Origin of the sequence: Xenorhabdus indica, assembly GCF_014467235.1 — a bacterium.
In the GTDB taxonomy this organism is placed as follows: domain Bacteria; phylum Pseudomonadota; class Gammaproteobacteria; order Enterobacterales; family Enterobacteriaceae; genus Xenorhabdus; species Xenorhabdus indica.
Genome location: NZ_NKHP01000024.1, coordinates 15,869 through 60,794, shown reverse-complemented (window position 1 = coordinate 60,794; position 44,926 = coordinate 15,869). Strand labels below are relative to the sequence as shown.

The 44,926-nt window shown below is 40.8% G+C and carries 38 protein-coding genes, 5 tRNA genes, 1 pseudogene and 1 other annotated feature; of the genes and pseudogenes, 8 read left to right on the top strand and 36 right to left on the bottom strand.

Annotation, left to right across the window (positions count from 1 at the left end; genetic code table 11):
* Positions 1 to 499: 499 nt before the first annotated feature.
* The 3 genes from clpB to rluD all read right to left on the bottom strand — a co-directional run bounded on the left by clpB (position 500) and on the right by rluD (position 4,915).
* The gene (gene clpB, locus Xind_RS16040; protein ID WP_187649504.1) at positions 500 to 3,073 is read right to left on the bottom strand and encodes an ATP-dependent chaperone ClpB; all 2,574 of its coding nucleotides are present in this window, start codon (positions 3,071 to 3,073) and stop codon (positions 500 to 502) included.
* Between the two features lie 129 nt (positions 3,074 to 3,202).
* Complete coding sequence (yfiH, locus tag Xind_RS16035) at positions 3,203 to 3,934, bottom strand: purine nucleoside phosphorylase YfiH (protein ID WP_187649505.1); 732 nt, start codon at positions 3,932 to 3,934, stop codon at positions 3,203 to 3,205.
* Positions 3,935 to 3,937: 3 nt separating this feature from the next.
* Entirely contained in the window at positions 3,938 to 4,915 is a 978-nt protein-coding gene (rluD, locus tag Xind_RS16030) for a 23S rRNA pseudouridine(1911/1915/1917) synthase RluD (protein WP_187649506.1), read from the bottom strand.
* A 161-nt stretch (positions 4,916 to 5,076) separates the two neighbouring features.
* Between rluD and bamD the strand changes: the two genes are divergently transcribed.
* The 3 genes from bamD (at position 5,077) to pheA (ending at position 8,005) form a co-directional block, all read left to right on the top strand.
* Positions 5,077 to 5,799, top strand: a complete 723-nt coding sequence (bamD, locus tag Xind_RS16025; protein ID WP_187649549.1) for an outer membrane protein assembly factor BamD — start codon at positions 5,077 to 5,079, stop codon at positions 5,797 to 5,799.
* A 309-nt stretch (positions 5,800 to 6,108) separates the two neighbouring features.
* Entirely contained in the window at positions 6,109 to 6,441 is a 333-nt protein-coding gene (gene raiA, locus Xind_RS16020; RefSeq protein ID WP_047678690.1) for a ribosome-associated translation inhibitor RaiA, read from the top strand.
* A gap of 197 nt (positions 6,442 to 6,638) precedes the next feature.
* Positions 6,639 to 6,759: a sequence feature (Phe leader region), on the top strand.
* A 91-nt stretch (positions 6,760 to 6,850) separates the two neighbouring features.
* Positions 6,851 to 8,005, top strand: a complete 1,155-nt coding sequence (gene pheA / locus Xind_RS16015) for a bifunctional chorismate mutase/prephenate dehydratase (protein ID WP_187649507.1) — start codon at positions 6,851 to 6,853, stop codon at positions 8,003 to 8,005.
* Positions 8,006 to 8,056: 51 nt separating this feature from the next.
* Here pheA and tyrA read toward each other — a convergent pair whose 3' ends face one another.
* On the bottom strand, positions 8,057 to 9,178 hold the full coding sequence (tyrA, locus tag Xind_RS16010) for a bifunctional chorismate mutase/prephenate dehydrogenase (protein WP_047678694.1): 1,122 nt from the start codon (positions 9,176 to 9,178) through the stop codon (positions 8,057 to 8,059).
* A 5-nt stretch (positions 9,179 to 9,183) separates the two neighbouring features.
* Positions 9,184 to 10,278 carry a 3-deoxy-7-phosphoheptulonate synthase gene (locus Xind_RS16005; protein ID WP_047678696.1) on the bottom strand — a complete coding sequence of 365 codons (1,095 nt, stop codon included), beginning with the start codon at positions 10,276 to 10,278 and terminating at the stop codon, positions 9,184 to 9,186.
* Positions 10,279 to 10,777: 499 nt separating this feature from the next.
* Here Xind_RS16005 and Xind_RS16000 point away from each other — a divergent pair, with 499 nt between their 5' ends.
* Positions 10,778 to 12,121, top strand: a complete 1,344-nt coding sequence (locus Xind_RS16000; protein WP_047678699.1) for an anaerobic C4-dicarboxylate transporter — start codon at positions 10,778 to 10,780, stop codon at positions 12,119 to 12,121.
* A gap of 148 nt (positions 12,122 to 12,269) precedes the next feature.
* Here Xind_RS16000 and rplS read toward each other — a convergent pair whose 3' ends face one another.
* The 5 genes from rplS to ffh all read right to left on the bottom strand — a co-directional run bounded on the left by rplS (position 12,270) and on the right by ffh (position 15,790).
* Positions 12,270 to 12,623 carry a 50S ribosomal protein L19 gene (gene rplS, locus Xind_RS15995; protein ID WP_047678702.1) on the bottom strand — a complete coding sequence of 118 codons (354 nt, stop codon included), beginning with the start codon at positions 12,621 to 12,623 and terminating at the stop codon, positions 12,270 to 12,272.
* Positions 12,624 to 12,688: 65 nt separating this feature from the next.
* A complete protein-coding gene (trmD, locus tag Xind_RS15990; protein WP_047678705.1) occupies positions 12,689 to 13,441 on the bottom strand; it encodes a tRNA (guanosine(37)-N1)-methyltransferase TrmD in 753 nt (250 codons plus the stop codon).
* A gap of 34 nt (positions 13,442 to 13,475) precedes the next feature.
* On the bottom strand, positions 13,476 to 14,024 hold the full coding sequence (gene rimM, locus Xind_RS15985; protein WP_047678708.1) for a ribosome maturation factor RimM: 549 nt from the start codon (positions 14,022 to 14,024) through the stop codon (positions 13,476 to 13,478).
* 18 nt (positions 14,025 to 14,042) lie between these two features.
* Positions 14,043 to 14,291 carry a 30S ribosomal protein S16 gene (gene rpsP / locus Xind_RS15980; protein ID WP_047678711.1) on the bottom strand — a complete coding sequence of 83 codons (249 nt, stop codon included), beginning with the start codon at positions 14,289 to 14,291 and terminating at the stop codon, positions 14,043 to 14,045.
* Between the two features lie 137 nt (positions 14,292 to 14,428).
* Positions 14,429 to 15,790, bottom strand: coding sequence for a signal recognition particle protein (ffh, locus tag Xind_RS15975; RefSeq protein ID WP_047678714.1), 1,362 nt, complete (start codon positions 15,788 to 15,790; stop codon positions 14,429 to 14,431).
* A gap of 215 nt (positions 15,791 to 16,005) precedes the next feature.
* Between ffh and Xind_RS15970 the strand changes: the two genes are divergently transcribed.
* Both Xind_RS15970 and Xind_RS15965 read left to right on the top strand, forming a co-directional pair.
* Complete coding sequence (locus tag Xind_RS15970; protein WP_047678717.1) at positions 16,006 to 16,797, top strand: cytochrome C assembly family protein; 792 nt, start codon at positions 16,006 to 16,008, stop codon at positions 16,795 to 16,797.
* A 54-nt stretch (positions 16,798 to 16,851) separates the two neighbouring features.
* Positions 16,852 to 18,150: an HlyC/CorC family transporter gene (locus tag Xind_RS15965; RefSeq protein WP_047678720.1), complete on the top strand. Its 1,299-nt coding sequence runs from the start codon at positions 16,852 to 16,854 to the stop codon at positions 18,148 to 18,150.
* Between the two features lie 122 nt (positions 18,151 to 18,272).
* Here the strand turns inward: Xind_RS15965 and luxS are convergent, their stop codons facing one another.
* The 19 genes from luxS to gpt form a co-directional block, all read right to left on the bottom strand.
* The gene (gene luxS, locus Xind_RS15960) at positions 18,273 to 18,788 is read right to left on the bottom strand and encodes an S-ribosylhomocysteine lyase (RefSeq protein WP_047678723.1); all 516 of its coding nucleotides are present in this window, start codon (positions 18,786 to 18,788) and stop codon (positions 18,273 to 18,275) included.
* A 171-nt stretch (positions 18,789 to 18,959) separates the two neighbouring features.
* The gene (gene gshA, locus Xind_RS15955) at positions 18,960 to 20,519 is read right to left on the bottom strand and encodes a glutamate--cysteine ligase (protein WP_047678726.1); all 1,560 of its coding nucleotides are present in this window, start codon (positions 20,517 to 20,519) and stop codon (positions 18,960 to 18,962) included.
* Positions 20,520 to 20,718: 199 nt separating this feature from the next.
* Positions 20,719 to 20,795 (bottom strand) — tRNA-Arg (locus Xind_RS15950).
* Positions 20,796 to 20,882: 87 nt separating this feature from the next.
* A tRNA-Arg gene (locus Xind_RS15945) sits at positions 20,883 to 20,959 on the bottom strand.
* A gap of 87 nt (positions 20,960 to 21,046) precedes the next feature.
* Positions 21,047 to 21,123, bottom strand: a tRNA-Arg gene (locus Xind_RS15940).
* An 87-nt stretch (positions 21,124 to 21,210) separates the two neighbouring features.
* Positions 21,211 to 21,287 (bottom strand) — tRNA-Arg (locus Xind_RS15935).
* A 9-nt stretch (positions 21,288 to 21,296) separates the two neighbouring features.
* Positions 21,297 to 21,389: transfer RNA gene (locus Xind_RS15930), tRNA-Ser, on the bottom strand.
* 446 nt (positions 21,390 to 21,835) lie between these two features.
* The gene (csrA, locus tag Xind_RS15925; RefSeq protein ID WP_010845367.1) at positions 21,836 to 22,021 is read right to left on the bottom strand and encodes a carbon storage regulator CsrA; all 186 of its coding nucleotides are present in this window, start codon (positions 22,019 to 22,021) and stop codon (positions 21,836 to 21,838) included.
* Positions 22,022 to 22,266: 245 nt separating this feature from the next.
* Positions 22,267 to 24,894 carry an alanine--tRNA ligase gene (gene alaS / locus Xind_RS15920; protein ID WP_047679745.1) on the bottom strand — a complete coding sequence of 876 codons (2,628 nt, stop codon included), beginning with the start codon at positions 24,892 to 24,894 and terminating at the stop codon, positions 22,267 to 22,269.
* Between the two features lie 317 nt (positions 24,895 to 25,211).
* Positions 25,212 to 26,288: a recombinase RecA gene (gene recA, locus Xind_RS15915; protein ID WP_038263203.1), complete on the bottom strand. Its 1,077-nt coding sequence runs from the start codon at positions 26,286 to 26,288 to the stop codon at positions 25,212 to 25,214.
* A gap of 124 nt (positions 26,289 to 26,412) precedes the next feature.
* Positions 26,413 to 26,916: a nicotinamide-nucleotide amidase gene (gene pncC, locus Xind_RS15910; RefSeq protein ID WP_047679747.1), complete on the bottom strand. Its 504-nt coding sequence runs from the start codon at positions 26,914 to 26,916 to the stop codon at positions 26,413 to 26,415.
* A gap of 25 nt (positions 26,917 to 26,941) precedes the next feature.
* Positions 26,942 to 28,138, bottom strand: a complete 1,197-nt coding sequence (lplT, locus tag Xind_RS15905) for a lysophospholipid transporter LplT (RefSeq protein ID WP_047679749.1) — start codon at positions 28,136 to 28,138, stop codon at positions 26,942 to 26,944.
* A 4-nt stretch (positions 28,139 to 28,142) separates the two neighbouring features.
* A complete protein-coding gene (gene aas, locus Xind_RS15900) occupies positions 28,143 to 30,290 on the bottom strand; it encodes a bifunctional acyl-ACP--phospholipid O-acyltransferase/long-chain-fatty-acid--ACP ligase (protein ID WP_187649551.1) in 2,148 nt (715 codons plus the stop codon).
* A gap of 144 nt (positions 30,291 to 30,434) precedes the next feature.
* A complete protein-coding gene (gene aroL, locus Xind_RS15895; protein ID WP_047679751.1) occupies positions 30,435 to 30,965 on the bottom strand; it encodes a shikimate kinase AroL in 531 nt (176 codons plus the stop codon).
* A 164-nt stretch (positions 30,966 to 31,129) separates the two neighbouring features.
* Positions 31,130 to 32,383 carry a glutamate-5-semialdehyde dehydrogenase gene (gene proA, locus Xind_RS15890; RefSeq protein WP_187649508.1) on the bottom strand — a complete coding sequence of 418 codons (1,254 nt, stop codon included), beginning with the start codon at positions 32,381 to 32,383 and terminating at the stop codon, positions 31,130 to 31,132.
* A gap of 10 nt (positions 32,384 to 32,393) precedes the next feature.
* On the bottom strand, positions 32,394 to 33,497 hold the full coding sequence (gene proB, locus Xind_RS15885; protein WP_047679755.1) for a glutamate 5-kinase: 1,104 nt from the start codon (positions 33,495 to 33,497) through the stop codon (positions 32,394 to 32,396).
* A gap of 232 nt (positions 33,498 to 33,729) precedes the next feature.
* Positions 33,730 to 34,119 carry a sigma factor-binding protein Crl gene (gene crl, locus Xind_RS15880; protein ID WP_047679757.1) on the bottom strand — a complete coding sequence of 130 codons (390 nt, stop codon included), beginning with the start codon at positions 34,117 to 34,119 and terminating at the stop codon, positions 33,730 to 33,732.
* A gap of 73 nt (positions 34,120 to 34,192) precedes the next feature.
* On the bottom strand, positions 34,193 to 35,440 hold the full coding sequence (gene frsA, locus Xind_RS15875; protein WP_047679759.1) for an esterase FrsA: 1,248 nt from the start codon (positions 35,438 to 35,440) through the stop codon (positions 34,193 to 34,195).
* A gap of 180 nt (positions 35,441 to 35,620) precedes the next feature.
* Positions 35,621 to 36,076: a xanthine phosphoribosyltransferase gene (gene gpt, locus Xind_RS15870; protein WP_047679761.1), complete on the bottom strand. Its 456-nt coding sequence runs from the start codon at positions 36,074 to 36,076 to the stop codon at positions 35,621 to 35,623.
* Between the two features lie 255 nt (positions 36,077 to 36,331).
* On the opposite strand from gpt, the gene pepD reads away from it, so the two are divergent.
* Positions 36,332 to 37,792: a beta-Ala-His dipeptidase gene (pepD, locus tag Xind_RS15865; RefSeq protein ID WP_047679763.1), complete on the top strand. Its 1,461-nt coding sequence runs from the start codon at positions 36,332 to 36,334 to the stop codon at positions 37,790 to 37,792.
* A 73-nt stretch (positions 37,793 to 37,865) separates the two neighbouring features.
* On the opposite strand, the gene dinB is transcribed toward pepD, so the two are convergent.
* Together dinB and Xind_RS15855 are read right to left on the bottom strand one after the other, a co-directional pair.
* Positions 37,866 to 38,921, bottom strand: a complete 1,056-nt coding sequence (gene dinB / locus Xind_RS15860; RefSeq protein WP_187649509.1) for a DNA polymerase IV — start codon at positions 38,919 to 38,921, stop codon at positions 37,866 to 37,868.
* A gap of 426 nt (positions 38,922 to 39,347) precedes the next feature.
* Entirely contained in the window at positions 39,348 to 40,088 is a 741-nt protein-coding gene (locus tag Xind_RS15855) for an ester cyclase (protein WP_052189406.1), read from the bottom strand.
* Between the two features lie 260 nt (positions 40,089 to 40,348).
* On the opposite strand from Xind_RS15855, the pseudogene Xind_RS21800 reads away from it, so the two are divergent.
* Positions 40,349 to 40,509: pseudogene (locus Xind_RS21800) on the top strand (IS30 family transposase); the annotation flags it as partial.
* A gap of 114 nt (positions 40,510 to 40,623) precedes the next feature.
* On the opposite strand, the gene Xind_RS15850 reads toward Xind_RS21800, so the two are convergent.
* The 5 genes from Xind_RS15850 to Xind_RS15830 all read right to left on the bottom strand — a co-directional run bounded on the left by Xind_RS15850 (position 40,624) and on the right by Xind_RS15830 (position 44,851).
* Complete coding sequence (locus tag Xind_RS15850; RefSeq protein WP_047679767.1) at positions 40,624 to 41,061, bottom strand: MauE/DoxX family redox-associated membrane protein; 438 nt, start codon at positions 41,059 to 41,061, stop codon at positions 40,624 to 40,626.
* A 100-nt stretch (positions 41,062 to 41,161) separates the two neighbouring features.
* Positions 41,162 to 41,584 carry a carboxymuconolactone decarboxylase family protein gene (locus Xind_RS15845; RefSeq protein WP_047679769.1) on the bottom strand — a complete coding sequence of 141 codons (423 nt, stop codon included), beginning with the start codon at positions 41,582 to 41,584 and terminating at the stop codon, positions 41,162 to 41,164.
* 58 nt (positions 41,585 to 41,642) lie between these two features.
* Entirely contained in the window at positions 41,643 to 42,761 is a 1,119-nt protein-coding gene (locus Xind_RS15840; protein WP_052189408.1) for an FAD-dependent monooxygenase, read from the bottom strand.
* Positions 42,762 to 42,805: 44 nt separating this feature from the next.
* Positions 42,806 to 44,167 carry an aldehyde dehydrogenase family protein gene (locus Xind_RS15835; RefSeq protein ID WP_047679771.1) on the bottom strand — a complete coding sequence of 454 codons (1,362 nt, stop codon included), beginning with the start codon at positions 44,165 to 44,167 and terminating at the stop codon, positions 42,806 to 42,808.
* Between the two features lie 33 nt (positions 44,168 to 44,200).
* Positions 44,201 to 44,851 (bottom strand): SDR family NAD(P)-dependent oxidoreductase, encoded by a 651-nt coding sequence (locus Xind_RS15830; RefSeq protein ID WP_420856076.1) that lies wholly within the window; start codon positions 44,849 to 44,851, stop codon positions 44,201 to 44,203.
* Positions 44,852 to 44,926: the final 75 nt, after the last annotated feature.

The window sequence follows — 44,926 nt, the reverse complement described above, 5'->3', positions numbered from 1 at the left end:
GAATTAACTGTCTCAGTCACTCTTCAAGACTTTAATCTTTCTGGCCTTTCGGCCTTGTCGATAATGTCCTGCGAGTGCCCACACAGATTGTCTGATTAACTTGTTAAAGAGCGTTGGCAGAAGTTATTTCTTTCTTCTTGCCTGAGGTGGTGTATCTTACGCCTTCCTCTCAGCCTGTCAAGCCTTTATTTTCGTGGCCTTCAGCTCTTGTCACGCTGATTCATTTGTGTATTCATCGTGACAACGGAGGCGCATTATAGGGACTTTTGTGATACTGGCAACAGTTATTTTAAAAAAATAACTCAATCGATCGCTTATTATTCAAAATAAGCTTTTTAGATATATTTTTGACCTTACAAAGATGAAAGAGAGGTGATTTTTTCACCTCTCTTTCATCTTTGTAAGATTTTTTTATATTGCTTAACGACATTACTGCTCAATAATTGTCTATAAAAATAATTATCTATAGAACATCACAAAGTGAATTGAGTAAAAAATGTTATTGTCTTGCAATAATATGGTCATTTTCCAAATCTAATGTGACCAATTTACCTGGCATCAATTTCCCTGAAAGGATCTGCTGAGCTAGCGGATTTTCAATCTCTTGCTGAATAGCCCGTTTTAATGGACGTGCCCCATATACTGGGTCAAAACCAGTGTCACTCAGTTTTTCCAAAGCTGATGGAGTCATTGTGATTTGATAGCCACGTTCTTCCAAACGTTTATATAGACGCTGTAATTGGATATTCGTAATAGATTTCAGATGTTCTTTTCCTAGTGGATGGAATACAACAACTTCATCAACTCGGTTAATGAACTCAGGCCTGAAATGGCGGCCAACTATCTCCATCACCATATCTTTCATTCCTACATAATCCAGTGCACCAAAATGCTCCTGAATCATGTCTGAACCTAAGTTAGAGGTCATAATTACAACGGTATTACGAAAATCTACTGTTCTTCCTTGACCATCAGTCAAACGACCATCATCCAAGACTTGTAGCAAAATATTGAAAACATCTGGATGAGCTTTTTCAATTTCATCTAATAAAATGACAGAATAAGGGCGACGGCGCACTGCTTCTGTCAGATACCCCCCTTCTTCATACCCAACATATCCGGGAGGAGCACCCACTAACCTTGAAACGGCATGTTTTTCCATAAATTCAGACATGTCAATACGTACCATTGCATCGTCACTATCAAACAGGAAATTAGCCAACGCCTTGCACAACTCAGTTTTACCAACCCCTGTTGGTCCTAAGAACATGAAAGAACCTATCGGGCGGTTTGGATCAGATAGACCAGCACGGCTACGGCGAATTGCGTTCGATACAGCATCAACAGCCTCATTTTGCCCAATTACACGTTTGTGTAATTCATGTTCCATACGCAATAATTTATCTTTTTCACTTTCCAACATTCTGGATACAGGGATTCCCGTCCAGCGAGCAAGAATTTCAGCAATTTCAGCATCAGTCACTTTATTACGCAGCAGTCTCATTGGATGACTTTCTGCTGTGGTCGCAGCAGTAAGAAGTTTTTCTAATTCGGGAATTTTTCCGTACTGAATTTCCGACATTTTTGCCAAGTCACCGCTACGGCGGGCTTTTTCTAACTCAATACGTGCATTTTCTAATTCAGCCTTGATGTTTTGAGTACCAGTAAGCTCGGCTTTTTCTGCTTTCCACTCTTCTTCCAGCTCAGAATATTCTCGTTCTTTTTCCACCAGCTCTTCATTCAACATATCCAAGCGCTTTTTACTGGCATCATCCGATTCTTTTTTTAAAGCCTGCTGCTCAAGTTTTAACTGAATAATTCGACGTTCCAGGCGATCTAATGCCTCTGGCTTAGAATCCATCTGCATACGCAGACTAGCTCCAGCTTCATCAATTAAGTCAATCGCTTTGTCAGGTAACATACGATCAGAAATATAACGATGAGATAATGTCGCCGCAGCAACAATTGCTGGATCAGTTATTTGAACATGGTGGTGCAACTCATAACGCTCTTTAAGGCCACGTAAAATAGCAATGGTGTCCTCAACAGTAGGCTCCGCAACATAAACTTTCTGGAAGCGGCGTTCTAAAGCTGCATCTTTCTCAATATACTGACGATATTCATCTAATGTTGTCGCACCAACACAGTGCAATTCACCTCGTGCCAGTGCGGGTTTCAGCATGTTGCCAGCGTCCATAGCACCATCAGCTTTACCTGCACCTACCATCGTATGTAATTCATCAATGAACAGAATGACCGAACCTTCCTGTTTAGCGAGATCATTCAAAACACCTTTCAAACGTTCTTCAAATTCGCCACGGTATTTAGCTCCCGCCAACAATGCTCCCATATCAAGAGACAGCACACGTTTGTTTTTCAGTCCTTCAGGAACTTCACCATTAACAATACGTTGTGCCAGCCCTTCAACAATAGCTGTTTTCCCAACCCCAGGTTCACCAATCAGTACAGGATTATTCTTGGTTCGACGTTGTAATACCTGAATTGTTCGACGAATCTCTTCGTCACGTCCTATCACGGGATCTAACTTACCTTGTTCAGCCCGTTCAGTTAGATCAATTGTGTATTTTTTCAGGGCCTGACGTTGATCTTCGGCACCTTGGTCATTGACTTTTTCACCACCACGCATCTTTTCTATGGCCTCAGTGATTTTATCTTTAGTTGCTCCCGCAGCTTTCAATATGTCACTTAATGTGCCGCGCTCTTCTAACGCTGCAAGAACAAAAAGTTCAGAAGAAATGAAATTATCACCTGCTTTTTGAGCAAGCTTGTCGCACAGATTTAAATAACGTCCTAATTCATTGGATATCTGCACATCACCGCCACTACCTTCCACTTTCGGAAATTTATCCAAAGCCAGGTTAATCCGATCATTCAAGTTACTCGTATCAATCCTTGCGGACATTAATAAAGGACGAACGGAACCTCCCTCCTGGTTAAGCAATGTGCTCATCAAATGGACAGGTTCAATGAATTGATTATCACGCCCTAATGCGAGAGATTGGGCGTCAGCGAGAGCAAGCTGGAATTTATTAGTAAGACGATCCAGACGCATAACACCTCCAATACTGGTCAGAATTTGCTACTGGAGATTAAATAAGGTCATTCCTTAAATATTCAAGGTATTCTGAAAAGTTAATTGGAGACTTTATGCTATGCACCAAAGATCGTCCTGCGAGATAGGTTATCTCAACCAGATTAAAGTTGCCATACGTCCGGTGATACCATCACGACGATAAGAAAAAAAGTTCTTCTCCTCGGAAACCGTACAAACAGTGCCTCCAAAAACTTCATTTATTCCAATAGACTGCAACTTTAATCTAGCCAGTAAATAGATATTTGCCAAAAATTTAACACCATAAGGTGTAAAGGCTTGTTCCAGATTTGGATCGGTTGCTATAAAGGCGTCCATTACCTCGCGCCCGACTTCGAATTTTTCAGGGCCAATAGCTGGCCCCATCCATACACAGATCACGTCAGGTTTTGCACTGAATTGAGCTACCGTATTTTCCAGCACGCCGGCACATAATCCACGCCAGCCTGCATGAGCTGCTGCAACCTCATCTCCATTACTGGAGCAAAAAAGTACAGGCAAACAATCCGCTGTCATTACAGCACAAACCTGCCCTGCTCTATTTGTGTAAACAGCATCAGCCCGATTATCTTCCACTAATTGATCATCCAATCTGATGACACGTGTTCCGTGTACCTGATTCAACCAGATAGGTTGCTGCGGTAGATGAGCATGTTCAACTAAGAGTTCTCTGTTCTTCTCTACACATTCAGGGTCATCCCCAACGTGGCCGCCTAAATTCAGTCCATCATAAGGAGGCAGGCTGATACCTCCCGTCCGGGTTGTACTACATGCACCAACGCTTTCAGGTTGTGCCCAGTCAGGAAAAATTAGTGGTGCCATTACCTACCAATCCATCTCGTCTTTGAAAGTTTCAGCATCTGCCTTCATTACATCAATAAGTCTAACCATGTCATCCGGTAACGCTGCGTGCCATTCCATTTCAATACCTGTTATCGGATGATAAAGACGTAACATAGTGGCATGCAATGCTTGGCGATCAAAGTTGCGCATCACTTCGCGAAATTCTTCAGAAGCCCCTTTCAGAGGACGAGGCCGACCACCATATAGCGGGTCACCAACCAGTGGATGTTTAATATGGGACATATGCACACGGATTTGGTGTGTTCTGCCTGTCTCCAGACGCAAACGCAAACGGGTATGCGCCCGGAAATGCTCCATGATTCGGTAGTGAGTCACTGCTGGTTTACCCATTGGATGAACAGCCATATGGGTCCGTTTTGTTGGGTGACGGGATATCGGTTCCTCCACTATTCCACCCGCAGTCATATGTCCCAAAGCGATAGCTTCGTATTCACGGGTAATTTCACGCAATTGCAGAGATTCCACCAAACGAGTCTGCGCTGGTACTGTTTTTGCGACAACCATCAGACCCGTAGTGTCTTTATCAAGACGATGCACAATGCCAGCACGGGGAACATCTGCAATTTCAGGATAACGATATAGCAGAGCATTCAATATTGTACCATCAGGATTTCCAGCACCAGGATGTACAACCAAGTCACGTGGTTTATTAATGACCAGAATATCGCCATCTTCATAGACAACATTCAGTTCAATATCTTGCGGCTCCCAACGACTATCCTCTTCAATAATAGTATCAATGGAAATTTCTTCGCCGCCCAATACTTTTTCTTTTGGCTTATTAATCAATTTGCCGTTAACCTGAACTTTGTCGTGCAAAATCCACTCTTTTATCCGTGATCTTGAATAATCAGGGAACAATTCAGCCAAAGCTTGATCTAAACGTTGACCAAGCTGGGATTCAGCGACTGTTGTATTAAGTCGTATTTGTTGTGCCATATATAATTTCTATATTTTACGTTGAGTTTTGACGGCGAGGCCGTTTCATTTAAAATAGTGTACTATTGTAACTCTATCTTTTGCCGGGAGCTTCACGGATAGTCCTTCGCGGATAGTCTCCCAGAAAACAATCAGAGGGTAATCAACACGTGATGATTCGCATGAAATATCTGGTGGCTTCGGCCACATTGAGTCTAGTTTTATCTGGATGCTCCAGCAACAAAGATGCTGTTCCTGATATCCCACCATCTCAAATTTATTCAAATGGGCAGGAAAAACTACAAAACGGTAACTATAAATTGGCTATTAAGCAATTGGAATCCCTTGATAACCGCTACCCTTTCGGGCCGTATTCTCAACAAGTTCAGCTTGACTTGATCTATTCTTATTATAAATCAGCAGAATTCCCTCTCGCGCTTGCATCTGCTGAACGTTTCATGCGTCTGAATCCAACCCATCCTAATATCGACTACGTACTGTATATGCGGGCTCTGGTATTACAAGCGATGGATGATAATCTCTTGCAAGATTTTTTGGGGATTGACCGTTCAGACCGTGATCCTGAAAATGCGCGGGCGGCTTTCCGCGATTTCAAACAGTTAGTGCGCTACTATCCTAACAGTCAATATGCTGCAGATGCTTATAAGCGTTTAATTTTCCTCAAAGAGCGTTTAGCTAAACATGAGCTTGCAGTTGTGCAATATTACACTAAACGTGGTGCTTATGTGGCAGTTGTCAATCGTGCAGAACAAATGTTACGTGATTATCCCGATACTCATTCAACCAGAGAATCTCTGCCTTACATGGAGAAAGCATATCAAGCATTAGGGCTTAAAACCGAAGCAGATAAAGTCGCAGCATTAATTGCAGCTAATCCGGTATAGAGTTTCAAAAAAGTATCAAATAACAAAAACAGCAGTTATCTGTATAGCTGCTGTTTTTCTAGCATCATTACCCAATGAAACCAATTTAAATTTTAGAATTGTTAACTGAGTTGATAATACCATAACTAATCGATAATGACGCATAACGCCGCTCTTAGCAACAAGTATTACCCATATCTTTATTGTGAATCACAGTTTCACCAATCCACTTCTAAATCTCCGAATAAAAGTGATTTAGATCATTCTTTTTCCGTAAAAGAGCGTTATGCTGAAACCATCGAAGACGGAGTAACATAAAGAGGTAACTATATGTTAGTAAACATTACCAGTAAACAAATGGAAATTACCCCCGCAATTCGTAGCCATGTAGAAGACCGTCTAAACAAGTTGAATAAATGGCAAGTTAATCTAATCAATCCACATATTGTACTTTCAAAAGAACCCCAAGGATTCCTGGTTGATGCCACAATCGGCACACCAAATGGTACATTAGTTGCCAGTGCCAAACATGAAGATATGTATGCAGCTATCAATGAGTTGCTGACAAAATTAGAACGCCAACTTAATAAAGTTCAGCATAAAGGAGAAGCTCGCCGAGCAGATCATAGTGTGAAAGAGTCCAATCTTAATTTAGAGATATAACTACCGTTTTTATTTTCTTAGCGCGCTCAATGAGCGCGTTTTTACTGACTTTACCCCCTTTCGATACCCCGTGGATTCCAAGATATAACGAATAAAACTGCAACTTAAAAAAACAACGGGTATGTTGACATACCTCGCCCAATAGGTTAATTAAAGAACACTATTCACTCTGCAAAAAATAAGATACATACAGACGATATGATTGCTACCTTGTTCTTCTCCTTTTTCTTTTTTGTCTTCCCATGAGGAGGTTTTTCGTTTAAAAATAAAAAGAAGACGAACAGAAAAACCTCCCTACCAATGGGAGGTTTTTTTATTTTATAGGCCACAACTTATATACCCAATAGACTTAAAACTGTAATTTGAAAGATAAAAATTATTTCTATAATAAAAATGTCAGGAATATACTATGGAACGAGATTTAATTAACCTTCGTCAAGAAATTAGCGATATTGATGCAGATTTACTGGATCTACTCGCAAAACGCCGACAATTGGCCAGCGACATTGCACAAACCAAACTTCTCGATCATCGCCCGATAAGAGATAAAAACCGGGAACGGGAACTATTGGATGTGTTAATTAATAAAGGTAAATCTCGAGGGTTAGACGGATTTTATATTACCCGCTTGTTCCAAATGATCATTGAAGATTCTGTATTAACACAACAAGCATTGTTACAACAGCATCTGAACCAAACACCTTATGATACCGCCAGGATTACCTTTCTTGGCCCCAGAGGCTCTTATTCTCACCTTGCCGCTCGCCAATTTTCAGCACGCCATTTCAATCAATTAATTGAATGTAGCTGCCACAAATTTGCAGATATCTTTTCATTAGTGGAACTTGGTCAAGCGGATTACGGTATTCTGCCCCTCGAAAATACCAGTACCGGAGCAATCAATGATGTTTATGATCTATTACAGTACACCCCATTGTCTTTGGTCGGGGAGATCACTCTACCTATCAACCACTGTTTACTGGTTGCCCAAGAAAGTGATACTTCGAAAATAAAGACGGTATACAGCCATTCCCAACCTTTCCAACAATGCAGCCAATACCTCAATCAATTTCCAGACTGGAATATTGTCTACTGTGAAAGTACAGCTGCTGCTATGCAGAAAGTAACCGAATTGAATTCCCCAGAAGTAGCAGCATTGGGAAGTGAAGCCGGGGGAGCGCTTTACGGTCTACAGGTTTTAGAAAATACTCTGGCAAACCAACAAAACAACAGCACTCGGTTTATTGTTGTCGCCCAAAAACCTATTGAAGTATCAGATCAGGTTCCCGCTAAGACAACTTTTATCATGTACACAAGACAACAGGCAGGTTCTCTGGTCGATGCACTCATTATCTTAAAAAAACACGATATTATTATGAGTAAATTGGAGTCACGCCCAATAAACGGTAAACCATGGGAAGAGATGTTTTATATTGATGTTCAGGCCAATTTGCGCTCTATGAAAATGCAACAAGCGCTTAAGGAACTATCTGAAATTACTCGCTTCTTGAAAGTATTGGGGAGTTATCCCTCAGAAAACGTGATCACAGTAGATCCATTCTAAGATAGAAAACCGGATGGCAACATCCGGTCTCCTTTCTCTATATTCAAGCTATTATACCCGGCTATCATTGGCTTGCTGTAAAAGCGTTCTACTTTCTTTCATAAATCGATTAGCCTCATCACCAAACCATTCACTCACCTGATTAAAACTCGTAATGAACGCTGTTTTGTCCTTATTCTCCAGTAATTCCAAGGCTTGTCCGAAGCTCTGGTGATAACGACGGATCACCTCAATATTTTCAGGACTGGACATAATAATATCCGCATATAACTGCGGATCTTGCGCAAATAACCGTCCAACCATGGCGAGTTCCAGCCGATAAATAGGTGAAGACAGTGATAATAATTGCTGTAAGTCGATATTTTCTTGTGCAAGATGTCGGCCATAAGAAAACGTCGTGAAGTGACGTAATGCCTGAATAAAACTCATATTTTTATCATGCTGTTCCGCACTGATTTTATGTAATCGTGCACCCCACACCGATATTTGTTCCAAAAACCATTGATATGATTCTGGCTGGCATCCATCACAGTAAACAACAACCTGTTTAGCAAAACTTCCCACATCAGGCCCAAACATCGGGTGTAATCCCAAAACTGGTCCTTTATGCACATCAAGCATAGCCTGAAGTGGTTTCTGCTTAATAGAAGCCAAATCTACTAAGATACATTGTTCTGGCAAAGGTGGTAATCGGTGGATAATCGCTTCAGTTAAATGGATTGGTACGCTGACGATGACCATACCAGCATCAGCTAATATATGTTCAGCCTGATCCCAATCATCTGCCTCAAGGATCCGAACTTCATAACCAGACAAGGTCAACAAACGATTAAATAACCTTCCCATCTTCCCAGAACCACCAACAATAACGATAGGCCCCATTTGAAGGTTGAGCTTTTTAAACCCCTTATCATTTTCACTAACATAGGATTCCCGCATAATACGGCGCAGAATATCTTCAATTAAGTCTGGAGAGATCCCCAATTTTTCTGCTTCTTGACGGCGAGAAGCCAACATGCTGGCCTCCCGTTCAGGTGCATAAATAGGCAAGCCAAGTTGACTCTTAATTTCCCCCACTTCCGCTACCAGAGCCATGCGCTTAGCCAGTAAGCTCAATAAAGCCTTATCTACCTCATCAATTTGCTCCCGCAATTGAGATAATTCTGCTGCCATATCAATTATCCTGCCTGTTGCATCATTATGTTACGTTTTGATAAGTGAGGTTTGATTTGCCGATGTAACTTTCTTAATAACTGTTCAGTCATTTGCCAACTGATACAAGCATCAGTTACTGAAACTCCATATCGCATTTCAGAACGAGGTAATTCTGAAGACTGATTCCCTTCATTAATATGGCTTTCCAACATAATACCAATAATGGATTGATTTCCGGCCATAATCTGTTCAGCAACAGAATCCACTACGACGCTTTGGCGGCGAAAATCTTTATTAGAATTCCCATGACTACAATCAATCATCAATGATGGCACCAAACCCGCCCCAATCATTTGATTTTCGCAGTCATACACATGTTCAGGGCTATAATTAGGTTCTACCCCACCACGCAAGATTACATGACCATTCGGATTCCCCTGAGTCTGTAGCAGACAAACTTGGCCTGACTGATTTATTCCCATAAAGCGATGTGGCATAGCAGCGGCTTTCATGGCATTAATGGCCGTATTTAAATTACCATCAGTGCCATTTTTAAAACCTACTGATACAGATAACCCTGAGGCCATCTCACGATGAGTCTGGGATTCTGTTGTTCTTGCTCCGATTGCTGACCAACTGAAAAGATCGCCCAAATATTGAGGATTATTAGGATCAAGAGCTTCATTTGCCAATGGCAATCCCATTTCTACTAAGTTCAGTAATAAATGGCGGGCGATATGTAATCCGGCATCCATATCAAATGATCCATCCATATAAGGATCACTAATTAAACCTTTCCAACCAACTGTGGTGCGGGGTTTTTCAAAATAGACGCGCATAACAATATACAGACAATCACTTAGTTCGGCAGAAAGTGATTTCAAGCGATGAGCATAATCAAGGGCAGCTTCTACATCATGAATGGAACACGGGCCGCATACTACCAACAAACGAGGATCATTGTGATGGATGATATTAGCAATAGTATTACGTGCGTTTGTAATGGCATGCAGATCGCTGCTACTCAATGGATATTTTTGCTTCAGCTCTTCTGGTGTAATAAGAATCTGTTCATCAAGAATATGAATGTTATTAAGCGCATCTTTTTGCATGATCATTTTTCATACCTGTTTTGTTTGTCTGTTTAACGTTGTTTTTGATGTTTGGCAAATAACATACCATGCTTCGTAAAGAATACAATCCGATTGTTTATATTTTTTTACGAAAACGTAAATAAATGTTTACACGATATTGTTTCAGTAATTAAATTTAATAAATATATTAATAATTTCAATAAATTTTAATTTTCACAATAAATATATTAGATATCATTAATGTTAACAACAAGATCATAAAATTTTACAATATCATTCACAATAGAAATATTTTATTTACTATTCATGATTTATTTATAATGAAGATAAATTACTTTAAAAATCATGTGATAAAAATAAGATCTTAATCCCATTTTTATATTTGTATTTTCATAATATTAATATGTATTTTTTTGTGTTGGATTGAAACTATAAAACAACACTTATAAAGAATAGCTGAATAACACTGCTTAAAGCGGCTGATTATCAGCTTTTATTTCTTACTCATTTATTAAGGACAGATATGATAACGCTGCAATTTGCCATAATAATTATATGCTTATTGATAGGTACGCGTTATGCGGGCATGGGATTGGGGCTGATCAGTGGTATTGGACTTTTTATACTGACATTTATTTTTGGATTGGAACCAGGTAAGCCACCAGTTGATGTGATGCTCACTATTCTTGCAGTTATCGGTTGTGCATCCGTGTTGCAAACTGCCGGCGGGCTAAACGTCATGATGCAATGTGCTGAACGTCTTCTACGCCGCCATCCGCAACATATTACTATCCTGGCTCCATTGACGACATGGATGTTAACGTTCCTCTGTGGTACTGGTCATGTGGTCTATACCATGTTCCCAATCATCGGTGATATTGCCTTAAAAAAAGGGATCCGCCCTGAACGTCCAATGGCTGTTGCTTCTGTTGCCTCTCAGATGGCAATCACAGCTTCTCCCGTTTCTGTTGCCGTTGTTTCTTTAGTGTCAATTATTGCTGCCAGTCATGGTATTGGGCGTACTTACGGAATCTTAGAAATTCTGGCAGTTTCAATTCCTGCATCACTGACAGGAGTAATACTTGCTGCATTATGGAGTTTGCGTCGTGGCAAAGATTTGGATAAGGATGAAGAATTCCAAGAAAAAATTAAAGATCCCAGACAACGTGAGTTTATCTATGGCAGTTCAGAAACCTTATTAGATCAAATATTTCCTAAACAAGCTTACAGAGCAACCTGGATCTTCTTCGCTGCAATTGCAGTAGTAGTATTGTTTGGTGCATTTACAGAATTACGCCCTTCTTTCGAAATCAAAGGAGAATTAAAACCGCTTTCCATGAATCTGGTTATCCAGATGATGATGTTAATTGCTGGCTCTATTATCTTAATGACATGTAAGGTCAAAACCAGTGAAATCGCCAATAGTGCCGTGTTTAAAGCAGGAATGGTTGCGATCTTCTCGGTCTTTGGCGTAGCATGGATGAGTGATACGTTTTTCCACACCCATTTAGGCGCACTGAAGCTGGTATTAGACGATGTCGTACAAGCAAGCCCCTGGACTTATGCGTTAGTATTGTTCCTGGTATCAAAGTTGGTTAACAGCCAAGCCGCAGCTTTAACTGCAATCGCGCCAATGGGATTACAACTTGGTGTTGATCCTAAACTTTTAATCGCATTCTTCCCGGCGGCCTACGGCTATTTTGTTTTACCCACCTACCCTAGTGATCTAGCATGTATTGGATTTGACCGCTCCGGGACAACAAGGATCGGAAAATTTATCATCAACCATAGTTTCCTTGTTCCGGGCTTGATTGGTGTCTGCAGTGCTTGTGCTGTGGGGTATATTTTAGTGAGTACTTTTATGTAATCGGCTCTGTATGCTCATAACATAAAAAAGTTCACAAAAATATCTCGCTGATTGCGGATTATTTATTTTTCTGCAAAAAACCGGATAAATAAAAAGGCCGGAAAAATTCCGGCCTTTAACGATAACTTTCGGATGTAGCAAAAGCGTATTATTTAGCGTTCAGACGCTCTTTAATACGAGCCGCCTTACCAGAACGCTCACGCAGGTAGTACAGTTTAGCTCTGCGAACAGCACCACGACGTTTAACGCTGATGCTGTCTACGACTGGGGAGTGAGTCTGGAATACACGCTCAACGCCTTCGCCGTTAGAAATCTTACGAACAGTGAATGCAGAATGCAGACCGCGGTTACGAATCGCGATAACCACGCCCTCGAATGTCTGCAGGCGCTTTTTAGAACCTTCAACGACCCATACCTTAACTTCCACGGTGTCACCCGAACGGAATGAAGGTACGTCTTGCTTCATCTGCTCTTGTTCAAGTTGTTTAATAATATTGCTCATAATAACTCTCTTACCCTAGGTAAACTGATATATCAAAGACATTCCTTCATAAGGATATGTCTGGATTAATTCGTTGCTTGATCCTGATATTCCCGTTGGAATTCAGCCAGCAACATCCTTTGCTCGTCAGTCAGAGCTAGGTTTTCTAGAAGTTCGGGCCTTCTTAACCAAGTGCGGCCAAGCGATTGTTTCATGCGCCAGCGATTAATTTCTGCATGGTTTCCTGATAGTAAAACAGGCGGAACTTCCATCCCATCCAACACTTCAGGGCGGGTATAATGCGGACAATCCAACAGCCCATCAGCAAACGAGTCTTCCTCTGCCGATGCCTGACGACCCAATACTCCAGGAATAAACCGAGATATAGAATCAATCATTGCCATAGCCGGGATTTCTCCCCCACTGAGAACGTAATCACCAATAGACCATTCTTCGTCAATTTCGGTTTGGATGACACGCTCATCAATACCTTCATAACGACCACAAACCAGAATTAATTTCTTGTTTGCCGCCAGTTCACAAACTCCCTGTTGATCAAGTTTGCGCCCTTGAGGTGATAGATAAATCACCTTTGCATCAATACCTGCCGCAGTTTTGGCTGCATGGATGGCTTCCCTTAATGGTTGCACCATCATCAGCATACCTGGACCACCGCCATAAGGGCGATCATCTACAGTACGATGCCTGTCGTAGGTAAAATCCCTTGGACTCCAGCAATCGACACTAAGCAGGCCATTTTTCACTGCCCGACCAGTTACCCCGTAATCGGTTATTGCGCGGAACATTTCAGGAAACAGGCTAATCACCCCAATCCACATACAGCGTCCCACTCCTAAACCGTTTTACCGGAGATTAAAAACCAGGATCCCAATCTACTTCAATAGTTTTAGTAGCTAGATCAACTTTCTTGATAACCTGCCCATCAAGAAACGGTACTAACCGCTCCTTGATACCGAATGCATCTTTCAGGTTTGCCTTTATTACCATGACATCGTTAGACCCTGTTTCCATCATATCTTGGACGGTTCCAAGGTTATAACCAGCCGTATTAATTACCTGACACCCCATAAGGTCTTTCCAATAATAATCACCGGCTTCTAGTTTTGGTAATTTAGATGAATCCACCACTAATTCGCAGTTAGTGAGTAAATTCGCAGCTTCCCGATCATCAACACCTTTGATTTTGATGATCATATCCTGATTGTGGTATTTCCACGTTTCCAGCTCAATGTGTTGCCATTGACCAGCTCTCTGGATAAACCACGGTTGATATTCAAAAATGTCTTCGGCTTGTTCGGTGGAAGAAAAAACTCTGAGCCAACCACGTATGCCATACGCTGACCCCAGTTTCCCCAACACGATTGGATCAACAGGGTGCTCCAGGCCAGATTGTTTGCTCATTGTTACCACCGCGACAGATTAAGCTGCTTTTTTAGCGTCTTTGATCAGTGCAGCAACACGATCAGACACAGATGCACCCAGACCAACCCAGTGTTCGATACGGTCCAGATCTAAACGCAAAGCTTCAGCTTTCCCTGATGCGATAGGGTTGAAGAAACCAACGCGCTCAATAAAGCGACCATCACGCGCATTGCGGCTGTCAGTCACTACTACTTGATAAAACGGACGCTTTTTTGCGCCGCCACGAGCTAAACGAATTGTTACCATAACATCCTCATTAGTTAGCAAAACAACCAGACTCCATCGAGGAATGGAGTCCGGCTGTCCATTAAAAAGCCCGAAAATTTTACTCACTTTGGCGCAAAAAGCAATCCAAAGAGCATTTTCTTTCGAAATTTTGTTGATTATCGCCCCATAAGCCCAGGTGGCAACATACCTTTCATGCCACGCATCATTTTCGCCAGGCCACCATTCTTCATCTTTTTCATCATGCGCTGCATTTCATCAAACTGTTTCAGTAAGCGGTTGACATCCTGCACCTGTGTACCTGACCCCATTGCGATACGACGTTTGCGTGAACCTTTGATAATTTCTGGTTTCTCACGCTCTTTGCGGGTCATTGAGTTAATGATGGCTTCCATTTTAACCAGAATTTTGTCATCCATTTGGGATTTAACAGCATCAGGGATCTGGGACATACCTGGCATTTTGCTCAACATGCTTGTCATGCCCCCCATATTGCGCATTTGTTTAAGCTGTTCGAGAAAATCATTTAAATCAAAACCATCCCCTTTCTTCAGTTTTGATGCCAGCTTTTCCGCTTGAGTGCGGTCAACCTTACTTTCAATCTCTTCAATCAGTGAAAGCATATCCCCCATTCCCAGGATCCTGGATGCGATACGATCAGGATGGAAAGGCTCCAAGGCATCAGTTTTTTCACCGACACCAAGGAATTTAATTGGCTTGCCTGTGATATGTCGAATAGAAAGAGCGGCACCACCACGAGCATCACCATCTACTTTGGTCAGAACAACCCCTGTTAGTGGCAGTGCTTCATTAAATGCTTTTGCTGTATTCGCAGCATCCTGCCCCGTCATTGCATCGACAACAAACAATGTTTCGATAGGATTAACCGCAGCGTGAACTTCTTTAATTTCATCCATCATGGCTTCATCGACATGCAGACGTCCTGCGGTATCGATCAAAAGCACATCGTAGAATCTCAACTTAGCGTGTTGGATTGCTTTGTTGACAATATCAACTGGTTTTTCTTGCGGATCTGATGGGAAAAAATCAATTCCAACAGTTTCAGATAATGTTTCAAGCTGTTTGATCGCTGCCGGACGGTATACGTCAGCAGAAACCACCAAGACTTTTTTCTTATTTTTTTCTTTTAGCAGCTTACCCAATTTTGCAACACTGGTTGTTTTACCAGCACCTTGCAAACCTGCCATAAGAACCACAGCGGGAGGTTGTACAGCAAGATTTAGCTCGCTGTTTACCTCTCCCATCGCCTTCACTAGTTCATTTTGAACAATTTTGACGAATTCTTGTCCAGGAGTTAGACTTTTATTAACTTCGTGCCCTACCGCGCTTTCTTTGACTCTTGAAATAAAATCACGCACTACAGGCAATGCAACATCTGCTTCAAGTAAAGCCATGCGAACTTCACGCAGCGTATCTTTAATATTATCTTCAGTCAGCCGTCCACGACCGCTGATATTGCGCAATGTGCGCGATAGTCTGTCAGTTAAATTATCAAACATTGTCTCAGCTCAGATATCTACAAGTGGGTCTACCTGTAAGGCAAATTTAGCGGATTATAACACGATGATGATGTAATCTCTGCAAAGAGATTCCCAAGTATAGCTAACAATGGTTGGAGGCTATCTCTGCTGACGGTATACTTGAATTTTGAGTTAACTTTAGCACTATTAACTCTAACACTTTTTCTAACACTATTGCGAAAACGAAAAACTTTATGCAGGTATTTTCAATCATTGCCTTACTTGCTTATCTCATTAGCCTGATGCTTATCGTACCGGGCTTATTACGGCAACAAAACAGCTATCAAAAACTGGCTCTATTTTTCGCAACTGTTGCACTGATCAACCATGCGATAGCCTTAAAGTATCAGGTTTTTCATGTCAGCAGTGGCCAAAACCTAACTCTATTGAATTTAGGCTCTATTGTCAGTTTACTCGTCTGCATTATTATGACTATTGTTGCCTTTCGTGGCCGTGCATGGTTTTTACTGCCCATTATTTACAGTTTTGCCATGATAAATTTGATTCTGGCCAGTATGGTGCCTGGAGAATTCATTACACATCTTGAGAAGAGTATCGGGCTATTTATACATATTGGGTTAGCATTACTTGGGTATGCCACTCTACTTATTGCCGCACTTTATGCATTACAGGTTGGTTGGCTGGATTATCGACTGAAAAAGAAAAAACTGACTTTTTCTTCTGGCATGCCTCCATTAATGGCCATTGAACGCAAAATGTTTCGCATTACCCAAATTGGCGTAATCTTACTAACATTGACGTTATGTACAGGCATCATGTATATGGATGATATTTTCAATAAAGAAAATATGCATAAATCGGTTTTGTCTATCATTGCATGGTTTATCTACGTCATCCTGCTCTGGGGACACTATCATGAAGGATGGCGCGGCAAACGTGTCATTTGGTTCAATCTGATTGGTGCATTTATCCTGACGCTTGCTTTTTTCGGCAATCGGTTATTACAGGAATTCTTGATTTATTAAGCAGTAAACAATCACTGTAGCCAGTTTATATAAACATTAGGAAGGAATTCTGCTTTGGAGCATGTCTCAACAGGCACATTAATTATTATTCTTGTCATCATGGTTATCATTTCTGCCTACTTTTCTGCCTCAGAAACTGGCATGATGACAATAAACCGTTATCGCTTACGTCATTTGGCAAAACAAGGTAGCAATTCCGCGCGGAGAGTCGAATCACTACTCAGCCATCCTGACAGGCTAATCAGCCTGATTCTGATCGGTAATAACCTTGTCAATATCTTGGCATCTTCATTGGCTACCATTGTTGGCATGCGCCTTTATGGTGACGCAGGGGTTGCGATTGCAACCGGTATACTGACCTTCGTGATTCTGGTTTTTGCTGAAGTTATGCCCAAGACTATCGCAGCGCTCTACCCGGAAAAAATTGCATTCCCAAGCAGCTTTCTGCTGCGACCTTTACAAAAGATCATGCTGCCTCTCGTTTGGGCATTTAACAAGATTACTTTGCTGTTTATGCGTTGTCTGGGGATCAAAGTTTCCGACATTCGCAATGATGCGGTTAGCAAAGATGAGCTTCGGACGATTGTGAATGAATCAAACACCCATCTCTCGCGCCGCAATCAGGATATGCTTATCTCAATACTGGATCTTGAAAAAGTCACCGTTGGCGACATCATGGTGCCCCGTAATGAGATTGTTGGAATTGATATTAACGGTGACTGGAAATCTGTTATACGGCAATTGACTCATTCACCACACGGCAGAATAGTGTTGTACCGGAATTCTCTGGATGATGCTATTGGTATGCTACGAGTACGTGAAGCCTATCGTCTGATGATGGAGAAAAAGGAATTCACGAAAAAGAACTTGATCAAAGCAGCAGATAAAATTTACTTCATTCCCGTTAGTACTCCATTGAATACCCAGTTAGTTAACTTCCAACGTAATAAAGAAAAAGCAGGCTTAATCGTTGATGAGTATGGCGATATCCAAGGATTAGTCACTGTAGAAGATATTTTGGAAGAAATTGTCGGAGAATTTACCACTTCTATGTCTCCTACTCTGGCAGAAGAAGTCTTACCACAAAGTGATGGCACTGTTTTAGTTGATGGCACCGCCAATATCCGTGAGTTAAACAAAGCATTTGGCTGGACATTACCCGCTGACGGGCCAAGAACAGTGAATGGTATGATCCTGGAAGAGTTGGGCGAGATCCCCGAATTGAATGTTCAGGTACAAATTAATGAGTACGATTTTGAAATTCTTTCTGTGAATGACAATGTTATTAAAAAGGTACGTGTAATTCCGATGAAACAGGAAAAAGAGAAAGTATTAAAATCCAGTAAAGAATAACTCAAAGTTGCAAATCTGGCCGTAAAACAAAATTTTTACGGCCAGTATCGTATGCAATATCAGTTATAATTCCTTGAAAAAATGCTTTTCAAAAAACATTACAACAAATTAGCACCGTTCTACTACACTTGTAATTCAACCAGTTTTTCTTCCGGCAAAGCCAGTTCATCATTTTGGTTAATACGAACATCTGCATCAAGAATGTGGCGAGCGATATCCTGTGCTTCTTGCAGAGAGTGCATCTGATACGTACCACATTGATAAATATTCAACTCAGGGATTTGCTTCTGATCCTGAACTTTCAATACATCAGCCATAGCGGCTTTCCAAGCTTCCGCTACTCTAAGTTCAACTGGTGCACCAATCAAGCTCATGTAAAAACCAGTACGGCATCCCATTGGAGAAATGTCGATAATTTCAACACCATCACCATTCAGATGGTTACGCATAAAACCGGCAAACAAATGTTCAAGTGTATGAATTCCCCTTTCCGGCATGACCTCTTTGTTAGGAATGCAAAAGCGTAAGTCAAATACCGTGATAGTATCACCATGGGGTGTTTTCATCGTCTTAGCAACTCTAACGGCTGGCGCAGACATCCGGGTATGGTCAACTGTAAAACTGTCCAATAAAGGCATGATCCTACCTCCTCAGGCATCAGATTTTTTGCAAAAATTTTTTCAAATAGATGAAACCTTTTTATTTACGGCTGGTCTTAAGATATGAAGACGCGCAAAATTGTTATCATCCTTATTTTTCTAAGAGACTTTATTTAGTTTCGGCCACCAAATGGTGGCCATTTTTCTTTTCTAAGACTCAGCATGTAATTTTAGATAATCTTCAAAACTTATGCTGTCTTGTTGCTCCAGATAATGTTGCCGTTCTACCGAAACTTTACGTTCCACAGAAAAACGCTCATCATTCAATATACTATACGGTTCATTGACCAGTTCCAGATAATACTTGTTTGCCAGTTCTAGACCAAAGCCAACAATCCCTTGAGTTTTCATTCGATCTAATACACGAGCTGAAAATGTTAATGATGGATCCTCAAACATACCAACCAACTCTCTACAGACTGACTGATATTGCGTTCCAGAGCAACTATCCAAAACCTCAGCGACACGCTCTAAATCTGCGAATAACTCTTGTCCAACTATCTTCAGTGGCTGCTGCTTCGCTCCACAGCCAATACCAATATCCAAGTTTGGTCTGCGTCCTTCCAGGATCACCTTATTCCAATTTTTACGACAACAGTCCAACTCTTCATCGCTCATTTCAGGTGAATCCGCGACAGCACACCATATCAAGAATAGATCGAGAAAACGGAGCTGTGTTTCATCAACACCAATCGCTGTGAACGGGTTTATGTCCAGAGAACGAACTTCTATATATTCTACACCACCACGAAGTAAAGCATCGGAAGGTGATTCCCCTTCTCCGGTTACCCGTTTAGGACGTATCGGTGCATATAGTTCATTTTCTATTTGAAGAACATTGGTATTGAGTTGTAGGTATTTACCCTCTTTTTTAAGCCCCAGATCTGCAAATTCTGCTGATGGCTTATGAATTGCGTTTTTCAAGCCCGCAACATACGTATGAAGATTGTTGAAAGTAATATTCAGATCACTCTGTGATTTGTTGGTATACCCCAAATCACTCATCCTCAAAGAAGTCGCATAAGGTAAGTAACTAGTTCCTTTTTCGGTCTGTTCAAAGGATAGCGCAGTATCTCTTCCACGTAAAAATGAAGAGCAAATCGCCGGGGATGCACCAAACAAATAAGGGATTACCCAACCAAATCGGTAATAATTACGGATCAGTTTAAAATATCCGTCCGAAATTTGTTCTTTTCCGCTTTCAGCATCTTTTACACCTAACCACGCCTGCCAGAAACTTATCGGCAATGAAAAATTATAGTGCACGCCAGAGATAGTTTGCATTAATGCACCATAACGATTTTTCAATCCCTCTCTATACAGGGTCTTAAAGCGCCCTATATTGGACTTGCCATATTGCGCCAGAGTGATGTCTTCTTCTTTATCAATGAAGCATGGCATACTCAAAGGCCAGGTTTTTTCATTTATCAGATTTTTCGCAGTATATCGATGTAAATCTTTAAGAAAATCAAGGGTTCTTTTTATATCACTATCAACAGGAGTAATAAACTCCAATAAAGATTCAGCAAAATCGGTTGTAATCCATTTATGTGTTAAGGAAGCACCAAGTGGTTCTGGATGCTTTGTCATAGCTAAATGACCATCTGGAGTAACACGCAAAGTTTCACGTTCAACACCGCGACAAATACCATCTAAAACGGTAGGGTTTGCCTCTAACCATGACAATGCTTTTGATACATCCGGGATCAATTTGACCTCCCGTGGAGTTTTAAGAAGATTATTACTGAGCGTTTACTTTATATCAAACAAGTCAAGTTGTCGCTGATTACATAGTCCTGATGATATGTTATTGAACGAATTATAATCGTCGAATGGTAAAGAAAATATAATGTATAGCAGAATAAAAATGAAAAACCCCTGTCTTAATAAGACAGGGGTTTACTCAAAATGGCGCATCCGGGAGGATTCGAACCTCCGACCGCTCGGTTCGTAGCCGAGTACTCTATCCAGCTGAGCTACGGATGCGTTGTCGGTTTTTTATGTTCTGTTCAGGCGCTATTGACTGCCTAACTTTTCAGAATTGAGATACCTAGTAAATCGCGGTGTTTAAAGTGGCGCATCCGGGAGGATTCGAACCTCCGACCGCTCGGTTCGTAGCCGAGTACTCTATCCAGCTGAGCTACGGATGCGTTGTCGGTTTTCTATGTTCTGTTCAGGCGCTATTGACTGCCTAATTTTTCAGAATTGAGATACCTAATAAATCGCGGTGTTTAAAGTGGCGCATCCGGGAGGATTCGAACCTCCGACCGCTCGGTTCGTAGCCGAGTACTCTATCCAGCTGAGCTACGGATGCGTTGTCGGTTTTCTATGTTCTGTTCAGGCGCTATTGACTGCCTAATTTTTCAGAATTGAGATACCTAATAAATCGCGGTGTTTAAAGTGGCGCATCCGGGAGGATTCGAACCTCCGACCGCTCGGTTCGTAGCCGAGTACTCTATCCAGCTGAGCTACGGATGCGTTGTAAAATGGCGGTGAGGGAGGGATTCGAACCCTCGATGCAGCTCTTAACCACATACTCCCTTAGCAGGGGAGCGCCTTCAGCCTCTCGGCCACCTCACCATACGCTTTAAAACTCTTGACTTAAGCTCTAGACTTGAAGTTCTCACCTCAAAACTTTTTGAATCTTTACTTCTGAGGCTTACTCAGAAGCTTTTCTTAAAGCTCGTCGTCGTTGCGATGGCGCACATATTACTTTCCCAGCCTGATAAGTCAAACAATTTTTCGCAACTTTTTTTTATTTGAATACTTTGCGCACATAATGATGAGATTAACATCTAAAAGTCTGTTTTATCGACAGTGAAATTCCCTGAGATGCGTAAAAATTGATGGAAAAAATTATTCACTTCTATGACATCATGAATGATGTCTTTTCAACAGATAGAAAATAAAAAAATGTGGGAAAATAGAATTAAGGTAACAAAAAAGGATAAACCATGTGGTTCATAAAGAAAGGGAGGAAGTAGAGTAGCGCCCAAGTTTAAAAAAGCATGGACGCCATTCTTGAATTAAAAAGTTGTAGGCTGAGACTTCTCTGCCTGAATCCGTTGATAAATTTCTTCACGGTGAACAGAAACTTCCTTGGGTGCATTCACACCAATTCGAACTTGGTTGCCTTTAACTCCCAGTACTGTAACTGTTACCTCATCGCCTATCATGAGCGTTTCACCAACTCGACGAGTCAGAATAAGCATTCTTTGCTCCTTGAAAATTTAAAAGAGTCGGGTCTCTAGGTTTCCCCGCTATTATCCATCAAACACCGTGAAAACGTAAAGCTATGATATCTACTTAAAGCATAAGCAGTTTTGAACACATTTCCTATATCTATAGGATAGCTAAAATATAAGTATGTGCCCAACGTTTCAACAATTTCACAACAAAAAACATTTGGCACCATAAAAATAGTTTCATGGTGCCACTACTATCACGGCGATATTAACTACAACCGCAATATTACCCACTCTTCTACACTAGCTAATGCGGAAGGAAGAGCTGCTACATCTGTCCCACCAGCCTGAGCCAGATCAGGACGTCCTCCTCCTTTACCTCCAACTTGTTGGGCAACAAAAGAGATTAAATCACCCGCTTTTATTCTAGCAGTCAAATCCTTTGTTATACCAACAATTAGGGAGACTTTATCACCAGTCACAGTAGAAAGCACAATAATTGCTGATCCTAATTGATTTTTCAGATCATCAACCATCGTTCTGAGCATTTTGGGTTCAACTTCACCCAACTGTGTCACCAGTAGACGAATACCTTGGATATCTTTCGCTTGGTTAGCCAAAGAAGAGCTTTCTTGAGCTGCCTGCTGAGATTTCAACTGTTGCAACTCCTTTTCCAATTGTTTCGTTCTATCCAGCGTCGTTTTCACCTTCTCACTCAGACTACTGATATCCCCCTTCACCAAATGAGCTATATCTTGCAATAATTCAGTTTGTTGATAAATAGAATTTAGTGCAGTTTGCCCTGTAACTGCTTCTATACGGCGGATCCCAGCGGCTGTGCCTGATTCACTGATAATACGGAACAACCCGATATCACCGGTACGACTTGCATGAGTTCCACCACACAACTCAGTAGAAAAATCGCCCATGCTCAATACACGTACTTGCTCATCATACTTTTCACCAAATAGTGCCATAGCACCTTTGGCTTTTGCTGTTTCCAAGTCCATTAATTCTGTAACAATTGGTAAATTTTTGCGAATTTCTCCATTTACCAGATTTTCTACTTGACGAATTTGTTCTGGCTTCATTGCTTCAAAATGGGAGAAGTCAAAACGCAGATACTTATCATTTACCAAAGAACCTTTCTGAGAAACATGCTCTCCCAGAATTTGACGCAATGCTGCATGTAATAAGTGAGTAGCAGAGTGGTTCAAACGAATTGTATCTCTGCGCACTGCATTAACTTTGGCATCAACTGTACCATTAACGCTCAGACTACCATTTGTCAATTTACCAATATGACCAATTGCCTGACCATATTTCTGGGTATCAACAACTTCAAATGTACTTTCACCGCAGAAGAGCTTGCCTGTATCCCCGACTTGTCCGCCAGATTCAGCATAGAAGGCCGTCTTATCAAGTATAACGATCGCTTCTTCACCAGCATGAAGTTGCTCAACTGGCTCTCCATGGCGATAAATAGCCGTTACAGCCGCTTTTTGAGAGTTATGTTCATAACCAGAAAAATCGCTGTGGCTATCAACTTTGATTACTTCATTGTAATCAGTACCAAAACCACTGGATTCACGAGCACGACGACGCTGACTATCCATTGCAATCTCAAAGCCCGCTTCATCAACCTTAATATTGCGTTCACGACAAACATCCGCAGTCAAATCAAGAGGGAAGCCATAGGTGTCATATAAGCGGAAAGCAGTTTCACCATCTAAGGTATCACCAGACAGTTGCGCCAGTTCTTCATCCAGTAATTGCAGGCCACGTTCCAAAGTACGGGCAAATTGCTCTTCTTCTGTTTTTAATACCTGCTCAACTAATGACTGTTGACGTTGCAGTTCTTCACCTGCTGCCCCCATAATTTTGATCAATGGAGCAACCAGCTTATAGAAGAATGTCTCTTTAGCTCCCAACATATTGCCATGACGAATAGCACGGCGAATGATACGACGAAGCACATAACCCCGATTCTCATTCGATGGAATAACACCATCGCAAATCAGGAATGAGCATGAACGGATATGGTCAGCAATAACACGTAGGGATTTATTAGTGAGATCAGTTGCACCCGTCACTTCTGCTACTGTAGCGATCAAATCACGGAACGCATCAATTTCATAGTTGGAATTCACATGCTGCAATACCGCAGCCAAACGCTCCAAGCCCATGCCGGTATCAACGGAAGGTTTTGGCAAAGATTCCATTGTACCGTCTGCATGACGGTTAAACTGCATGAAAACGATATTCCAGATTTCAATATATCTGTCACCGTCTTCTTCAGGACTACCTGGAGGCCCACCCCAAATATGTTCACCGTGATCGTAAAAAATTTCTGTACAAGGACCACAAGGGCCTGTATCCCCCATTTGCCAGAAGTTATCTGACGCATAAGGAGCACCTTTATTATCACCAATGCGAATAATTCTTTCTGCTGGAACACCGACTTCTTTGCTCCAGATATTGTAGGCTTCATCGTCTGTCTCATAGACAGTCACCCACAATTTCTCTTTTGGCAGATTGAACCACTCTGCTCCTGTCAGCAATTCCCAAGCGTATTTAATCGCATCTTGCTTGAAGTAATCACCAAAACTGAAATTACCCAACATTTCAAAGAAAGTGTGATGACGAGCGGTATAACCAACATTTTCTAAATCGTTGTGCTTGCCGCCAGCACGAACACAGCGCTGAGCCGTTGTTGCTCGAGTATAAGGCCTTTTATCCAACCCAAGAAAAACATCTTTGAATTGGTTCATTCCCGCGTTGGTGAACAACAATGTTGGATCATTGGTTGGCACCAACGAACTACTTGGTACTATTTGGTGCCCTTTAGTGTGAAAAAAGTCAAGAAACGCTTGACGGATCTCAGCGGTGCTTTTGCTCATAATTGTCCCGAAATCAAGCTGAAAAAACAGAATAATGGATGGTTGAGGTGGAATATCTCATCACCATTTCAACTCACGAACACATTAAAATAGGGTTAAGATAGAGTGTCTTCCATAAGAAGTAAAATCCCATATAAATCCATTCGCTTTTCAGCATTGTAATTCGTCTGGACATTTTCTGAAAGTCTGTTTGTCAGACCAGTTTCGATACAATCATTTCCAATCGTATTTATGCCTACATAAAAGCAAAAACCACACCCAAACCGGATGTGGTTTTTGACGGAAACAATTTGTGATGATCACAAAGTGAAAAGTGATTAAAATTCTTCGTTATTCACTTCTTCGACGTTGTCTTCATAATCAGTGACATAATCAGAAGCAGCGCTACTGAATCCACCTGCATTATTCAACAGCAATTCACGCAGTTTTTTATCCAGTTCAGATGCAACTTCTGGATGCTCTTTCAGGTAAATTGTGGCATTAGCTTTACCCTGACCAATTTTGTCGCCGTTATAGCTATACCATGCCCCCGCTTTTTCCACCATTTTGTGTTTAACACCCAGGTCGATAAGCTCACCATAAGTATTAATACCTTCACCATACAGGATTTGGAATTCAGCTTGTTTAAAAGGTGCAGCAACTTTGTTCTTAACGACCTTCACACGAGTTTCGCTGCCGACAACTTCATCGCTGTTTTTCACAGAGCCAGTACGACGGATGTCCAGACGAACAGATGCATAGAATTTGAGTGCGTTGCCACCGGTTGTGGTTTCTGGATTACCAAACATCACACCAATTTTCATACGAATCTGGTTAATAAAGATCAGCAATGTATTGGAGTTTTTCAGGTTTCCTGCCAGCTTACGCATAGCCTGGCTCATCATACGAGCCGCCAGCCCCATATGTGAATCACCGATTTCACCTTCGATTTCTGCTTTTGGTGTCAACGCAGCAACAGAATCAACCACAATAACATCAACGGCACCAGAACGTGACAAAGCATCACAAATTTCTAACGCTTGTTCACCAGTATCAGGCTGAGAACACAGTAAGTTATCAATATCCACACCCAATTTTTTGGCATAAACCGGATCAAGGGCATGTTCGGCATCAATAAAAGCACATGTTCTGCCTTCACGCTGAGCAGCAGCAATAACCTGAAGGGTTAGCGTTGTTTTACCAGACGATTCAGGCCCGTATATTTCAACAATACGCCCCATTGGCAAACCGCCCGCACCTAAAGCAATATCTAGTGACAGTGAACCAGTAGAAATGGTTTCAACATCCATTGAACGGTTTTCGCCCAGACGCATGATAGAACCTTTACCAAATTGTTTTTCAATTTGGCCCAGTGCCGCTGCTAGTGCTTTTTGTTTGTTTTCATCGTTAGCCATGTTTACTCCTTCGTAAGCAATGAAGTGAAGGGGCTGCCCCACTGCTGATAAACTGTTTCTGATACCATGTTTATATAATCAAAGTGCTGAAACCAATTATACTGTATAATCATACAGCATCAAGTTAATTTTTTATGATTTCTTCCAGCAATGTTTTTAAAGAAAAAATAACTGACTGAAGCCGTACAGAGTAACGATCACCAATAAAAAGCCGACGATATGATTTCATGTATATATTTTCACCATCACGAACAGCAAACCCAAAATAGACTGTACCTACTGGTTTTTCTTCGCTGCCACCGTCTGGCCCTGCTACGCCACTGACTGAAATAGCAAAATCTGCTTTAGCGACTTCCAACGCCCCTGAAGCCATTTCTTTAACAACCTGCTCACTGACTGCGCCAAACTGAGCCAGAGACACATGCGATACTCCCAGCATTTCATGCTTGGCATCATTACTGTAAGTTACAAAACCACGATTAAAATAGGCTGAACTACCAGCAATATCTGTGATCGTCTTAGCGATCCATCCTCCTGTGCAGGATTCTGCACAGGTTATGGATAATTGTTTCTGGCGTAACCTTTTCCCAAGTTCAATACTAAGCTGATTCAGGATTTTTTCATCCATAGTACGCCTTTAACTCTATAAGAAATTAATTTTTCTGAAACAGATCCCAAATCCACAACCCGCCGATTGCCAAAGAAAATAAGATACCAAACCCAACACCTATAGCAATGACGGACATTCCTGACATGATGGAAATTAAGTACAGTCCTAACATAATCAGCATTGCGCTGTTTTCACCAAGATTCTGTACCGCAACAGCTTTACCGGCTCCCATTTCATGCTTCCCATGTTCCTGCAACAATGCATTCAATGGCACGACGAAAAGACCACCAAACACACCAAGCGTAATCAGGATTAAGTATGAATGCCATATTGATTGTTGAATGGCAAAAATGATAACAATAACACCGATCAAAATTCCGGCAGGCATACAGCGACGCACAGTTTTCAATGTAATAAACCTTGCAGCCAAACCCGCTCCTACAATAATACCAATCGCAACAACTGCATTCATCAAGGTTGGCGTTGTATTACCTTCAATTCCCAGTACGATAGGTACCCATGCAACCAACAAAAAGCGAAGGGTAACACCAGCTCCCCAGAACAGGCTAGTTCCAACTAAAGAGAAACGGGTTTCGGGGTTTCGCCAAAGGGCAGAAGTAACAACAATAAAATCCACCAGCATTGCTTTAGGAGCCCAACCTTTCCCCTGGCGGGCTGCCGCCAAACGAGGAATATAGAAATTAGCTACCACAGCTGCACTATACATAAAAGCGCATAGCCCTAATGCAAGAAACAGATTGAAATCAGAGAGAAAGCCACCTGCTACAGAACCAATCAGAATCGCTGCAATTGTTGATGCTTCCATCATGCCATTAGCTTTAACCAAATGCGCACCATCAGTCAATTCGCCCAAGATTCCATATTTAGCAGGTGAATAAGCTGCTGCTCCAATTCCCACAAGGGTATATCCCAGAAAAGGGTTCATATCAATGCAGATACTGACAGCACCCAGTAATTTGATGCCATTGGAAAAGAGCATAACCCGGCCTTTCGAAAACCGATCAGCAATTTGCCCCACAAAGGGAGCGAGTACAATATAAGTCAGCACGAAAACAATTTGTAGGGCTGGCAAGCTCCATCCCGGATACGACTCAGCCTTCAATTGAGCTAATATAGCGAAGAATAGTGCATTATCAGCAAAAGCAGACAGAAACTGGGATAATAAAACTGCCTTCATTCCTCGATTTAACAATGGTTGTGTCTCCACAGTCCCATGCATTTCCTTACTCCTGCTCTGCCATTTCTCTTAATGTGACAAAATCAGGTTTGCCACTACTAAGTAAAGGTAATTGCTGCACATAGCGAATATCTCGTGGAACTGCCAGTTCAGGCATACCAATTTCGCGTGCAACAACTAACATCGCATTTCTGTTCAGTACTGTATCTGTCGTGAACAGCACCAGAGCTTCACCTTTACTGTAATCGCTTCTGGCCGTTGCTGCATGCAGAGCATCCGGTGAGATCCTTGACGCAATTTGCTCTACGGCTTCAAGAGAAATCATTTCACCTGCCAATTTAGCAAAACGCTTCACACGCCCTTTAATCGTACAAAAACCCTCTTCATCAATGGAGACAACATCACCTGTATCATACCAACCAAGCTGTAGATTCCCTTCAATATCTTCTGCTGCGGGTGGTTCAAGACGATCCGGAGTCTCAACCCGCAGATAACCTTTCATGATATTCGGGCCACGCAATTGCAGACGTCCACCCTCTTCAATGCCTGGCACAGGCAGTAAGCGCGCTTCCATACCCGGCAAAATCCGTCCAACTGTACCTACTTTGGCAACCATCGGAACATTAATTGCCACAACAGGAGCACATTCTGTCACGCCATAACCTTCCAGAATACGGATGCCAAATTTATCCTGCCAAACACGTTTGGTGTTTTCTGACAGTTTTTCTGCACCTGCAACGACATAGCGCAAGCGGGCAAAATCATAAGGGTGGGCAAAACGGGCATAATTACCCAAGAAAGTTGAGGTTCCGAACAGAACCGTACAGTTTTGGTCATAGACCACTTCAGGAATAACACGATAATGCAGTGGATTTGGGTAAAGGAATACACGGCTTCCCGTCATCAAAGGGGTAAATAACCCGACTGTCAGCCCAAAGGCATGAAACAGGGGCAAAGATGACATAAAACGATCCTGTGGAGTAAAGTCTGCAATCGTTTTAATTTGCTCAACATTAGCTAATAAACTGGCATGACTATGCACAACTCCTTTTGGTGCACCTTCAGAACCTGAAGTAAACAGGATCAGCGCCTCATCTTCTGGTTTCTGTGAAGGCAGAATAGCTTTGGTTGGGAAAATTAAGTGCCAGAATATCCAAAACTTATCGTCCCGTGTGATGGTATCTTTCAGATCTTCAAGATAGACCCAATTCGCTTCGGTTACCTGCTCAGGCAAATGGGTTAACTGCCTTTTTTCCAGAAATTGACGAGAAGTCACAATGGTTTTGATTGTCGCCGCTTGTATGGCATTTTTAACACCACTGCTCCCCGCCGTATAGTTTAACAAGGCCGGAACCCGTCCTCTCAGCGATGCACCGTATATAGCAGCCGCCATAACAGTAGCATTAGGCAGTAAAAATCCTATTCTTTCACCTTCCTGAGTAAAACGTTCTAAGATCCGACTGACTGCCAATATTTTTTTCAATAGTGTGTGATAACTATCTTCTTTCAGTGCATTATCTTCAATACAAGATTTAAAACGTCCAAAACGCTTTTGAGCTGTCAGATAAGCACTGAATAACGTCTCTTTCGGACGTGTCTGCATTCTCACATCCATCATGACAGCATGCAGTTTTTCTCCCGCCAAACGGCGACGTATTGACGAATCCGGGGCATCAGGCATCGGAAAATCTATGGCAGGTAAAATCTTGATGGTAATTTTAGGGAACCAATGAAGTTTCATAACACCTTTCAAACGCCCAAAAATACTTTGTTCTGCACCATCAATACGGATAGGCACGACTTTAGCATCTGACTTAGCTGCAATGAATGCTGCACCATCATAAACTTTCATCAAAGAGCCCGTTACCGTGATCCGGCCTTCAGGGAAAATGACGATAGGTCGCCCATTATCGATCTCTTTAACCAGTGTTCTGATTGCCATTGGATTCGTTGGATCCAAGGGCACAACATCCGCATAGGGTTTAATAAATTTGAGAAAGCTCCGTGTCGCAATATTAGAATAAATAGCAAATACAGGTTTCACTGGCAGAAAAAGCCCAATCAAAAGACCATCCAAAAAGGAAATATGATTGGGAGTAATAATACATTTGGGGTGTTTGAGATGCTTATCATCACCTTCTACTGTAACTCTAAAGAGCACACGCACAAGTAATCGCAGAAACTTTAAGAGCATATCCATATATCAATCCATATCTCAATATAATTAAATAAAATTAAAGTGAGTAATAAGTAGAGTGATACTATAAGAGGTATAAATGATCTGAGATATAGAATTTATTACTCATATAAAAAATAAACGTAAAAATAAAAAAATATATCAAATTATCTGTTTGTATTGACTCAAAATATAACTTTTTATATCAAGAACGGTATTTTCTATTGGCAGGGTAGCATCAACAATAAAATGTGCACATTCACGATATAATGGCTCTCTTTCTGCCAACACTCCGGTTATTTCTTCCGTTATGGATTTCCCAGTCAAACTAGGGCGCTGTGAATTTTCTGGATTATGAGACAACCGCTCTATCAGAACTTCTACCGGGGCTTGCAGATAAATCACAATGCCATTTTGCCGCATATACAGCCGATTCTCAGCTGCTAATATCATTCCCCCCCCTGTAGAAATGACCCGGTTTTTCTGGCTAACAGCTTTTAATGTTTGGCTTTCCAATTTCCTGAAGTAGTCCCAACCACGTTGCTCAACGAGGTCAGCAATAGTCATCCCACATGAAATCTGAATATTTTCATCGGTGTCAACAAATTTATACGCTAACACTTCAGCTAACAAATTACCTATTGTCGTCTTCCCTGCACCACGTGCACCTACGATAAATAGAGTTTGCTTCATTGTATTGTTTTTCCTGAAGGTCTGAGCCATTAAAGTTGAATACAAAATATAGTAACTAAATGTTTACACTTATGTAAAAATATATTTTTACCACGTTAAAAGCCACACTTAATGGTAAGTGTGGCCTGTTCTGAATTAAAAATTACTAAAACAGAATATTGCCATTAACGACGGGTAAGGTAATCTCCGTAACCGATCCATTTATAAGTCGTCAATGCATCCAGTCCCATTGGACCTCTGGAGTGTAGTTTCTGGGTACTGACAGCAACCTCTGCCCCTAAACCAAACTGACCGCCATCAGTAAAACGTGTACTGGCATTTACATATACAGCTGAAGAATCCACATGACGAATAAAATAGTCTGCATGCTGTAAAGACTCTGTCAAAATAGCATCCGAATGGGCTGTACCATAAGTACGGATATGTTCAATAGCTTTATCAATATCGTTGACAATTTCCACATTCATATCCAATGATAGCCATTCATCGCAATAGTCTTCTTCTGCCACTTCAACAACGTTTGCCGGGCCATCTTTCAGTAACGCCATAGCTGACGCCCCGGCATGCAGTGTTACCTTCTGCCCTTTCATTCTGATACTTAATGCTGGCAGAAAGTCTGCGGCTATCTTCTCATGCACCAAAAGAGTTTCCAAGGCATTACAGGCGCTTGGGCGTTGAACTTTTGCATTGGTGATAACTTCCAACGCTTTTTCGAAATTCACATGCTCATCAACAAACGTGTGACAAACGCCAATTCCTCCAGTGATAACTGGAATAGTGGACTGTTCTCGACAAAATTTATGCAACCCGGCACCACCTCTAGGGATCAGCATGTCAATATAGCGATCCATTTTCAATAATTCGGCAACTAGTTCACGATCAGGTTTATTAATCGCTTGAACCGCCGCGGCAGGTACACCACTTTGTTCTAATGCCTGTTGGATCACTTTTACCATTGCCTGATTGGTATGATGGGTTTCCTTACCACCACGTAGTATCACGGCATTCCCTGTTTTCAGGCATAATGATGCTACATCAATAGTGACATTGGGACGAGCTTCATAAATTACGCCAATTACACCAAGAGGAACACGGTGACGGCTCAGCTGCAACCCATTATCCAACAATTGTCCATCCATCACCTGCCCCACAGGATCAGCTAATCGACAAACCTGACGCACATCATTAGCAATCGCTTTCAACCGTTCAGGGGTCAGCAATAACCGATCAAGCAATGCCTCATTCATATCCTGTTGACGGGCTTGTTCCATATCTTGCTGATTAGCAGCAAGGATATCTTCTGTTTCCTGCTCAAGTAAATCAGCAATATGACTCAACACCTGATTTTTCTGACTGGTGCTCAATTGAGCCAGTTGCCATGATGCTGCTTTAGCTGCTTTTCCCATCTGCTCTAGCATGGTGGAATCCTTAACTTACGATCATATCATCACGGTGCACAGCAACTGCACCATATTCATAACCCAATATCTGGCAGATTTTCTGTGAATGGTGACCGGCAATCAGGCGTAAAGCGTCACTGTTGTAACGACATACACCATGGGCTAACTTCTTGCCGGATAAGCTACAGATGCGGACAACTTCACCACGGGAAAAGTCACCTGCAACACTTCTTATCCCTTTCGGCAATAAAGAGCTGCCTTTCTCAAGAATGGCAGATTCTGCACCATCATCGACAATGATTTCTCCCGCAGAAGGTGCACCGAAGATCCAGCGCTTACGATTTTCCATCGGACTGGCCAAGCCATGAAAACGTGTACCAACCGATTTGTCCTCAATCACATCAGCAACGACATTGGCTCTATTACCCGCAGCAATAATCACATCAATTCCGGCACGACCTGCAACACCTGCGGCCTGAAGTTTTGTTGCCATACCGCCAGTTCCAAGACCTGAAACGCTATCCCCGGCCATCATTTTGAGTTCATCGCTGATATCATGCACTTCATGAATAAGTTCCGCATTAGGATTATTACGAGGATCGGCAGTATATAGCCCTTCAATGTCTGTCAGAAGCAACAATTTATCCGCACTACCCAGAATTGCCGCCAAAGCAGAAAGGTTATCATTATCACCCACTTTGATCTCTGCTGTTGCAACTGCATCATTCTCATTAATGATAGGGATAATCTGATTATCAAGTAATGCATGAAGTGTATCCCTTGCATTCAGGAAACGTTCACGATCTTCCAGATCTGCTCGGGTTAACAACATTTGGCCGACATGAATACCATAAATGGAGAAAAGCTGCTCCCATAATTGGATCAATCGGCTTTGCCCTACAGCAGCAAGCAACTGTTTTGAAGCAATTGTTGCCGGTAGTTCTGGATAACCAAGATGTTCCCGACCTGCGGCAATGGCACCGGAAGTTACAATAATAATACGGTGACCTTTCTCATGTTGCTGCGCGCATTGCCGAACCAACTCCACCATATGGGCACGATTTAAACGACGGGAACCACCAGTCAGTACACTCGTCCCCAGTTTCACAACCAATGTTTGACTGTCATTCATCATATTCCTGCCATTACCATTCATTTGAAAAATAAATAAGACACAATAAATTTAAAAAACAGAGCTCAGTTTTAGCAGGAGAGAAGCGTCATGCCAACTGGCATAACGCAAAATTCAAAAAAAGTTGATTTATACCCTTAATTCATTAGGTTGCTTTCTTATTGATTCCATTTATTTATGATCCTGATACAACTTAAAATTTATCAGGTATAAAACAAATTCATGCCAAAATTTAGATCTGAGGAGTGACAGTGTTGTCAGATGGAATTAGCGTCAGTTTGAAGATATCAAGAGAATCGGACAGACGTTTGTGAAACGCCTGTAATGTTGATTCAAGATGCTTAAGATCAGCTTCTTTTTTGATACTCATTGGTTGCCACTCACCATGTTTATCAAATAGACCTATCTGATAGTTATAAACAAACCCTTTTTCCTGTAATTCCAATTCTAACCACCAGCCCCAAAACTCCCGTTTTTCTGGTGCTGCTTTTGCACTCACACAGACAGCCAGGCAATCAAAAAAGAAGTAATCATTTTGGCATCTTAGTTCGCGTAAATAGGGCCCTAATGCAGAAAAACTCTTTAACAACTTATTTCTGGAATAACTTGCGGGTACAGTCATACAAAGGTCTCCTTTATAAACAGAAGCACATTTGTATCAAATGATTAAAAAATTTCAACTATTAAATTTAAGTTTAGTCAACTTTATCTTTCAACCATACACTTGATTCGTGTAATGCCCGACTGAAACCACTGTAAACAGGCGTTGACGGAATTGCCAATAAAGAGCCATCCATTGATGATCTAGCAATAAGTTTTGAGTCTTCTCTTGGACTGAAAATATCATCCTTCCAATATACTGAAAACATTGGCACAGAACAGCGACGCCCCAGTAATCCTTGATTTTTCAAAGAATAACAGCTCAGTTCTAAACGCAGAGCAGCTTCATCAACATGGTAAACGCCCAGACGACTGGCAAGTACATCTTTGTACATTGACGGAATTTTCTGCTGTAACTTTTCATCATGCAATAGTTCATGAACAACCGGGCTGACCACAGCCACTCCCTTAATAAGATGAGGTTCCAGATACGCGAGACGAACAGCAATATTGGCACCAAAACGAAAACCAAAAATGCCCACTCTTGTATGATCAATCCACGGAACAGTTTTTAATTGTTGCAATACTTGTTGATGAAGAGCGCAGGTATCCTGTGTCAATGTAAACTTGGCTGAATAACCTACAGAAGGCATATCCACCGTCAGCATTGCAAAACCTAGCGGTGAGAAATGTTCCCGAAACAATCGCCAACAATCACTTTGCAAACTATCAAGACTGGCACAAACAAGTATTGTCGGACACGGTTCCTGAACATCTGGAGGAATATGCAGTAAACCAGTAACGGTTTTACCCTCTTCTAACTGAAATTTCAGTTTTTTCAACTGATAATCAGAGAAATGTGCTGCATTTTCATAAGCTTTATTAGCCAGGGCAACAGCCTGATCTGCCAATTCGTCACCACGCAGATGGGGATACGCAGCAATGCTGTATAACATTGAGGCTTTTAACCAACACTCACTGGCTTCAGAGCCCTGTTCAGCATGCTGTGCTTTCTGCTGCCAGAACATAGCCTGTTGTGACCATTCAAAGGCCCAATTCCCTTTACGATAGCCAATCACTGTGTCCAATAAATGGTCATGACTACGCTCAGCATTTGTCACCGCAATCCTGCTGAGAACATCTTGAATTTCCAGCGGATTAATCCCCCTCCAGATCCAAGCGAGCCAGTTAATCATGCGATACCAGCGTTCTTGGCGTTCTCCACTGAGCACTTTATCACTGGCATCAGTCACTTGTGGACAAACGTATTTTACCAATGTAGAAGTTTCCCGCTGTTTAACCTGAGGTTTAAACAGCGATTCTGAAAGGTTATGTTTAGTCATGGCAAAAGAAATTTATTACTGCTTATCACAAAAATACCCAATAGATTTCGAGTTGCATTGCAGTAGCAATAGAAAAATCCCCAGGCGCATAGGTAACTAAACTATATGACTGGGGTAGCTATGAAGAATAGCGCAACCAATTAAAGAGCAACTTGCAAGATGAGAGGTATAGTATAATTATTATTCACAGATAGGCGGGATAAACATTACGCCCATATCCCACGGCTGTTCAATCCATGTGTTTTGAGGAATATCAACCACATAATCATCCACTAACGGACGGCCTGCAGGTTTGGCAAAAATCGTCACAAAGTGCGCTTTGGGATACATCTCACGGATCGCCTGAGCAGTGCCTCCGGTATCAACCAAATCATCAACGATGATAAAGCCTTCTCCATCTCCTTCGGCTTTTTTCAATACCTTTAACTCACGCTGATTATCATGATCATAGCTGGAAATACAAACTGTATCCACATGACGGAGCCCCAGTTCACGAGCCAATAATGCTCCAGGTACAAGCCCGCCACGACTTACAGCAATAATACCTTTCCATTGCTCTGCGGGAAGTAAACGTTGTGCCAGTTTACGGGCATGTATTTGCAACATATCCCACGTTACGACATATTTTTCGCTCATAAAATTTGATCCTGGAAACTAAGAAAATCTCAGAAAAGAGTTTGTTGCGGAATAAAGGTTGCGCGAGATTATAGTGAGTTAGGCAAGCAAAAACCAGCAAAAACAAGGTACATCCTGATTGCGCATTATCCACAAGAAAATGGTATTCTCAGGCAAGAGCATAGACACTGGGCAGCTCAAGATGATACAAGCCCCCGATATGTCAAACATTATATACTTCCCATTTCATCAAGATGCAGTTACAGGAGATCTGACGTGTCCGAATTATCAACACTATCCCCTCAGCCATTATGGGATATTTTTGCTAAAATTTGCTCCATTCCACACCCATCCTATCATGAAGAAGAACTGGCCTCTCACATCATTGAATGGGCCAAAAACAGAAATTTCCATGTTGAGCGCGATGAAGTCGGTAATATCCTGATTAGAAAACCGGCCACAAAAGGCATGGAAAACCGCAAGGCGGTAGTACTTCAAGCTCATCTTGATATGGTTCCTCAAAAAAATAATGATACACAACACGATTTTACGAAAGATCCCATCCGTCCTTACATTGATGGTGACTGGATAACGGCTGAAGGTACAACATTAGGGGCAGATAATGGTATTGGTATGGCTTCCGCCTTGGCAGTACTGGCAGACGAATCTGTCAAACACGGCCCGCTGGAAGTTTTACTGACCATGACTGAAGAAGCAGGTATGGATGGTGCATTTGGCCTTCAACCTGACTGGTTGCAAGCTGATATTCTGATAAATACTGATTCAGAAGAAGAAGGCGAAATCTATATGGGTTGTGCAGGCGGTATTGATTTTGTCTCAACGATGACACTCTCCCGCGAGTCTCTGCCAGCAAACTATCAAACTCTGCAACTAACGCTGAAGGGCTTGAAAGGCGGTCATTCCGGTGGTGATATCCACTTAGGATTAGGTAACGCTAACAAATTACTGGCTCGTTTCCTCGCTACACATACAGAAGAACTTGGCCTGAGATTGATTCATTTTCAGGGAGGGACACTGCGCAATGCTATTCCTCGTGAAGGCTCTACTATCATTGCCGTGCCAACAGAGCAGCGCCAAAAGCTACATCAGTTAAAAGATGATTATTTGGAAACATTGAAAAATGAATATGCGGTTTCTGACACGAATTTGACTCTCTTATTGAACAAAATTGAAACTTCATCACCCGCATTGACAGAAGACTGCCAGTCTCGCTTTATCTCTATGCTAAACACTATGCCTAACGGTGTTATTCGTATGAGCGATGTCGCTAAAGGTGTTGTAGAAACATCCCTGAATGTAGGCGTTGTTAATATGGAAGCAGACAGAGTGGAAATTATCTGTCTGATCCGTTCATTAATTGAAAGTGGTAAAGCCTATGTTGCCGGGATGCTGAATTCTCTGGCAAAACTGTCCGGCGCAGAAACAACAGCAAGTGGTGGTTATCCTGGCTGGCAACCGGATGCCAATTCTCCAGTTATGCATTTAGTCCGCGAAACTTATCACCAATTGTTCGACAACATGCCGAATATTATGGTGATCCACGCAGGTTTGGAATGTGGATTGTTTAAAAAACCGTATCCAGATATGGATATGGTCTCCATTGGCCCAACCATTCGAGGTGCACATTCACCTGATGAAAGGGTTCACATTAAGAGTGTTGATCAGTATTGGCAATTGCTGACTGCCATTCTGAAATCAATTCCGGTGAAAGAGTAGTAATGCCTGCATTCCCCTGTTCACAGGCAGGGGAATATTCTTTCTTACATGCTTTCCCCCATAACAAGCAGCATTACCATTCTAACAATAACTGACGTTCCAGTTGTGGATTCTGTAATGTCACATGCAGACCAACTAACCGGACACCCCGGCCTTCTCTGCGAATTTCCCAAGCCTGTCTGGCGATCCGAAGCAGATCCTGTTTATCTAATAGAGGATGGACATGCTCCTGTGTCGTCAGTTGAAAATCATCAAATTTTAATTTAATGCCCTGACGAGCAATACGCAGATCAGGCTTAACCTTTCCCAACCGCTTTTCCAGTTCAGGGTAAAGTTGTTCAATTAATTCGGCACAATCACGCCAATCATGAATATCCTGCGCCAGTGTTTTTTCTACACCAACAGATTTACGTAAGTGCTCAGGCTTGATTAAGCGTTCATCAATACCATGACAACGCTGCCAAAGCGCTAAGCCAAATTTCCCTAATTTTTTTATTAACTCTAACTTGTCATAGCGTTGCACATCCACACAGGTTTCCAAACCTATCCCCGATAATCGATTAGCCGTTACTTTTCCCACGCCGGGAATTTTGTGCAATGGTAAAGATTTCACAAACTCTTCAACTTGTTCAGGAGCAATCACATACTGACCATTGGGTTTATTGATATCTGATGCAATTTTGGCCAGAAATTTAACGGGTGCAACACCTGCCGAAGCAGTTAGTTGCAACTCCTCAAAAATGACCTGACGAATCTCTTTAGCAATTAACGTAGCGGAGCCATAACAATATTGGCAATTCGTTACATCCAGATAAGCCTCATCCAGAGACAAAGGTTCAATCAATTCGGTATAACGGGAAAAAATCTGGCGGATATGTTGAGAAACTTCTTTATAGAACGCCATACGTCCTGAAATCACTTTCAATTGAGGACAAAGTTTTAAAGCCATTGAGGTAGACATAGCACTGTGTACGCCGAAACGGCGGGCAGGATAATTCGCTGTACTGATAACACCTCGCCTGTCAGCACTGCCACCAACAGCAATAGGAATATCGCGAAGTGATGGGTTATCCCGCATTTCAATAGCAGCAAAAAAGCAGTCCATATCAATATGAATAATCTTGCGCATCAGATCTCTCCACGACAAAGAAACTGTATAAATATACAGTCGAAAATCATAACACGCTACTTTTTTTAACCATTTTTATCATACAGGCAAATATCAACCTGCATTTCACTATTATTATCTGTCTAATAAAAGATTTATTTCAAATAACAGGTTAATCAAAATAATTTATTACTTACTTTAATCAGAACAAAAAACAGACTGTAATTTGGGATCATGATTCCAACTTATTGATAGTGATGAATGTTCAGATAATACCCAATAATTCGGTCATGCATTTCCATGGATACATAACCTGAAAATCAAGCGTCAGCAAGTCACCTGGTTCGAATCATGACCGACGTGAAACATTCACGGTGGCTGGAGATCATATTGTTATCAAATATCTGTCACAATTGCTTAGTTCAGATTAAATTATTATTGGGTAGTTTAATATTTAAAATATTTATTCCTTCTTATGCGAATTATTATAAGCAATCCAACTCTAACCATAATTTCAATCGCATGACACTCAATAATGAACTCCATAAGCATTTTTTTATTACTAATACCAATGACTTCGAACGCTCTTTTTAAGTGAGTCTGTACGGTACTGTTTTCTATAGATAATAACCTTGCAATATCTTTGATAGACGTATTTAACGTAGAAAGGGCAAGGCACTCTATTTGCCGATAAGACAATTGATGTCCTAATATTTGATTGATTAAATTATATACCTCAATATTTTTTATATCAAAAACTGGAGAATATGATGAATTTGTCAATTGTAAAATAATATTTTTTATATCAGTCTTTGTGTGATAATGGATAATTTTCCCATCAGTGAAAACAATTTTTGTTGTTCCCCGATAATTAACCTTTTTTCCGGTTGCAGAAATTGAATAAAACTCACCAAGATGTTCTCCTTCAATTTCCCAATCAATAATAATATCTCTATTGTGAGCGCTGATATTGTTCTCTCTGTATACTAAATAAGGAAAAGCCCTGTACCAAATTTTCAATAGTGTTATAAAAGAATCAATACCAACTGAAGTTCCAGTAGGACTTTCAATAATTGTATCATTATCCATCATTTTTATTGATTTATCTGTGGGATTTTTTAGAACCCAAACTTCGTGCATAAAATACTTGGCATTAGATATATTTTTTTCTCTTTGTTTAGTAGTCATAAAGTTATACCTGGCTGATTCGACAAACTAATAAGTGCTATTTTTCAAAAGAGCGGTTAGTTGCTATAACAGGCATCTTTTCTACCACAGGGAAATACACTATGTCCTATACACTATGTCCTATACACAACTGACTGAAACAGAAAGATACCATTTTCCCAGTTTAAAAAAAGCAGGTTGTTCACATCTTTTCATTTACGCGTCATTCAATCGAAATTCACACCTGCCATCAATCGGGAGATGAAGAGAAATCAGAATAAATCAGGCAATATTTTCCAAAGAGAACTGATTTTAATGAATTAACTGATCAGAAAATAAATTTTATTGTAAACCGCTTAAATGATTACTCCAGAAAAACACAGCATGCTAAAACACCAAATGAATTATTAAGGAAATACAAGCACGTTTACTACCAGATTAACAATGTTGTACTTATTATGTAATCTCACCGAATCTAAATATAATTAAAATAATTTTGGTACTGTATTACACAATGCAGTACCATTTAGTTATTATCACTATTTGATCTATTAATTTAGATAATTTTATCTTCACTCATTTTTAATTTTTCAAAAAAATAAAGTAGAAGGGCACAAGAAAACGCAGATAAAACACTATAGTCAAACACACTTTTTAATAAGCCGGTTGTTGCCATTGCGATGGCAAAAATTAATAGCAGGATTGCACTTATCAATGCACTTTCTTTGATTTTAAAGCCTACCATTAGGCATATTGGTAAAATGATTTCCAAGAGAGTAACTCCCCAGCCCAAAATAGGGATCATAAAATCAGGTGCCCAAGGGTTTAAACGTTTAACAACGTCAAGGAATACAGTGAAGTTACCCCATGTAATTTGCTCTTCACCATATCCACTATGAAAACCCAGTCTGTCAGCAACTGCGACTAGAAATGCAATAGAAAGTGAGTAACGTGCGATTAACATTGCATATCTTAATTGATTTCCACTTAACATAGGATTTCCTTTAGTCGTGAAACTATCATGTCTTATGAAAATAATATTCATAGAATATATTATTTAACACATCAACTAAGTTGCAAATAATGGAAATTTACTACCCATTATCTCCAATGCTTACTGCCATTCTATTCAAGGCATTCATGACTGATATAGCAGCAGTCAGATCAACAATTTCTTTTTCTGAAAAAACCTCTTCTAAACGTTCTCTGATAGGGTCAAGATTTTTTTTCTTAATGCTTGTTGTTAGCGCTTCACACCATTCTAATGCCAATATTTCTTTCGGACTATAGATATTGGAATTAAACCAGCCTGGTAACTTATCGAACTTTTCCTCTTTTATACCTAGTTTACGCCCCATTTCTGCATGGAGCCTGCAACAGTAAGCACAACCATTAATTTGTGAGGTTCGCATTTCAACTAAAAGAATAAGCGAGTGATCTAATTCAGTTTTCTGTATTTCATCATAACTTTTATACAGTGGGTTTATTATTTTAGGGGATATTTTTGCGTAATTCATTATAACCTCTGTTTACTATTTTATAAAATTAAAATATAAAATACATTCTCTTTATATATTATTGTAACAGATTTATAGAAAGATCATCTTGTGAAATTCTACCACTTCTCAAAAGTAAAGAGATAGAAAATTGTAAAAAGTCATTTGAAATTAATGAATCAACATTTTCAAACCAAGATTGAGAGTTTTTTGCTGCTATATGTAAATTTAATGATTCATTTTGCCGGCACTGTTGGTAATGTGCAAGGTTGGTCAGATCTAATCTATTGCATGACCTTAAATTTTCCGCTAGTGCAATTGCATCTCCTATTGCTAACTTTGTTCCTGAACCGATAGAAAAATGTGTAGAATGCGCAACATTTCCTAGCAAAACTTTTTTATCGTGATACCAAATTTTGCTTACGGGAGAAACAAAACGACGCCAATAGATTTTTTTTCTAAATATATCATTGAATTTTAATGGATGGCCATGTAAATGTCGGTAAAAAGTTTTTTCCAAAAAATTTATTGTTTGCTTTTTATCCATATATAAAAATCCTGTTTTTATCCAAGTTTCATGTGAACATTCAACAATAAACGTAGAACAATTTTTCTCAAACTTGAAACAATGCGCCCAAAACCAACCTGTTTCTGTTTGTTCGAAAATAAAATTAAAGGTATTATTAAAGAGTTGTGAAGTTCCTAACCATAAATATAAATTATTTCCTTCATGAAGTACTGTATTAAATTTATTTTCTAACTGATTTCTTATTTTACTGTTGGAACCGTCACTTATAACCGTCAGATCAGCGGAAAGCTTAATAAGATCTTCATATTTTAATGAAATATTAAAATGTATTTTGATACCAATATCCTGTGCTCTTTTTCTCAGAATATTGACCATATTTAATCGACTGATAGCAAGAAGTTGTTGCTTGGATGAACGGACTATCTTTCCTCTAATGTGAATATCAATATAATTTAACGTTAAAACATGAGACCTGAGTTGTTCAACAATAATAGGATCAATTTTGGCTAATTGTTGTAAAATTGATTCAGAAAGTGTAAGCCCCCACCCGGTTGTAACGTTTGGTAAATGACGTTCATATATAACAATTTCATGATGGTGATTATGCATTTTTGTAAGAATGGCAAACACTAATCCGGCAGGGCCTGCACCAATACACTGTATTTTCATTTATTTTCTTCCCAAATTATTTAAATTTGAAAGATTCAGATACATCATTGTAAGCCATACGCAACACGTTTAATGTTGACTAAGTGTTTCCAGATGATCGGATCAGTCGTATGGTTGCTGCCAAAAGTTCCGCTACCTTGCATAAATGATATAGGGAGCTCAGTTGTTTCTCCAAGCATGCCATGTGTTGCCGCAGTATTCACCAAAATCCTCCCGGCAGGCATAGCGAGCGAGAATTGATGAATTTCATCGGGATCTTCACTATGTATTACGGCTGTATGACCAGCGCCTTCTTTACAAATTAACGAATAAGAGAGGTCAATACCATTTTCTTCATTGGCAGTATATAACGTTAATATTGGTGCCATTTTTTCATTACTGAGAAAATTATATCTCCCTAATTCAGCGGGTATAACAAGCAATTTAATTGGATAATTGCGCGATAAATGAGCTTTTTCTGCCAATGATGCGGCATTAAGACCAATATTTTCCCGCTTCAGATATTGGGTCTCTTGGTTAAATAACATTTGGATAGCTTGTTCAATTTCACTGTCTGTCAAGATAGCTGCACCATCTGCTTCTAAAGCTATGATCAGGTCATTTCTACAGGCAGGATGTGTTATAAGATTACTTTCTGAGCCACAAACTATACCATTATCATACATTTTTCCCTTAACAATATTGGCAGCAGCTTTTTTGATATTAGCGGATCGCCCAATATAAACCGGAACATTGCCAGGCCCCACACCAAATGCAGGCTTACCTGAACTGTAAGCTGCATGGACTATTGTTTTCCCCCCTGTAGCAAGGATCATATCTACACCAGGGTGCTGCATTAACATATGAGTTTTATCGTGACTTGGCGGTGTACAAACCTGAATCAATGAAATCGGCAAACCATGGGAAACAATAGTCTGTTGTACTAACTGAATAAATTCACTTGCTAATTTATCTGTTTTGGCCGGATAGCTGAAAATGATAGCATTGCGAGTTTTGAGAGAAAGCATGATTTTGAAAAGTGAATTTGGAATTGGATTGGTTAATGGAACAACAGCAAATATCAATCCTACCGGACTGGCATATTCAATGAGTCTTTGGCTTCCATCAAGGCGACCGTAGGTTTTGGTGCCATATAATCCTTTAAATACTTGATTAACAACTAATGCTAATTTGTGTTCTTTATCATCAGCATTGCCGATATGTGTTACAGTAAGCTCTTTTTCGGCCCATTGACGGCAGCGGGAGGAAAAGATTTTAGCTAAATCGTGCAGAACATTATCAATCTCTTCATCTGAGCATTTTTCAATCTCTTTTTGAGCCTCCCTTCCTTGGTAAATTAATGTATCTATATAAAGAGTTGTTTCAGCTTGGTGATCAGAGATATTAATATTTTCTTTTTTTGTCATGTTATTATCCTCAATATTGTTTATTTTATAAAGTTACCAATTGATAGGTTGACGAAATGCATAGAAATGCCCATGTTGTGTTCTGTCTTTATCTAAAGCGAGCCAAACAGCGGTATCAGCACCGTCAGCAGCAGAATTAGGGGCTTTTCGTGAATCAATTTGACTGTCTAGAGTGGTTCTGCACCAACCTGGGCTACATACACTGACAGAGATATTCGAATCGCGCAGCTCTTTGGCCCATTGTAAAGCAAGCATGTTTAAGGCTGCTTTAGAGGTGCGATAGGCCGGACCTTCAACCTTGTTGTACTTTGAATGGGGATCGGCTGCTTGAGATAAGGCAGCAAGATCAGTAGATATAAAAATCAGCCTGGCTTCTTTTGAACGTTGGAGTAAAGGTAAAAATGCCTGAGTGACAAGCCAGGGACCGATCAAATTGACCGCTAGAGTGTTATGAATACTATCCAGAGATGTTTCACTGGGTTTTTGAATTGAATCCAAAAAGATTCCTGCATTATTGATAAGCACATCAATAGTTGTATTATTACTAAGCATTAAATTTGCAGCAGATTTTATAGATTCTTGGTCCGTAACATCCAAATGTAATAGCTCGGCAGTAATTCCCCGTTGGGTTAATTGTAAAACACTTTTTTCAAGAGCTGATAAATAAGCTTTCATAATAACGATACACTCATTTTTCTCACTCCCGGCTGTTGCCCTGATGAAAAGGCGGTCATAAATTCTTCAACGCACACTAAGAGT

Bases quoted from the DNA above. Each gene is read 5' to 3' on its own strand.
- clpB (WP_187649504.1), bottom strand. From the start codon at position 3,073: ATGCGTCTGGATCGTCTTACTAATAAATTCCAGCTTGCTCTCGCTGAC.
- yfiH (WP_187649505.1), bottom strand. From the start codon at position 3,934: ATGGCACCACTAATTTTTCCTGACTGGGCACAACCTGAAAGCGTTGGT.
- rluD (WP_187649506.1), bottom strand. From the start codon at position 4,915: ATGGCACAACAAATACGACTTAATACAACAGTCGCTGAATCCCAGCTT.
- bamD (WP_187649549.1), top strand. From the start codon at position 5,077: ATGAAATATCTGGTGGCTTCGGCCACATTGAGTCTAGTTTTATCTGGA.
- raiA (WP_047678690.1), top strand. From the start codon at position 6,109: ATGTTAGTAAACATTACCAGTAAACAAATGGAAATTACCCCCGCAATT.
- pheA (WP_187649507.1), top strand. From the start codon at position 6,851: ATGGAACGAGATTTAATTAACCTTCGTCAAGAAATTAGCGATATTGAT.
- tyrA (WP_047678694.1), bottom strand. From the start codon at position 9,178: ATGGCAGCAGAATTATCTCAATTGCGGGAGCAAATTGATGAGGTAGAT.
- Xind_RS16005 (WP_047678696.1), bottom strand. From the start codon at position 10,278: ATGATCATGCAAAAAGATGCGCTTAATAACATTCATATTCTTGATGAA.
- Xind_RS16000 (WP_047678699.1), top strand. From the start codon at position 10,778: ATGATAACGCTGCAATTTGCCATAATAATTATATGCTTATTGATAGGT.
- rplS (WP_047678702.1), bottom strand. From the start codon at position 12,623: ATGAGCAATATTATTAAACAACTTGAACAAGAGCAGATGAAGCAAGAC.
- trmD (WP_047678705.1), bottom strand. From the start codon at position 13,441: ATGTGGATTGGGGTGATTAGCCTGTTTCCTGAAATGTTCCGCGCAATA.
- rimM (WP_047678708.1), bottom strand. From the start codon at position 14,024: ATGAGCAAACAATCTGGCCTGGAGCACCCTGTTGATCCAATCGTGTTG.
- rpsP (WP_047678711.1), bottom strand. From the start codon at position 14,291: ATGGTAACAATTCGTTTAGCTCGTGGCGGCGCAAAAAAGCGTCCGTTT.
- ffh (WP_047678714.1), bottom strand. From the start codon at position 15,790: ATGTTTGATAATTTAACTGACAGACTATCGCGCACATTGCGCAATATC.
- Xind_RS15970 (WP_047678717.1), top strand. From the start codon at position 16,006: ATGCAGGTATTTTCAATCATTGCCTTACTTGCTTATCTCATTAGCCTG.
- luxS (WP_047678723.1), bottom strand. From the start codon at position 18,788: ATGCCTTTATTGGACAGTTTTACAGTTGACCATACCCGGATGTCTGCG.
- csrA (WP_010845367.1), bottom strand. From the start codon at position 22,021: ATGCTTATTCTGACTCGTCGAGTTGGTGAAACGCTCATGATAGGCGAT.
- alaS (WP_047679745.1), bottom strand. From the start codon at position 24,894: ATGAGCAAAAGCACCGCTGAGATCCGTCAAGCGTTTCTTGACTTTTTT.
- recA (WP_038263203.1), bottom strand. From the start codon at position 26,288: ATGGCTAACGATGAAAACAAACAAAAAGCACTAGCAGCGGCACTGGGC.
- pncC (WP_047679747.1), bottom strand. From the start codon at position 26,916: ATGGATGAAAAAATCCTGAATCAGCTTAGTATTGAACTTGGGAAAAGG.
- lplT (WP_047679749.1), bottom strand. From the start codon at position 28,138: ATGCATGGGACTGTGGAGACACAACCATTGTTAAATCGAGGAATGAAG.
- aas (WP_187649551.1), bottom strand. From the start codon at position 30,290: ATGCTCTTAAAGTTTCTGCGATTACTTGTGCGTGTGCTCTTTAGAGTT.
- aroL (WP_047679751.1), bottom strand. From the start codon at position 30,965: ATGAAGCAAACTCTATTTATCGTAGGTGCACGTGGTGCAGGGAAGACG.
- proA (WP_187649508.1), bottom strand. From the start codon at position 32,383: ATGCTAGAGCAGATGGGAAAAGCAGCTAAAGCAGCATCATGGCAACTG.
- proB (WP_047679755.1), bottom strand. From the start codon at position 33,497: ATGAATGACAGTCAAACATTGGTTGTGAAACTGGGGACGAGTGTACTG.
- crl (WP_047679757.1), bottom strand. From the start codon at position 34,119: ATGACTGTACCCGCAAGTTATTCCAGAAATAAGTTGTTAAAGAGTTTT.
- frsA (WP_047679759.1), bottom strand. From the start codon at position 35,440: ATGACTAAACATAACCTTTCAGAATCGCTGTTTAAACCTCAGGTTAAA.
- gpt (WP_047679761.1), bottom strand. From the start codon at position 36,076: ATGAGCGAAAAATATGTCGTAACGTGGGATATGTTGCAAATACATGCC.
- dinB (WP_187649509.1), bottom strand. From the start codon at position 38,921: ATGCGCAAGATTATTCATATTGATATGGACTGCTTTTTTGCTGCTATT.
- Xind_RS15855 (WP_052189406.1), bottom strand. From the start codon at position 40,088: ATGACTACTAAACAAAGAGAAAAAAATATATCTAATGCCAAGTATTTT.
- Xind_RS15850 (WP_047679767.1), bottom strand. From the start codon at position 41,061: ATGTTAAGTGGAAATCAATTAAGATATGCAATGTTAATCGCACGTTAC.
- Xind_RS15845 (WP_047679769.1), bottom strand. From the start codon at position 41,584: ATGAATTACGCAAAAATATCCCCTAAAATAATAAACCCACTGTATAAA.
- Xind_RS15840 (WP_052189408.1), bottom strand. From the start codon at position 42,761: ATGAAAATACAGTGTATTGGTGCAGGCCCTGCCGGATTAGTGTTTGCC.
- Xind_RS15835 (WP_047679771.1), bottom strand. From the start codon at position 44,167: ATGACAAAAAAAGAAAATATTAATATCTCTGATCACCAAGCTGAAACA.